The following is a 57671-nucleotide window of genomic DNA, read 5'->3' as shown; positions in this document are numbered from 1 at the left end:
GCCGAGATAGATGTTCTCGTAGATGCTCATGTGGCCGAAGAAGCCGGAGGCCTTGCGGTCCTCGGTGACGTAGACCACCCCGGCGCGACGGGCCTGCCGGGGCGTGCGGAACCGCACCTCCCTGCCGTTCAGCCGGATCTTGCCGCCGCGCAGGCGGCGGCGCTTCGTGACGCCGCCGATGATCTGCGCCACCTCGCTGCGGCCCGCGCCCACGAGCCCGTAGATGCCGACGATCTGGCCCGCGTATGCCGAGAACGACATGTTGCGCACGATCGGCATGAGCGTGACGTCGTCGACCTCGAGCGTGGGGGTGGCGTCGGGGTCGCGTCCCGGGGGGACGCGGCTGTACTCGACGTTGCGCCCGACCATCATCGAGACCACGCGGTCGCGGGAGAACTCGCCCGCGGTCTTCTCCAGTGTGCCCTGGTACTCGCCGTCGCGGAGCACCGTGATGCGGTCGGCCTCGTCGAGCGCCTCGTCGACCATGTGCGTGATGAAGATGAGGCCGACGCCCTGGTCGCGGAGCGAGCGCATCGTCATGAACAGCTGCAGCCGTTCCTCCGGGGTCACCGACGCGGTCGGCTCGTCGAGGATGATCACCTTCGCCTTGAAGTGCGTGGCGCGCGCGATCTCGACCATCTGCTTCTGGGCGATGCCGAGCGAGCCCACCGCCGCCTCCGGCGCGACGTGGAAGTTGTGCGACACCAGGATGTGCCGGGCCTCGATGTTGAGCGCCGAGAGGTTGTTGAACGCCTTCTCGTTGCCGAGGAAGAGGTTCTGCGCCACGCTCATCGTCTCGACGAGCGAGCCCTCCTGGTACACCATGGCGATGCCGGCGTCGCTCGAGTCCTTCGGCGACTCGTAGCGCTGCGGCGTCCCCTCGAGCTCGATGTGCCCCTCGTCGGGCTGGATCGCGCCGGAGATGACCTTCATCAGGGTGGACTTGCCCGCGCCGTTCTCGCCGAGCAGCGCGTGCACCTCTCCGGGCCGCACGTCGAACGACACGTTCTTCAGTGCGTAGGTCGAGCCGTAGCGCTTGCTGATCCCCCGCAGCGCGATCACCGGCGCGACGGCGGTCGTCGTGTCACTCATCCCTGCGCTCCTTCCATCGTCACCGCGAGGAGGTCGCGGTATCCCTGGGCGGCGGCCACCACGGTGTCGCCGGACACGGCGATGCCCGTGATGCCGTGCCGGTCTCCGTCGGCGCGCGAGTGCGCGCTGCGGCTCACCCTGCCGAACCGGTCGATCTCGAAGAAGAGACCGTACGAGCGGGGCGGGGCCCACGGCTTGATGACGCCGTGCACGCGCACGGCGCCGTACTGGGCGACGCTCGTGAAGTGGTTGTCGTTGCGCAGGCGCGGCACGAACCACTGGTCGGGATCGATCGTCGCGACCATCTCCTCGAGGAACTCCGGCTCGTCCAGCAGCAGCTCGGTCATGCGGTTGCGCGCGAAGGGCGCGGCGACCCACCAGTGGCCGCCGGCGCTCGTGATCCGGCCCGGGTAGACGGGAAGGTTCCCGACGACGCCCGATCCGGCCGCGCCGAGCACCTCGAGGGGCCGTCGTTCGATGCGGTGCGCGAAGCTGAGCGACAGGAGCACCTCTGAGCCGGCGACGGCGATGCCCGAGGGCCAGGGCAGCCCGCTCGCCTCGACGCTCGTCCGGTCGCCGCTCACACGCACGATCCGGCCCGTCGCCTCCTTCCTGGCGAGGGCGAGCGACCACGGGCTGTCCGCGCTCGATCCGATCGTGACCAGGATGTCGCCGTCGGGCAGCAGGGCGAGGTCGGTCACGCCGCGCTGCACGAGGGGATCGTCGTTGACGGTGCGCACCGTGCCGTCGAGCCTGACGCCGACGATTCCGAGGCCTTCGACGGCGGTGACGGCCTCGCCGAAGATCACCTCGATCGCGCCCGTCCTGCCGTCGAAGCCCGCCAGCGTCCTCACGTCCCCGCCGCTCACCGTGAAGAGCGACGTCCCGCTCGAGAACACGAGGGTGCCGTCTTCGAAGAACGCCACGTCGTCGGGCTCGTGCCCCGCGTCGTTCCCGAGGATCGGCCGCCCCTCGTCGAGCAGCGCATTGGGGCGCAGCCCGGCCTCGAACGGCGAGATCGACGGGTACGAGACCGAATCGGGATTGATGAACTCCTTGATCGTGCGGAGCACGCTCATCTCACCGCTCCTTCCAGGGCGAGCTTGGACCCCGGCATCCCGGGGATCTTGCGCGGATCGATGTCTCCGATCTGCAGGGGATCGAGCTTCATCTTGCCGACGCGGTTGTTGTGCACGCCGCCCAGGTAGAGGAAGCCGTTGTGCTCCTTGGCCGACGTGATCATCGGGTAGTTCTCGAGCGTGCCGTCCCAGATGACGTCGAGGATCTCGCCCTGCTCGTTGAACTTGAACACGCACGACACGTTGAGCTGCGGCACGGCCCAGCTGTCGGTCGGCAGCTCGCGCGTCATCCGGCGGCGCACCTTCGGGTACTTGACCAGCAGGTCGCTCATCGGCGAGCGCATCGCCACGAAGGTGGCCCAGTAGTTGCCGTCGGAGGCGCGGTTGATGTTGTCGGGGTAGCCCGGCAGGTCGGTCGCGACCGGTTCCAGCTGGCCCTGCTTCGGTCCGCTGATCCAGAGCCGGTCGATGCGGAACATCGCCGTGCTCGCGATGAGGATCGAGTCCCCCGCGTGCGAGGTGGCGATGCCGTTGGGGAACAGGTAGTTGCTCACCACGACGTCCGTCGAGCCGTCCTTGTCGATGCGCACGATGCGTCCGTTGGGCCGGAACTCGACCAGCTCGAGGATGTACTCGGTCGTGCCGACGCGGGTGGAGAAGTCCGACGTGTAGATGGCGCCGTCGGGGGCGACGTCGAGGTCGTCGGCGAACTTGAGCGCCGAGTCGTCGAACAGCTGGCCGCGCGTGCGCTTGACCTTGTTGGCGGCCAGGTGCGGCGTGCCCTCCTTGTCGATGCGGTACACGCCCATGCCGCCGACGGCGACCGTGAGGTTCTCCTCCTGGTCCCACACCATGCCGATGGGCATGCCGCCCGTGCGCGCCCAGACCTCGCCCTTGACGTTCTCGGGGTCGGGACCCTGGAACTTCCAGATCCAGCCGCGGCGGTCGGGGCAGTACACGCTGCCCTCGTCGTCGATGACCATGTCCTCGGGACCGTCCACGCGTCCGAGACCGATCGGCGCGGCGTCCGTCGCGCGGTAGTTGACCGCCCACTTCGAGGACGGGTCCATGATGTTCTCCAGCGGCCCGATCTTGAACACGCCGGGATCGATCTTGAGCTTCTCCGCGGTCTTGGCGCGGTACTTGCCCCACTTGAGGTCGAGGATCGCGAAGCCCAGCAGCGCGAGGGCGAGGATCGCCGTGTTGGCCGATCCCGGCAGGCCCATCACGATGGTCGCCTGCAGGATGACCTGCACGACGAACACGCCGACGGCTGCGCGGAGCACCGAGCCGCGACCGCCGCTGAGGCTCACGCCGCCGAGCACGACCGCGGTGAGGGCGACGAGCTCCCAGCCCTGTCCGACCTGGGGGTCGGAGCGTCCGAGCCGCGCCGTCGTGAGCACGCCCGCCAGACCCGCGAGCAGGCCCGAGAGCAGGTAGGTCGAGAACGAGATCCAGTCGATCGGGATGCCGTTGCGGCGAGCGGAGCGGCGGTCGGAGCCGACCGCGGTGACCCACCAGCCCCACTTCGACCGCGTGATGACGACGTGCGCCACGACCAGCAGCACGAAGAAGATGATCCACGGGATCGGGATGCCCGCGAGCGCGCCCTTGCCGAGCAGCTTCCACGCGAAGTCGTTCGCGGGAGAGACGATCTGGCGCGAGAAGGCCGACTGCAGCGCCGCGGCGACGCCGCCGAAGGCGATGAGGGTGACGAGCGTCGTGATGAACGGGCGCATCTTGAGCTTCGCGATGAAGAAGCCGTTGACCGCGCCGAGCAGGCCGCCGACGAGCACGGCGGCGATCATCGCGGCCCACACCGGCAGCCCCCACGCCTTGGAGGCCACCAGCGAGAACATCGCCGTGACGCCGACGATCGACCCGATCGACAGATCGATGCCGCCGCCGATGAGGACGATCGTCAGCGCGATGGCGAGCAGACCGCGCTCCGCGACGTCGTTGAGGATGAGGGGGGCGTCCCCGGGTCCGACAGGGGTGAAGACGAAGACCAGCACGCTCAGGATGATCGCGAGGGTCAGCGGGACCGCGCCCTCCATCCAGCGCTTCTTCAGAAGGTCGGACAGCGTACGGGCCGGTGTGAGCCGCTCACTCCACCGTGTGCCGGTGAGGTCGTACGCGTCTGCCTTCCATATCGCAGACTTCTTGGCCATGACAGATACCTCTCTGTACCTCTGTGGTGGACTCCGGGGACGCCCCTCATGCGGGGCGGGCGAGCGGACTAGTCGAGAACGCCCGGAGCCAGGCCCTGGTAGCAGGCGAACGAGACCTGGTCGACGTTCGTGGCATCCACGATCGTGTGGGGGACCCAGGCCACGGTGGGCGTGGAGCCGGCGGGCTCGCCGCGCTGCACGAGCGCCTGCGCCATCGCGGCCGCCGCGGTGCCCAGGCCGTCGACGCTGTAGGCGGCGGTCGCGGTCACCTTGCCCGCACGGAGCGAGTCGCACCACAGGGCGTCGCCGCCGAAGGTGTACACGCCGACCTCGCCGGGTGCCAGGTCGCCCCGGGCGACGGCCGCGGCGACCTCGTCGCCGACGGGGATCGAGTTGAGGTCGAACGCCGGCATGATCGCGCACAGCTCGCCCTTGTACTGCTGGATCGCGTTGGACGCGGCCTCCTGCGCCTCCGACTGCTGCCAGGCGGTGCTCGTCGTGCGGACGGTGAAGCCGGCGGGCTCGACGACCTCGCGGATCGCGTTCTCCCACTGCATCGACACGGCGTCGTTGCCGGGGCCGTAGATGAGCTGGATCGCCTTGCCGCCGCCCGCGGCCTCGCAGTCGGCGATCACGCGCTCGGCGATGTCCTTGCCCGCCTGGAACTGGTTGGCCGCGATGAGCGCGTCGCCCATCGTGTTGGAGGCCATGTTCATCAGGATCGTGTAGATGCCCGCGTCGGCCGCCGCCTGGATCTGGTTCTGCAGCACGCCGACGTCGGGGTTCTGCACGATCAGGATGTCGGCGCTCTTCTTCGCGATGACGTCGTCGACGGCCTTCACGAGGGCGTCGGTGTCGAAGTTGGGATCGATGACCGACACCTCCGCGCCCTGGGCGGTGAGGGTGAGGTAGATCGACTGGTACCAGTTCTCGATGAGCGTGTAGCCGGCGAAGAGGATCGGCACGAACACGACCCGCTTGCCCTCCATCGAGGCGTCGACCTTGTCGATCATCTCGAAGAGCTCGATCTGCTGGCTCGGGCCGAAGACCGCGTTGCTCGACGACTCGCCGCCGCCGGCGCCCTGGTCGCCGCCGGTGGTGCCGGTGTCGCCGACGGTGCAGCCGGCCATCACGAAGGCTGCGCTCGCCATGAGGCCGAGCGTGGCCAGGACCTTCTTCTTCATCTTCATTGAGAGAACTCCTTCGTTCTGTGTCTCTTGGTGGTGGGGATGGGTGAGGGGATGACTAGAGCTCGCCGCTCTTGGCGGTCTCCTCGTCGCGCGGGTGCAGCCACGAGTCGATCCAGATCGCCGCGAGCAGCACGGCGCCCCGGATCATGTCCTGCAGCGGGGCCGACAGGCTCTGCAGGATGAGCAGGTTGTTGAGCGCGGCGACGAACAGCGTTCCCGCGAAGATGCCGAAGACCGTGCCGCGGCCGCCCGAGAGCGACACGCCGCCGATGACGGTCACCGTGAGGGCCGTGAACAGCAGGGGGTGGAACGACGACAGCACCGTCTGCGCGCTGCCGCTGCCCGAGACGAGCACGAAGCCGGCGAGCATGGCGAGCAGCGACGAGATGACGTACGAGAGCATCTGCAGCTGGCGCACGGGCGCGCCGGTCGACCGGGCCGTCTGGGGGTTGTCGCCCATCGCGCGGATGAGCTTGCCGGAGGCGGTGAACTTGATGAACATCCAGGCGAGCACGAAGACGACGGCCGCGATCAGGATCGCCTTGGGCACGCCGAAGAACGATCCGAACGCGAAGGCGCGCAGCGCCGTGTCGTCGCCGAGCTGATAGAAGTTCTGCGAGACGAGGAAGATGTTCACGAACGCGATCGTGAGCAGCCCGGTCGCGAGGGTCGCGAACAGGGCGGGGACCTCCACGTACGCGACGAGCCACCCGTTGATCACGCCCACGACCGCCGCGAGCACGATGGCCAGGATGATGGCCTGCGCCTCGGGCATGCCCTGCGCCAGGAACGCGAGCGTCGCCTGTGAGAACCCGAGCGCGACGGCGGCGCTGGACAGGTCGATGCCCTTCCCCATGACGACGATCGCCTGCCCGAGCGCGAGGATCGCGAAGGGTGCCGCGAGCCTCAGGAAGTTCAGGAAGTTCGAGGCCGTGAGGAACCTGTCGTTCAGCAGGGCGCCGAGCACGACGAGCAGCACGAACAGGACCAGCACCAGCCACGCCTGATCGATCCGAGCGAGCCGGCCGCGCAACGGGAGCGCGGGCTTTGTCTCTGGCTTTGACGTCACCGTTGACGATGTCATAGCAATCCGTTCCCAGTCGTAGGTGTTCGGAGACTCTCCGTACCTGGTCGAACCTGCGGCAGCACTGCCGCGGGATAGAGAATATATCAAATACTTGGATGGCCGACGGAAGCGGATTGCAAGAGTTGTTTTCAATTCGTTATCAAAACATACTGTAATATATTAGAATATTTGCTTTAATCCGCCCTCTCGGGCCCGTCTCCGCGGCATCGCATCGGCATCTTGTTCACGAGCGCGATACTCACAACAATGGAGACCAGGTCGACGACGATCCTCGGGGCGCACCCCGGCGCCTCACCACGTGGCATCCGCACGCGCACCGTGTTCGACCGGAACCTGACGGCGGCGCGCGCCGCGTCGGAGAGGAGACATGATGACCGCAGTCAGCCGCACCGTGCGCGTCGGCTCGTCGCACGGCCTGCACGCCCGGCCCGCGAAGCTCTTCGCCCAGGCGGCGAAGGACGCCGGCATCCCGGTCACGGTCGCCAAGGGCGCCGGCGAGCCGGCCAACGCCGCCAGCATCCTGGGCGTCATCGCCCTCGGCGCCGAGAAGGGCGACTACCTCACCCTCACGGCCGACGGCGACGGCGCCGAAGAGGTGCTCGACGCGCTCGTCGAGCTGCTCACCACCGATCACGACGAGTAAGACGAAAGAGGAGTCTGGAATGAGCGAACTGCGCGGAGTCGGAATCGGTCTGGGTGTGGCGCAGGGCCCCGTGGCCCGGATGGCCGAGCCCCTGCCGGCCCCCGAGGACGTCGCGAGCACCCGCACCGCGGAGGAGGAGCTCGCGCGCGTGCGCGAGGCCGTCGCCGCGGTCGCCCGAGAGCTCGAGGCGCGCGGCGCCCAGGCGGGCGGCGCGGCCCGCGACGTGCTGGAGGCCCAGGCGATGATCGCCGAGGACCCGACCCTCGACGGAGAGGTCGCGCAGCGCGTGAACGCGGGCAAGACCGGGGAGTTCGCCGTCTTCGACGCGTTCGCGAGCTTCCGCGACACCCTCGCCGCGATGGGCGGCTACCTCGGCGAGCGCGCCGCCGACCTCGACGACGTCGCGCAGCGCGTCATCGCGCGCCTGCGCGGGCTGCCGGCCCCCGGCGTGCCCGACCCGGGCCACCCGTTCGTGCTCGTCGCGAAGGACCTCGCCCCCGCCGACACGGCGCTGCTCGACCTCGACAAGGTGCTCGCGCTCATCACGAGCGACGGCGGCCCCACCTCGCACACCGCGATCCTCGCGCGCGAGAAGTCGATCGTCGCGATCGTCGGCGTCGTCGGGGCCGCCGACCTGGCCGACGGCGAGACCGTCATCGTCGACGCCGCGAAGGGCGTCGTGACGACCGAGCCGACCGCCGACGAGCTGGAGCAGGCGCAGCACCGCGCCGACGCGCGCAAGGCCGCGGCATCCGCCCCCCTGACGCCGGGCGCCCTCAAGGACGGCAGCCCCGTGCCCCTGCTCGCGAACCTCGGCAAGCCCGGCGGCGCGAAGGAGGCCGTCGAGCTGGGCGCCGAGGGCGTGGGCCTGTTCCGCACCGAGTTCCTCTTCCTCAGCTCGACGCAGGCCCCGACGATCGATGAGCAGCAGGCCGCGTACACCGAGCTGCTGCGGGCGTTCCCCGGCAAGAAGGTCGTCGTGCGCGCCCTCGACGCCGGTGCCGACAAGCCGCTCGCCTTCCTCAACGACGCGCACGAGGAGAACCCCGCGCTGGGCCTGCGCGGCCTGCGCGCGCTCCGCGCGAGCGAGGACATCCTGCGCGAGCAGCTGACCGCCCTCGCGCAGGCGGATGCCGAGACCGAGGCCGACCTGTGGGTCATGGCGCCGATGGTCTCCACCGTCGAGGAGACCGACTACTTCGTCGCGCTCGCCCGGGAGTACGGCATCAAGACCGCCGGCGTCATGATCGAGGTGCCGTCGTCGGCGCTGCTCGCCGACCAGGTGCTCGCGATCGCCGACTTCGCCTCGATCGGCACGAACGACCTCACGCAGTACACCCTCGCCGCCGACCGGCTGCTGGGCTCGGTCGCCTCGTTCCAGGACCCGTGGCATCCGGCCGTGCTCAAGCTCGTCCAGGCGACGGCCGACGGCGGCCGCGCGAACGGCAAGCCCGTCGGCATCTGCGGCGAGGCCGCCGCCGACCCGCTGCTCGCGGTCGTGCTCGTGGGCCTCGGCGCGACGACGCTGTCGATGGCGCCCACCGCGCTCGCCGACGTGCGCGCGTCGCTGCTGCAGCACACGCGCGAGGACGCCGAGCGCATCGCGGCCGCCGCCCTGGCGGGCGCGGACGCCGCGTCGGCCCGCGCGGCGGCGCAGGACGCGGCCGCCGAGATCGGCGGCTGACACCGCGTGTCACGAGGAGTGCTGTCACTCGGCCAGGTGCGCATCCGCACCGGGCCGGTGACGAAAGAAGACGCGCTGCACGAGGCGGCCGACATCCTGGAGTCGGCCGGCGCGGTGACGAGCGGCTATCTCGACGCGATGTACCAGCGCGAGCAGGCCGTGTCGACGTACATGGGCGGCGAGCTCGCGATCCCGCACGGCACCAGCGAGACGGCGCACCTGATCCTGGAGTCGGCGCTCTCGTTCGTGCGCTACGACGACGGCATCGACTGGGACGGCGACCTCGTCACCTTCGTCGTCGGCATCGCGGGCAAGGGCGACGAGCACCTGCAGATGCTCTCGCGCATCGCCCTGCTGTTCGCCGACCCCGTCGAGATCGCGCGCCTGAAGAGCGCCGCCACCCCCGAGGAGCTCTACGACATGGTCGTGGAGGACGCCGGCCCGTAGGCCTTCCCGCGAGGGTGCCAGCTCTTCCCGCGAGGGTGCCAGTTATCTCACCGAGGGTGCTTTCGCCGCGAGCGCGAAAGCACCCTCGCGAGAACAAGTGGCACCCTCGCGAGGGAGGGACGGGTCAGCCGTCGATGACGGCGACGAGCACGTCGAGGAACGAGGCGAAGTCGGTGCCGGCGCGCACGATGCGCTGCACGCTCTCGTGCTCGCTGAACACCTCGATGAGCTGCTCGAACACGGTCTGGAACGCCGCGCGGTCCCCCTCGCTGAAGGCGACCATCGCGACGACCTGCACCCGGCCGTCGCCCCACGCGATCGGCGGGTCGGCGATGCCGACCGCGATCGCCGTGCGGGCGGCGGTCATCGCGAGCGCGTGCGGCACGGCGAGCGCGTCGGTGAACGCCGTCGACGAGAGCTGCTCGCGCTCGATCGTGCGCTGCACGTAGTCGTCGTCGATGGCCCCGGACCGCACCAGCAGGCCGCCGAGGCGCTCGATGACCGCCTCCTCTCCCCCGGCGCCGTCGATGCCGTGCACGAAGGCGTCGGCCGAGAAGTAGCGCTCCAGCTCGGCGCGCAGGCGGGCGAGACGGCGCGAGCGCCGCAGCCGTCCCGCGGCGGCCTGCACGCGCTCGACGTCGGCATCCGTGAGGAACGGCTGCACCATGACGATGCGGTCGCTCGCCTTCGTCAGCTCGGGCGGCGGCGTCGTGGTGAGGATGAGGTCGCTGTCGATCTCGGCCCACACGGGATCGGCGCGCGTCTCGACGCCCACGATGTCGATCGACTGGCCGAGCGAGGCGGCGATGCTCGAGCGCAGCAGCTCGTGCAGCTCGTAATAGCCGGGGCACACGACCGTCGCGGTCAGCCGGGCCGCCGCGCGCCGCACGCGCTCCAGCCGGCCGCCGACGTGCATCGCGATGTAGGCGATCTCGTCCTCGAGCAGGCCCAGGCCGACGAGGTCCTGCAGCCCGTCGGCGATGTAGACCGCGACCTCGAAGATGAGCGGATGCGTCGCCTTGAGCGATCGCGTGAGCGGATTGCGCGACCACGCCTGCTCGCGGGCGCGCTCGCGCAGGTGCTGCACGTGCAGGGCGAGGCGCAGCACGAAGTCGTCGTGGTCGATGTCGAGCAGGAACTCCGCGGCGGCCCGCTCCGTCACGGCGCGCACGGCCCGCTCGACGTCGGGGTCGAGGCGGGAGCGGATCGCGGCGACCGACTCGTCGACGCCCGGGACGACCACGCGACTCAGCACGATCGCCGAGAGCTGCCGGCGGTCGCCGTCGCCGAGCGTGACCCCCAGGTGCGTCTGCACGAGCCGGTCGAGCAGCGCGCCGATCTGCTCCTGCTCCCCCGACACGGTCGAGCCGTGGTCGTCGAGCGCGCGGCCCGCGGCGATGCGGTCGGCGGCGATCGCGATGTGCATCACGACGTCGCCGATGCCGAACTCGTTGACGAAGTAGCCGAGCGCGCCCAGCTCGGCGACCAGCTCGGCCTTGAAGGCGCCGAAGGCCCGGGCGCCCACGGAGCCGTCGCCGAGCGCGCGGCGCAGGGCGTCGAGGTCGAAGCCGCCGTCGTCGGTCTCGTCGTGCACGAGCCGCGACAGCAGCCGGCGCTTGCCGCGCTCGCTGCCCGCGATGCGGGCCGTCGACGCCGTGCGCTCCAGCACGAGGTCGAGGCCCGAGAGCATCGAGCGCACGCGCCCGAGGTCGGCCTCGATCGTCGCCGAGCTGACGAAGAACGCGTCGGCGGTCTCGTACACGTCGACGCCGTCGGCGGCGGCCAGCAGCTCGCGCACCAGCCGGTGCTGCCGTCCGCGCGGCGTGTCGTCGTGGTCGGCGCCGCGCTGCGCCGCGAGCGCCGCGGGCCCCGCCCGGTAGCCCTGCGGGCCCGACTCGACGGCGATCTCGCCCGTCGCGCGGGCGTTGAGGGTCGCGACATAGCTGCGGATGCTGCGGGGCGTCACGCCGAGCGTGTCGGCCAGCTCCGAGGCGGTGATCCAGGTGCCCCGGCGAACGAGCAGCGACAGCATACGGTCGGGCCTCGTACGGGTCATTCGTTCAGTCAATCATGCGGCGAACTCTCAGCGAAGCTTCCGCGGGGGCGGAAAGAGCCTTGGTTGTCGCGCGCCCCACGCCCGCGTCACCATGAACATGAGGAGGCGGATCGATGAAGATTCTCGTCGTGTGCGGTGCCGGTGCGTCCAGCACGTTCGTCGCCCAGCGCGTGCGCCGGGCCGCCGAGGCCCGCGGCCGCGACTGGCACGTCGCGCCCACGACGGTGATCACCCTCGACGCCGACCTCGCGGATGCCGATGTGCTGCTCGTGGGACCGCACCTGCACGAGCGGCTCGCGGACATCGCGCACGCGGCATCCCTCACGAACACGACCGTCGTGCCGCTGCCCGACGACGCGTTCCGCGACCACGACGGCGAGCGCACCCTCGCCCTGATCGACGCGGCGACCGCCGCGTCGCCCGTCACCCCCGGCCGGCCGGCCGGCTCACCCGAAAGAAGGCGACCATGACAACGGCGTCACCTCCCGCCACGGGAGCGAACAAGGCACGCGTCGGCGTGCAGCGCTTCGGCGCATTCCTCGCGGGCATGATCATGCCCAACATCGCAGCGTTCATCGCGTGGGGTCTCATCACGGCGATGTTCATCCCCGACGGATGGCTCGGCGAGCGCAGCCCCGTCGAGGCATGGCAGTGGTCGGGCAGCGCCGACCTGGCCCAGCTGGTCGGCCCCATGATCACCTATCTGCTGCCCCTGCTGATCGCCAACACGGCCGGTCGCATGGTCTACGACGTGCGCGGCGGCGTCGTGGCGACGATCGCGACGATGGGCGTCATCGTGGGCACCGAGATCCCGATGTTCATGGGCGCCATGATCATGGGACCGCTCGCGGCCTGGATCACGAAGCAGATGGACAGGCTCTGGGAGGGCAAGATCAAGCCCGGCTTCGAGATGCTGGTGAACAACTTCTCCGCCGGCATCCTGGGCATGATCCTCGCGATCATCGGCTACTACGTGTTCGGCCCGCTGGTCACCGCGATCAGCAACGCGCTCGGCGCCGTCGTCGACTGGCTCGTGGAGTACGGCCTGCTGCCGCTGCTGAGCATCATCGTCGAGCCCGCGAAGGTGCTGTTCCTGAACAACGCCATCAACCACGGCGTGTTCACGCCCATCGGCACGCAGCAGGCGACCGAGACCGGCAAGTCGATCCTGTTCCTCGTCGAGGCCAACCCCGGACCCGGCCTCGGCATCCTGCTCGCCTTCACGCTGTTCGGCGTCGGCGCGGCCCGCGCGAGCGCGCCCGGCGCGATCGTCATCCAGTTCCTCGGCGGCATCCACGAGATCTACTTCCCGTACGTGCTGATGAAGCCCGCGCTCATCCTCGCCGCGATCGGCGGCGGCATGACCGGCGTCGCGACCAACGCGATCTTCCAGTCGGGCCTGCGCGCACCGGCCGCGCCGGGCAGCATCTTCGCCGTGCTCATCCAGACCCCCGCGGGCTCGTACGTGGGCGTCATCCTCTCGGTGGTCTTCGCCGCGGCCGTCTCGTTCCTCATCGCCGCCGTGATCCTGCGCGCCTCGCGCAAGAAGGACCTCGCGGCCGAGGCCGCGGGCGGCGGCTCGTTCGAGTCGGCGATCGCGCAGACCGAGGCGAACAAGGGCAAGAGCTCGGACGCGCTCTCGGGCCTGCGCGGCACCGGTGCCGCGGCAGCCGCCGCGGGCGCCGCCGCTGCCGCCGCGCCGACCGCGACGCGCGAGATCAAGAGCATCGTGTTCGCGTGCGACGCCGGCATGGGCTCGTCGGCGATGGGCGCGAGCGTGCTGCGCAACAAGATCAAGAAGGCGGGCGTCGAGGGCGTCACGGTCACCAACAAGGCGGTCGCGAACCTCGACGGCACGGAGGACCTGATCGTCACGCAGCAGCAGCTGACGGATCGCGCGAAGGGCCGCAACCCCGACGCGATCCACGTCTCGGTGGACAACTTCATGGGCGCCCCCGAGTACGACGAGGTCGTCGCCATGGTGACGGGCCAGCAGGGCTCGTAGCCTGAGACCATCGCCGCGGAGGCGGGCGCGTCGCCGTTCCCGCCTCCGCGGCATCCCATCCCTCCACGAACGGAGCAATGACATGGCAGAGAACGTCCTGACCCCCGGCCAGGTGCGCATCCACCCCGGGTCGGTCTCGAAGCTCGAGGCGATGCGCGAGGCGGCCGACATCCTCGAGGCGGCGGGGGCCGTCACGAGCGAGTACTTCGCCGCGATGCAGGAGCGCGAGCAGACGGTGTCGACGTACATGGGCAACGAGCTGGCGATCCCGCACGGCACGAACGAGATGAAGGCCGCGATCCTCGACTCCGCGCTGTCGTTCGTGCGCTACGACGGCGGCGTCGACTGGGACGGCCAGCCCGTGACGTTCGTCGTGGGCATCGCGGGCAAGGGCGACGAGCACCTCGAGATCCTGTCGCAGATCGCGATCCTCTTCTCCGACGAGGACGAGGTCGCCGCGCTCAAGCAGGCGACGACCGTCGAGGAGCTGTTCGCGAAGCTCGCGGCAGTCAACGAGCGATGAAGGCCGTCCACTTCGGGGCAGGCAACATCGGGCGCGGCTTCGTCGGGCTGCTGCTGCACGAGGGCGGATACGAGCTCGTGTTCTCCGACGTCGCGGCGCCGCTCGTCGACGCGATCAACGCGGCGTCGTCGTACACCGTGCACGAGGTCGGCGAGGGCGGCACCGACAAGACCGTCACGGGATTCCGGGCGATCAACAGCGCGACCGACACGCAGGCGCTCATCGACGAGATCGCCACGGCCGACGTGGTCACGACCGCGGTCGGCCCCACCGTGCTGCGCTTCGTCGCCCCGCACATCCTCGCGGGGCTCGCGCTGCGCGACCCGCGCCGCGCGCCGCTGCAGGTCATGGCGTGCGAGAACGCGATCGGCGCGACCGACCAGCTGCGCGAGGAGATCGTGACGCTGGCCGGCGCCGCGTGGGACGCGCTCTCGGCGCACGTCGTGTTCGCGAACACCGCCGTCGACCGCATCGTGCCCGCGCAGCCCGCGGGCGCGGGCGTCGACGTGACGGTCGAGCCGTTCTACGAGTGGGCGATCGAGCGGCGGCCGTTCGGCGACGCCCCGCCGCACATCCCGGGCGCGCACTTCGTCGACGACCTCGCTCCGTACATCGAGCGCAAGCTGTTCACGGTCAACACGGGGCACGCGGCGACGGCGTACTTCGGGGCGCAGGAGGGCGCCGAGAAGATCTCCGACGCCCTCGCCGACGCCGGCGTGGCGGCCCGCGTCGCGCGGGCGCTGGAGGAGACGTCGGCGCTGCTCGTCGCCAAGCACGGGCTCGACCCCGCGGAGCTCGCCGACTACCGCGCCACGATCCTGCGGCGCTTCGCGAACCCGGAGCTGCCCGACACGGTCGGTCGGGTCGGGCGGCAGCCGCTGCGCAAGCTCTCGCGGCACGAGCGGTTCGTCGGTCCCGCCGCGGAGGCCGCCGAGCGGGGCCTCGCCGTCGACGGCCTGCTCGCCGCGATCGCCGCCGCGCTGCGCTTCGACGACCCGTCCGACGAGCAGTCGGCCGAGCTGCAGCGCCGCCTGCGCGACGAGGACGCCGAGTCGCTCACCGCCTCGGTGACCGGCCTGGAGCCCGGGCATCCCCTCTTCGCCGCCGTCGCCGCCGCCGTCGCGGCCCGCCGGTCGGAGCTCACCGCCTGAGCCGCCCGTACCGAACTCCTCCGATCCGCGCCCGATCGCGCGGATCGGAGGGGTGTTTCCGGGTATCGCACGCGGATCGGAGGAGTTCGGGCGCCTGAGTTCTCCACAGATCGCGGAATCGGCCTCCACCGCGGCCCCGCGCAGGCGAGAGTGGCGGGATGACGCCGCTGCTCCTTGCCGAACAAGCCGGACGCATCCTGACGGCCGCGTATCTCACCCCCGCCGACCTCGTGGGCCAGGGGATCACACGATCCGAGCGGCGACGACTCGTGCAGGCCGAGCGACTCGTGCGGGTGCGTCAAGGCCGCTATGTCACGGCTGACCTCCCGAGCAAGCTGCTCCAGGCGGCCCGTCTGGGCGCCCGCCTCGATTGCCTCTCGCTCCTGCACGCCCTCGGCGTCTTCGTCCTCGACGCGCCCGCGCTGCACGTGCAGGTGGAGAGAGGCGCGAGCCGGCTGCCTCCGCGCACCGCCGACGTCATCGCGCACTGGCGGGAGTCGTCGTGTCCGCGGGCGGCGCTCACCGCGGACCTCGTCGAGGCGCTGGCCCAGTCGGTGCGATGCCAGGGCATCCGGGATGCCCTGGCGACGATCGACAGCGCCTGGCACCTGGGACTCGTCGACGAGGAGTCGGTGGCGGCCGTGTTCGCACGGCTGCCGCGGCGCTACGCGTCGCTCCGGCGGCTGCTCGACCGGCGAGCGGAGTCGGGATCGGAGACGATCATGCGGCTCATCCTGCGGAGCCTCGGATGCCACGTCGATCTTCAGGTGGTGATTCCGGCGGTGGGTCGCGTCGATCTCGTCGTCGACGGATGGCTCATCGTGGAGTGCGACAGCAGAGCGCACCACGAGGGCTGGGAGCAGCAGAAGAAGGATCGGCAGCGGGACATCGCGGCGGCCCGGGCGGGCTACACGACGGTACGGCCGATCGCCGAGGACATCCTGCACCACCGTGAGGAGACCCTCGCGGCGATGAAGGAGGTCGTGGCGCAGGGGCCGCGACCGGCCGCGCGCCCGAACTCCTCCGATTCGACGCGGCGGCGCACCAGATCCGGCCGGAACCGGCGTGTGTGACGCGAAACGGAGGAGTGCGGGCACGCGCCCGACGGCGGCTAGGAGCTGAAGCCGTCGGCGACGATCTCGATGAGCTCCTCGCGCTCCTCGACGGAGAGGAACGCCGCCGCGGCGGCGTTGAGCTGGAAGGCCTCCAGGTCGTCGAGCGTGTACTCGAACGCGTCGACCAGCAGCGCGAGCTCGCGCGTGAGCGACGTGCGGCTCTGCAGCCGGTTGTCGACGTTGACCGTGACGGCGAAGCCCAGCTGGTACAGCAGGTCGAACGGGTGGTCGACGAGCTTCGTGCCCCACGCGGCGATCGCGCCGGTCTGCAGGTTCGACGACGGCGACAGCTCCAGCGGGATCTCGCGGTCGCGCACCCAGCGCGACAGGTCGCCGAGCTGCACGCGCACCTCGTCGAACTCCTCGTCGACGACCGTGAGGTCCTCCGCGATGCGCACGCCGTGACCGAGCCGCAGAGCACGTCCGTCGAGCAGCGCCGAGCGGATCGAGTCGAGCCCCGCGGCCTCCCCCGCGTGCACCGTGACGGGGAAGAACTCGGATGCCAGGTAGTCGAACGCGGCGCGGTGCCTCGACGCCGGGAAGCCGTCCTCGGCGCCCGCGATGTCGAAGCCGACGGCCCCGCGGCCGCGGAACGCCACGGCGAGCTTCGCGATCTCCAGGGAGCGGTCGGCGTGACGCATCGCCGTGATGAGCTGGCCGACGCGGATGTCGCGGTCGCCGCCGGCCACGGCGTCCTCGCCCTCCTCGATGCCCTCCTGCACGGCCTCGACGGCCTGCTCCAGGGTGAGCCCGTCGCGCAGGTGCTGCTCGGGCGCCCAGCGCACCTCGCCGTAGACGACGCCGTCGGCGGCGAGGTCCTCGACGAACTCCCGGGCCACGCGGCGCAGCCCGTCGGCGGTCTGCATCACGGCCGTGGTGAGGTCGAACGTCTTCAGGTACTCCACGAGCGAGCCCGAGTCGCTGCGCTCCTCGAACCAGTCGGCCAGCTCGCCCGCGTCGTCGGAGGGAACCTCGACGCCCGCCTCGTCGGCCAGCTCGATGATCGTCTGGGGGCGCAGGCCGCCGTCGAGGTGATCGTGCAGCGACACCTTCGGCAGCGAGCGGATCGACACGCCCTGCAACGTCGGATCGGTGGTCATGGGGGTTCTCCTCGTCGTCAGGGTCAGGCGGTGATGCGTTCGAGCACGAGCGGCGCGGATGCCGCGCCGAGATCCGCTCCGATATCGTAGGCCCCCCGCACGGCGTCGAGCGCCCGCGGGAACCGGCTCTCATCATCCGCCACGAGGGTGAACAGCGGCTGACCGGCCGTCACCGTCTGACCCGGCTTGACGTGCAGGTCGATGCCCGCCGCGTGCACCACCGGGTCCTGCGCCCGGGCGCGCCCCGCGCCGAGCCGCCACGCCGCGATGCCGAACGGCAGCGCCTCCATGCGCCGCACGGTGCCGGAGTCCTCGGCCACCACCGTGTGCGTCTCGCGCGGCGTGGGCAGCGGGGCGTCGGGATCGCCGTCCTGCGCCCGGATCATCGCCCGCCATGCGTCCATCGCCCGGCCGTTCCGCAGCGCGCCCTCGACGTCGGCCTCGGGGCGGCCCGCGAGGGCGAGCATCTCGCGCGCGAGCGCGACCGTGAGCTCGACGACGTCGGCGGGCCCGCCGCCCGCGAGCACCTCGACCGACTCGCGCACCTCGTTGGCGTTGCCGATCGCGAGGCCGAGCGGCGTGCTCATGTCGGTGAGCAGCGCCGTCGTCGCCACGCCCGAGTCGGTGCCCAGCGCGACCATCGTGCGCGCGAGCTCGCGCGCCTTCTCCACGTCCTGCATGAACGCGCCCGACCCGAACTTCACGTCGAGCACGAGGGCGTCGGTGCCCTCGGCGATCTTCTTCGACATGATGCTCGACGCGATCAGCGGGATCGCCTCGACCGTGCCCGTGACGTCGCGCAGCGCGTAGAGCCGCTTGTCGGCCGGGGCGAGACCCGAGCCGGCGGCGCAGACGACCGCGCCGACGTCCTGCAGCTGCGCGAACATCTCGTCGTTCGACAGCGCCGCGCGCCAGCCCGGGATCGACTCCAGCTTGTCGAGCGTGCCGCCGGTGTGGCCGAGCCCGCGGCCGGACAGCTGCGGCACCGCGACGCCGAACGACGCGACGAGCGGGGCGAGCGGCAGCGTGATCTTGTCGCCGACGCCGCCCGTGGAGTGCTTGTCGACGGTCGGCTTGCCGAGGCCCGAGAAATCCATCCGCTCGCCCGACGCGATCATGGCATCCGTCATCACCCTGATCTCGTCGCGCGTCATCCCGTTGAGCAGCACCGCCATCGCGAACGACGCCATCTGCGCGTCGGCGACGTACTCGCGCGTGTAGGCGTCGATCATCCAGCGCAGCGCGGGCTCGGGCACCGCGCCGCCGTCGCGCTTGGTGCGGATGACGTCGACGGCGTCGAAGGGCTCGCTCATCGTTCTCCCTGCGTGGTCGGACCGGCCTGCGCGGCCTCGAGGTCGCGGGGGCCGAAGGCGTCCGGCAGCACCTCGTCGATCGTGCGGATGCCGGAGACCGTCTGCAGCAGCATGCCGGGCTGCGCGAACTCGTACAGCAGCTGCCGGCAGCGTCCGCACGGCATGATCGTCTCGCCCTCGCCGTTGACGCACACGAACGCCGCCAGGCGCCCGCCGCCCGACATGTGCAGGTCGCCCACGAGCGCGCACTCGGCGCACAGACCGACGCCGTACGACGCGTTCTCGACGTTGCAGCCCGCGACGACGCGGCCGTCGTCGACGAGCGCGGCCGCGCCCACGCGATAGCGCGAGTACGGTGCGTAGGCGCGCTGCATCGCCGCGACCGCGGTGCGGCGCAGCTCGTCCCAGTCGATGTCGGTCACGGCGCTCATCCCTTGATGTACGGCTTGCCGACGGCGGCCGGCCCGCGGATCTGCCCCGCGAACCCGGCGACCGCAATGAGCGTCACGACGTAGGGCAGCATGAGCATGAACTCGCCCGGGATCGGCGTCTTGAGGATCGTCAGCAGGTTCTGCAGGTTGGTCGCGAAGCCGAACAGCAGCGCCGCGAGCGCGGCGCGGAGCGGGTCCCAGCGGCCGAAGATCACGGCGGCCAGCGCGATGAAGCCGAGGCCGGCCGTCATGTCCTTGCCGAACTGCGGCACCGACACGAGCGTGAAGTACGCGCCGCCCGTGCCCGCGATCGCGCCCGCGAGCAGCACGTTCCAGAACCGGGTCGGGTTGACCTTGATGCCGACCGTGTCGGCGGCCTGCGGGTGCTCGCCGACGGCGCGCAGGCGCAGGCCCCACTTCGAGCGGTACAGGCCCCAGGCGACGGCCGCGACCGTGAGGAACATGAGGTAGACGATGAACGTCTGGTTGAACAGCACGGGCCCGATGATCGGGATGTCGCTGAGCAGCGGGATCTCGATGCGCGTGAAGCGCACGGGGCGGTTCAGCTCCTGCTCGTTCGGCACGAGCAGCGCCCCGTAGAGGAAGCCGGTGAGGCCCGCGACGAGCACGTTCAGCACGACGCCGACGATCACCTGCTCGACGAGGTACTTGATCGCGAAGGCGGCGAGCACGCTCGCGACGAGCACACCGCCGAGCATCGCGCCGAGCAGGCCGACGAACGGGTTCTTGGTGATGCTCGACAGCAGCGCGGCGGTGAAGGCGCCCAGCAGCAGCTGCGCCTCGATCGCCACGTTGACGACGCCCGCGCGCTCGCCGATGACGCCGCCCATCGCGCCGAACACGAGCGGCACCGAGAGCGACACGGCGCCGAAGAGCAGGCTGGTCACGGGCACCAGGCCGCCCGCCGCGGCCCAGACCAGGAAGGCGAAGACGCCGATGACGCCGAACACGACGACGAGCCATGTCCGGGGGCGGCGATACGCCCACGCGTCGACGAACGCCCACGCCGACAGCGCGACGAGCACGACGAGCAGTCCCCAGCTCGTGGGCCCCGTCGGCAGCGCGACGTCGCCGAGCGCGAGCGCCGACGACGCGTCGCTCAGCCGGAAGGTGCTGGTCCCGCCGCGCGGCACGGCGACGAAGAGCACCGCGAGCAGCACGGTGACCACGGCGAACGAGACGGGCACCTTGAGGCGCCGCTGCCGCACGGTCGCGAGCTGCACCGTGCCGTCGGCCGCCTCGGTGGGGGCGAGCGACGTGCCCGCGGGCCCGGCGCCTCCGGACGACGCGCCGGCGGCGCCGGGAGCGGACGTGGGGGTCATGCGGCCACCGCCTTGTCGTCTGCGGGCTCGGGCCGTCGCCGGGCCGCCTTGGCGCGGGCCCGGGCGGCCTTCTCGAGATCGGTGCGGGGCAGGAAGAACACGGCGCGCAGCAGTGGCGGCGCCGCGATGAACAGCACGACGAGCGACTGCACGACGAGCACGATGTCGACGGGGATCCCCTGGGCCTGCATCGAGAACGAGCCCGCCTTGAGCGCCCCGAACAGGATGCCCGCCGCGAACGTGCCCCACGCGCGGCTGCGGCCGAGCAGGGCGACGGTGATCGCGTCGAACCCGATCCCGGCGTCGATGCTCTCGGTGATGCCCGAGTTCACCGCCCCCTGGATCTGGTTCATCCCGGCGAGGCCCGCGAGCCCGCCGGCGAACAGCATCGCGTAGATGTAGACGCGCTGCACGCTGATGCCGGCCGCGCGCGCCGCGTGCGGGTTCTCGCCCACGGCCCGCATGCGCAGGCCGAGCGACGAGTGCTCCACGAGCCACCACACGAACACGGTCGCGGCGATGACGACGATGAAGCCCCAGTCGAGCAGCGGGAAGCGCTCGCCGAACAGCTCCGGGAACTGCGCGCTCGCCGGGGTCGGCGCGGAGATCGGCTGGTTGGAGCCGGGCTTCTGCAGCAGCGAGGGCGTGCGGATCATCCACAGCAGCAGGTAGAACGCGACGTAGTTGAGCATGATCGTGAGGATCACCTCGTGCGCGCCCGTGCGGGCCTTGATGATGCCCACGATGCCGCCCCAGATCGCGCCGCCCGCGATGCCCGCGACGAGCGTCACGGGGATGTGCAGCCACATCGGCAGGTCGAGCGAGAAGGTGAGCAGGCCCGCGACCGCGACGCCGATGAGCATCTGGCCGCGCGCGCCGATGTTGAACAGGCCCACGCGGAAGGCGAGCGCGACGCCGAGGCCGGCGGCGATGAGCGGCGCGGCGAAGCCGAGCGAGTTCGTGAGGGGCCGGATCTGGGTCGCGAAGTCCTTGCCGCGGGGGTTGAACACGGCGCCGCGGAAGAGCGCCTCGTAGCCGTTGTAGACGGCGTGCCAGATCGCCGCGATCGTGTCGCCGGGGCGGGCGAAGAAGTAGCCCGCCGTGCGCTGCACCTCGTCGTTGGTCACGGCGATGAGCACGCCGCCGACGAGCATGGCCAGCACGAACGCGAGGATCGTGGTCACGGCGCTGCCGCGCAGCATCTCCTTGAGGATGACGTTGCCGCGCGGGGGCGGCGGGGTCTCGGTCGTCGTGTCGGTCACGCGGCCACCTCCGGTTCGGCCGCACCGGCCATCATGAGTCCGAGCCTCTCGCGGGGCGTGTCCCCCGGGACGATGCCGACGATGCGCCCGCGGTACATGACCGCGATGCGGTCGGCGAGGGCGGCCACCTCGTCGAGCTCCGTGGAGACGACCACGACAGGGATGCCGGCATCCCTCGTCTCGACGATCCTCTTGTGGATGAACTCGATCGAGCCGACGTCGACGCCGCGCGTCGGCTGGGCCGCGACGAGCAGCCGCAGCTCCCGGCTCATCTCGCGGGCGATGACGACCTTCTGCTGGTTGCCGCCGGAGAGCGTGCCGGCCGGGGTGTCCGGTCCCTGGGTACGGATGTCGTACTCGGCGATGCGCTCGCGGGCGAACGCGTCGAGCACGGCGCGCCGGATCGTGCCGGCGCCCGAGAACGCCGGGTCGCTCGAACGGTCGAGGATGAGGTTCTCGGCGACCGAGAAGCCCGCGACGAGGCCGTCCTCCTTGCGGTCCTCGGGCACGAACCCGACGCCGGCGTCGAGGATCGCCCGCACGCTCCTGCCGACCAGCTCGGCGCCGTCGAGCCGGATCGAGCCCTCGACCCGCGGGGCGAGGCCGACGATCGCCTCGACCAGCTCGGTCTGCCCGTTGCCCTGCACGCCGGCGACCGCGAGCACCTCGCCGGGCCGCACCGCGAGGCTCACGCCGTCGACGACGACGGCTCCGCCGGCGGTGACGACGCGCAGGTCGCTGATCTCCAGGCCTCCCTCGCCGATGCGCGGCGGGTCCTTGTGCACGGTCAGCTCGACGGCGCGGCCGACCATGAGCGACGCGAGCTCGGCGTTCGTCGCGGTGGGCGACGCCTCGCCGACGACCTTGCCGAGCCGGATGACGGTGATGCGGTCGGCCACCTCGCGCACCTCGCGCAGCTTGTGCGTGATGAAGACGATCGCGGTGCCCTCGTCGCGCAGCTGCCGCATGATGCCCATGAGCTCGTCGGTCTCCTGCGGCGTGAGCACGGCGGTCGGCTCGTCGAAGACCAGCACCCGCGCGTCGCGCGAGAGCGCCTTGATGATCTCGACGCGCTGCTGCACGCCGACCGGCAGGTCGCCGACGATCGCATCGGGGTCGATGTCGAACCCGAATCGCGCCGCGACGGTGCGAACATGCTCGCGCGCCTTCTGGATGTCGAGGGCGCCGAGCGCCCGGGTCTGCTCGTGGCCGAGCATGACGTTCTCGGCGACCGTGAAGACGGGCACGAGCATGAAGTGCTGATGCACCATGCCGATGCCGGCATCCATCGCGTCGCCGGGTCCGCGGAAGTGCTGCACGACGTCGTCGAGCAAGATGTCGCCCTCGTCCGCCTGGTAGAGGCCGTAGAGCACGTTCATGAGCGTCGACTTGCCCGCGCCGTTCTCGCCCAGGAGCGCGTGGATCTCGCCGGGCTCGACGATCAGATCGATGTGGTCGTTGGCGACGAGACTGCCGAATCTCTTGGTGATTCCGCGGAGCTCCAGCTTCATATGTGCACCCTACCCAGTAGCCCTCGATCGCGGGAGGGCGATGCCGTTGCCGTGGAACGCTCGGGGCGAGCAGCTGTCTGGCTGCTCGCCCCGAGCGGTGGATCTCAGACGATCACGGGGAGTTCGGGGACTCCACCGTGATGGTGCCCGCGATGATCTGCTCCTCGAGCGCGGCCAGCTCGTCGAGCAGGCCGGCCGGCAGCTGCGACTCGAAGTCGTGGAAGCTCGACAGCTTCACGCCCTCGTTCTCGAGCGTGCCGACATACGGCGCCGGGTCGAACTCGCCGCCCGCCGCGCTGATGGTCGCGTCGTAGACCGCCTGGTCGATCGCCTTCATGATCGACACGAGCGTGATGTCGGCGACGCTCGTGTCGGCGACGGCGAGGTCGCTGTCGACGCCGAGCATGAGCGTCGACAGGCCGCCGTCGGCGATGGCCGCCGCGGCGCTCTGGTAGATGGGACCGCCGACGGGGAGGATGACGTCGACGCCCTGGTCGAGCACGGTCTGCGCCGTCTGCTTCGCCGTGTCGTTGGCGTCGAAGCCTCCCGTGAACGCGCCCTCCTGGCCGGCCATGTCCCAGCCGAAGAGCTGCACGCTCGCGCCCTTCTCCTCGTTGTACTTCTCGACGCCGAGCTGGAAGCCGTCCATGAACACGGCGACCGAGGGGATCTGCATGCCGCCGAAGGTGCCGACCTTGCTGACCTCCGACTGCGCCGACCACGCGGCCGCGGCGTAGCCGCCGAGGTAGGCGGCCTGGGCGGTGTCGAAGACGAGGGGCTTGATGTTGGGCGCGTCGACCGTGCCGTCGAAGTCGCCGTCGGCCCAGTCGTCGATGATCGCGTAGTTCAGCTCGGGGTTGGCGAGCGCCGATTCGATCGTCGCGGCCGAGAGCTTGAAGCCGACCGAGACGATGAGGGAGCAGCCCTCCGAGACGGCCGTCTCGAGGTTGGGCGCGTAGTCGTTGTCGGTCGTCGACTCGAACTCGAGCGGCGTGATGCCGAGCTCGGCGGCCGCGCGGTCCATGCCCTCCTTCGCCGACTGGTTGAACGACTTGTCGTTCCAGCCGCCCGCGTCGGAGATGAGGCAGGGCAGGAAATCGTCGGCGGCGGCGGGGGCCGACGACTCGGCGGGGCTCGTGCCCGCGGGCGTGTCCTCGGGCGCGGCGCCGCAGCCGGCGAGCGCTGCGACGAGCACCGCGGCACCGCCGATGCCGAGGAGCTTCTTGGTGGTCGAGATGGTCAAAACTGCCTCCACAACGCGTCGCCCCGCGCACATCGCGGGGATCAGCAGAAACGTTACCGATTGTGACGCTGGATGGGCACCCTGCCCAAACAGTTCGCGAGCAATGGTTACAAACCCGCAATAGACGCGACGTCCGCTGGCCAGATCTCCCCTTCTCCCTCCCGCCCCGCTGATCGAGTGCCCGCGCGCAGCGCGGGCGTATCGAGATCCATCCCGCGGACCGTTACACGGGTTTCGATACGCCGCCTGCGGCGGCTACTCAACCAGCGGGGCGAGGAGAGAAGAAGCACCACCCTCAACCAGCAGAACCAGCAGGAGGGAGAGCAGGAGGGATGAGGGACCGTCCCCCCACCCCGCTGATCGAGTGCCCGCGCGAAGCGCGGGCGTATCGAGATCCATCCCGCGGCCCGTTGCACGGGTTTCGATACGCCGCCTGCGGCGGCTACTCAACCAGCGGGGTGGAGCGAGGTGAGGAGAGGCGCCGTCCCCAACCAGCGGAAGGGAGAGCGGGAGGGATGAGGGGGCATTCCACCCCGCTGATCGAGTGCCCGCGCGCAGCGCGGGCGTATCGAGATCCATGCCACGGACCGTTACACGGGTTTCGATACGCCGCCTTCGGCGGCTACTCAACCAGCGGGTGGCGGGGTCACAGGACCTCGCCGCGCCCGCTGAGCTTGAGGGCGTCGACGACGTGCTTCACGCGCTGGGCGTGCTCGCTCGTCGTGACGAGCAGCGCGTCGGGGGTGTCGACCACGACGATGTCCTTGACGCCGATGAGGCTGATGATGCGCTGCGTGTGGCTCACGACGATGCCGCTGGAGGCGTCGGCGAGGATGCGCGCGTTCTCCCCCAGGATCGCGAGGTTGTCCTTGCGCCCGCCGGAGTTGAGCTTGGCGAGGCTCGCGAAGTCGCCCACGTCGTCCCAGTCGAAGTGCCCGGGCACGACGGCGAGGCGCCCCTTGTCGGCGGCCGGCTCGGCGACGACGTAGTCGATCGCGATCTTCGGCAGCCGCGGCCACACGCGGTCGACGACGGGTCCGCGCCGGTCGCGGTCGTCCCACGCCTCGGCGAGCTCGAGCAGGCCCGCGTGCAGCTCGGCGTCGTTCGCCTCGATCTCGGCGAGCAGCACGTCGGCGCGCGAGATGAACATGCCCGCGTTCCACAGGTACGACCGCTCGGCGAGATACTGCTTGGCCGTGTCGAGGTCGGGCTTCTCCACGAAGCGCTCCACGAGCGCGGCCTCCCGCGCTCCGTCGACGATCAGCTCGCCGCCGCGCTTGATGTAGCCGAACCCGACGGCCGGCTCGCTCGGCGTGATGCCGACGGTGCAGATGTACCCCTCGCGCGCCACCTCGACGGCGTCGCGCACCGCGAACTCGAACACGCGCGTGCCCCGGATGACGTGGTCGGCGGCGAACGAGCCGATGATGACGTCGGGCTCGCGGCGGTGCAGGATCGCGGCCGCCAGGCCGATCGCGGCGGCCGAGTCGCGCGGCTCCGACTCGAGGAAGACGTTCTTGTCGGGGATGCCGGGCAGCTGCGCCTCCACGGCGGCGCGGTGCGCGCGCCCCGTGACGACCGAGATCCGGTCGGCCCCCGTGAGCGGCTCGAGGCGGTCCCACGTGTCGCGCAGGAGCGACGACCCCGACCCGGTGAGGTCGTGCAGGAACTTCGGCGCGTCGGCCCGCGACAGCGGCCAGAGCCGGCTCCCCACCCCTCCGGCGGGGATCACGGCATAGAAATCGTCGATCGGTCGCATCACAGTCCCCCAGGCTACAGGCGGATCCCGGCGCGATTTCTCTCGATATCGAGAGAAGTTAGGGTGCCCTTCCTCGCCTCCGCCCGAAACCGAGAATAAGATGTGAATGCGCCCGTGCGCGACGGTGGAGTCATCGCTATGACCAAAGCAGGTCGACCGCCGTGACGGGGTGTCCGTTCACACCAAGGAGGACGACCGTGTCTGCACCAACACGCGTCACACCGTCGGTAGCAGAAACCACATCCCGTGCCCCGCGCGGAACCCTGTACCGGGGCAACGAGGGCATGTGGTCGTGGGTGCTGCATCGCATCACCGGCATCGCCATCTTCTTCTTCCTGCTCGTGCACGTGCTCGACACGGCACTGATCCGGGTCACTCCCGAGGCCTACAACGCCGTCATGAGCACGTACAAGAACCCGATCATGGGCCTGGGTGAGACGGTGCTCGTCGCCGCGATCGTCTACCACGCCTTCAACGGACTGCGCATCATCGCCGTCGACATCTGGCCGTGGGCCACGCGCCACCAGCGTCAGCTGTGGTGGGGCGTGCTGGCGGTCTGGGCCGTCACGGTGGGCGGGTTCGCCGTGCGCCACCTCTCGATCGTCTTCGCCGCCGGATGGGGAGGCCACTGATGACCGCACTGAACTCTCAGCAAGGGGAGTCCCTCGCCGCCCCGCGCTCCGCAGAGGTGCGCAAGAAGGGCTCCAACCTCGAGAAGTGGGGCTGGATCTACATGCGCGTCTCGGGCGTGCTGCTGGTGGTGCTCATCTTCGGCCACCTCTTCGTGAACCTCATGGTGGGCGACGGCATCCACGCCATCGACTGGGGCTTCGTGGCCGGCAAGCTCGCGAACCCGTTCTGGCAGTGGTGGGACATCCTCATGCTCTGGCTCGCCCTCATCCACGGCGCCAACGGCATGCGCACCATCATCAACGACTACGTGACCGGCGCCAAGGTGCGCGCGACCCTCGTGTGGGCGCTCTGGATCGTCGCGGGTCTTCTCATCCTGCTCGGCACGCTCGTCGTGTTCGCCTTCGACCCCTGCAACGGCGTCACGAGCGACAGCGCCTTCTGGCAGCAGTGCCAGGCGCTGGACATCCACTAATCGAGTCGACCACGACGTAAGGCGTTTTGTTCACGTGAGCACCCAGACCAGCGAATCCGTCGTCAAGAACGGCGTGCACTACCACCAGTTCGACATCGTCATCGTCGGCGCCGGCGGCGCCGGCATGCGCGCGGCGATCGAGGCCGGGCCCGGCGCGAAGACCGCCGTGATCACCAAGCTCTACCCGACGCGCTCGCACACCGGTGCGGCGCAGGGCGGCATGGCGGCGGCCCTGGCGAACGTCGAAGAGGACTCGTGGGAGTGGCACACCTTCGACACCGTGAAGGGCGGCGACTACCTCGTCGATCAGGATGCCGCGGAGATCCTCGCGAAGGAGGCGATCGACGCCGTCATCGACCTCGAGAACATGGGCCTGCCGTTCAACCGCACGCCCGAGGGCAAGATCGACCAGCGCCGCTTCGGCGGCCACACGGCCGACCACGGCAAGACCCCCGTGCGCCGCGCGTGCTACGCGGCCGACCGCACGGGCCACATGATCCTGCAGACGCTGTTCCAGAACTGCGTCAAGCTCGGCATCAACTTCTTCAACGAGTTCTACGCGCTCGACCTCATCACGGTGAAGGACGACGACGGCAAGACCGGGATCGCGGGCGTCGTCGCCTACGAGCTCGCGACGGGCGACCTGCACGTCTTCCACTCCAAGGCCGTGATCTTCGCGACCGGCGGCTTCGGCAAGATCTACAAGACGACGTCCAACGCGCACACCCTCACGGGCGACGGCGTCGGCATCATCTGGCGCAAGGGCCTGCCGCTGGAGGACATCGAGTTCTTCCAGTTCCACCCGACCGGCCTCGCCGGCCTCGGCATCCTGCTCACGGAGGGCGCCCGCGGCGAGGGCGCGATCCTCCGCAACGCCTCCGGCGAGCGGTTCATGGAGCGCTACGCGCCCACCATCAAGGACCTCGCGCCGCGCGACATCGTCGCGCGCTGCATGGTCAAGGAGGTGCTGGAGGGCCGCGGCGCCGGCCCCCACAAGGACTACGTCTACCTCGACTGCACCCACCTGGGCGCCGAGGTGCTGGAGACCAAGCTCCCCGACATCACCGAGTTCGCGCGCACCTATCTGGGCGTCGACCCGGTCGTCGAGCCGGTGCCGGTGATGCCCACCGCGCACTACGCGATGGGCGGCATCCCCACCAACAACAGCGGCGAGGTGCTCGCCGACAACGAGACCGTCGTCCCGGGCCTGTACGCCGCGGGCGAGTGCGCCTGCGTCTCGGTGCACGGCGCCAACCGCCTCGGCACCAACTCGCTGCTCGACATCAACGTGTTCGGCAAGCGCAGCGGCCGCAACGCCGTCGAGTACGTCCAGACCGCCGAGTTCGTGCCGCTGCCGGAGGACCCGGCCAAGGAAGTGCGCGACATGCTCGAGGGCCTGCGCAACAACGCCGGCGGCGAGCGCGTCGCCGTGCTGCGCAAGAAGCTGCAGGACGAGATGGACGCCAACGCGCAGGTGTTCCGCACCGAGGAGACCCTGACCAACGTCCTGGGCACGATCCACGACCTGCGCGAGCGCTACAAGAACATCCACGTCGACGACAAGGGCAAGCGGTTCAACACCGACCTGCTCGAGGCCGTCGAGCTGGGCTTCCTGCTCGACCTCGCCGAGATCGTCGCCTACGCGGCCCGCAACCGCCGCGAGAGCCGCGGCGGTCACATGCGCGAGGACTACCCCGACCGCGACGACGAGAAGTACATGCAGCACACGATGGCCTACCTCACGGGCGACCCGCACTCGCCGGTGCCCGAGGACCACATCAAGCTCGACTGGAAGCCCGTCGTGTTCACGAAGAACGAGCAGGGTGAGTTGAACTACCCGCCGATGGAGAGGAAGTACTGATGTCGACCGCCATCGTCGAAGAGACCGTCGAGCAGGATGCCGCCGCGCAGAGCGGCGGTGAGTCCGCCGTCCAGTCGTTCCTGGTCACCTTCATCATCCGCCGCTTCGATCCGGAGGTCGACGCCGAGCCCCGCTGGGTCGACTACGACGTCGAGCTGTACTCCACCGACCGCGTGCTCGACGCGCTGCACAAGATCAAGTGGGAGGTCGACGGCTCGCTGACCTTCCGCCGCTCGTGCGCGCACGGCATCTGCGGCTCCGACGCGATGCGCATCAACGGCCGCAACCGCCTGGCCTGCAAGACGCTCATCAAGGACCTCGACATCTCCAAGCCGATCTACGTCGAGGCGATCAAGGGTCTGCCGCTGGAGAAGGACCTCATCGTCGACATGGAGCCGTTCTTCGCGGCCTACCGCGAGGTCAAGCCCTTCCTCATCTCGAGCTCGAAGCCCGAGCCCGGCAAGGAGCGCTTCCAGTCGATCGCCGACCGCGAGATCTTCGACGACACCACCAAGTGCATCCTGTGCGCCGCGTGCACGTCGTCGTGCCCCGTGTTCTGGACCGACGGCCAGTACTTCGGCCCGGCCGCGATCGTCAACGCGCACCGCTTCATCTTCGACTCGCGCGACGACGCGGGCGACGTGCGCCTCGACATCCTCAACGACAAGGAGGGCGTGTGGCGCTGCCGCACGACCTTCAACTGCACCGAGGCGTGCCCGCGCGGCATCGAGATCACGAAGGCCATCGCCGAGGTCAAGCAGGCCGTCCTGAAGAGCTGAGACGCGGCACGGTCCCCCGCGTCGCTAGTCTGTGAGCGTGTCCCGCCGGCCCCGTGAGCGCCGCGGCCAGTCCGCCGCGTTGCGCGAGAGGCTCGAGCCGCCGCTGGAGCGCGCCGTCGCGATCACCCAGGCCACCCTCGCGTGGTTCCCCGTGCGCGTGTGGCGCCACTTCCTGCAGCACAACGGCTTCCTGCTCGCCGCCGGCGTCAGCTATCAGGGGCTGTTCGCCGTGTTCGCGGCGATCTACGTGGCCTTCGCCGTCGTCGGCCTGTGGCTCGGCGGCAGCCCCGACGCCGTGCGCGGCCTCGCGGGCATCATCAACGACTACATCCCCTACCTGATCGAGATGGACGGCGAGCCCGGCCTCATCGATCTCATCGACCTGCAGAAGATCGCGACCGACAGCACGAGCGTGCTGGCCGTGACCGGTGTCGTCGCCCTCGGGGCCGCGCTGTGGACCGCGATCGGCTTCGTGACCTTCGCACGGCGCGCCGTGCGCGACATCTTCGCCCTCCCCTTCGACGACCGCTCGTACGTGCTGCTGAAGGCCCGCGACCTCCTGGCCGCCCTCGTGTTCGGGCTCGCGCTGATCGTCGGCTCGGCGCTCATCACGCTCGGCACGTACTCGCTCACGGCCGTGTTCACGATGCTCGACTGGAACACGAACTCGTCGCTGTTCAACGGCAGCGTGCGCGTGGCATCCGTCGTCGTGTCGTTCGCGATCAACGCCTCGTCGCTCGGGGCGCTGTTCTGGTTCCTCACGGGGACGTCGCCGCCCTGGCGCATCATCTGGCCCGGCGCGCTCATCGGCGGCGCCGGCGTGACCGTGCTGCAGCTGGCCACCGGCCTGCTGCTGTCGTACACGCCGGCGAACCCCCTGCTCGCCACCTTCACCGTCTTCGTCGGCCTCATGCTCTGGTTCCGGGTCATCGGCGTGGTCATGCTCATGTCCGCCTCGTGGATCGCCGTGACCGCGAACGACGCGCGCATCCCGCTGCAGGAGAAGAGCCCCGAGGAGGAGCTCTACGAGCGCCACCAGGCGCTGCTGCTCGCCGCGCAGGTGCGCGTGCAGGAGGCGCAGGACGCGCACGCGGCATCCGGCTGGCCCCGCCGCTGGCGCACCCGCCGCGCGCTGCACCGCGCGCAGGCCGACCTCGCGGAGCTCGAGGCCTCCGCTCCCCCGGCGCCCGTGCGACGCGGGCTGCTGTTCGAGTAGGACATCTTCTAGGCTGGTGCGGTGACCCGAACGCTGCGCATCGCCTCCGTCAACGTCAACGGCATCCGTGCCGCCGTGCGAAAGGGCATGCTCGCGTGGCTCGACGACGCCGGCGTCGACGTGCTGACGCTGCAGGAGGTGCGCGGCGAGGACGTGCACCTCGAGCAGGCGCTGCCCGACTGGCACTTCGTGCACGACCGCGCGCTCGCCAAGGGCCGCGCGGGCGTCGCGGTCGCGGCCCGCGAGCCGCTCGAGATCTGGCGCACCGAGCTGGGCGACGACGCCCTCGACTCGGCCGGGCGCTGGCTCGAGGTCGACATCGCCGCGGGCGACACGGTGCTGACGGTCGTGAGCGCGTACGTCCACACGGGCGAGGCCGACACGCCCAAGCAGGAGGCGAAGTACGCGTTCCTCGACGCGATGGAGGCCCGGCTCCCCCGGCTCGGCCCGCTCGCCCTCATCACGGGGGACCTCAACGTGGGGCATCGCGAGCTCGACATCCGCAACTGGCGCGGCAACCGCAAGAACGCGGGCTTCCTGCCGCGCGAGCGCGCCTACTTCGACCGCTTCACGGCGCCCGCGGGCGAGACCGTGACGTGCGTCGACGAGACCACGGGCACGGGCCTGGGCTGGGTCGACGTGGGCCGCCGCTGGGCCGGCGAGGTCGACGGGCCCTACACGTGGTGGTCGAACCGCGGCCAGGCCTTCGACAACGACACGGGCTGGCGCATCGACTACCACCTCGCGACGCCCGCCCTGGCCGCCACGGTCACCGACTACCGCGTCGTGCGCGCGCCGTCGTGGGACACGCGCTGGAGCGACCACGCGCCGGTCATCGCCGACTACGCGATCGGCTGAGACGCGAACCGCCCGCCTCCTTCCCGCGACGTGCGCGGAGGAGGCGGGCGGATGCCGGCGGTGCGGCGTCAGGCGGAGGGCTGCGTCTCGCGGGCGATGCGCATCCAGGTCTCCACGACCGTGTCGGGGTTGAGCGACATCGACTCGATGCCCTGGTCGACGAGCCACTGCGCGAGGTCGGGGTGGTCCGACGGGCCCTGGCCGCAGATGCCGACGTACTTGCCGCGACGGCGGCACGCCTCGATCGCCATCGCGAGCATCTTGCGCACGGCGGGGTCGCGCTCGTCGAAGACGCTCGCGACGAGCGCCGAGTCGCGGTCGAGGCCGAGGGTCAGCTGCGTCATGTCGTTGGAGCCGATCGAGAAGCCGTCGAAGACGTCGAGGAACTCGTCGGCCAGCAGCGCGTTCGACGGCACCTCGCACATCATGACGACCTCGAGGCCGTTGTCGCCCTGGCGCAGGCCGTAGCGCTGCAGCAGGTCGATGACGGCGCGGCCCTCGTCGAGGGTGCGCACGAACGGGATCATGATCTTGACGTTCGTGAGGCCCATCTGGTCGCGCACGAACTTCAGCGCCTCGCACTCCATCGCGAAGCACTCGCGGAAGTCGGCCGAGATGTAGCGCGACGCACCGCGGTACCCGATCATCGGGTTCTCCTCGTGCGGCTCGTACTGGTCGCCGCCGATGAGGTTGGCGTACTCGTTCGACTTGAAGTCGCTCATGCGCACGATGACCGGCTCGGGGGCGAACGCGGCCGCGATCATCGAGATGCCCTCCGCGACGCGCTTGACGAAGTAGTCGCGCGGGCTGTCGTAGGCGGCCGTGAGCGTGTCGACCTGGCGCTGCAGCTCGGGCGACACCGTGTCGCGCTCGAGCAGGGCGCGCGGGTGGATGCCGACCTGGCGGTTGATGACGAACTCCAGGCGGGCGAGGCCGACGCCGCGGTTGGGCAGCTTCGCGAAGCTGAACGCCTGGTCGGGCGTGCCGACGTTCATCATGATCTTGACGGGCACGTCGGGCATCGCGTCGAGGCGCGTCTCCTCCTCGGCGAAGTCGAGGATGCCGTCGTACACGTTGCCGTCGTCGCCCTCGGCGCACGAGACCGTGACGGGCGTGCCGTCCTTGAGCACCTTCGTGCCGTGCCCTGTGCCGACGACGGCGGGGATGCCCAGCTCGCGGGCGATGATCGCCGCGTGGCACGTGCGGCCGCCGCGGTTGGTGACGATCGCCGACGCGCGCATCATGATCGGCTCCCAGTCGGGGTCGGTCATGTCGGCCACGAGCACGTCGCCGGGCCGGAAGTCGTTCATCTGGTCGATGCTCGTGAGCACGCGCACGGGGCCCGCGCCGATGCGCTGGCCGATCGCGCGGCCCACGACGAGCGCCTCGCTGCGCTCGCGCAGCACGAAGCGGCTGAGCACGGCGCCGTCGGCGCGCGAGACGACGGTCTCGGGGCGCGCCTGCAGGATGTAGAGCCTGCCGTCGCCGCCGTCGCGGCCCCACTCGATGTCCATGGGGCGGCCGTAGTGCTTCTCGATGACGACGGCGTGGCGGGCGAGCTCCTCCACCTCGGCGTCCGTGATCGAGAAGCGGCGGCGGTCCTCCTCGGGCACGTCGAAGAACTCGATCGTGCGGCCCACCTCGGTCGACCCGGTGTAGCGCATCGCGACGGCCTTCTCGCCGACCTGGCGCTTGAGGATCGCGGGGCGGCCCTCGGCGAGCGCGGGCTTGTACACGTAGAACTCGTCGGGGTTGACGGCGCCCTGCACGACGGCCTCGCCGAGACCGTAGGAGCTCGTGATGAAGACGGCGCGGTCGAAGCCCGACTCGGTGTCGACGGTGAACATGACGCCCGAGGCGCCGATGTCGGAGCGCACCATGCGCTGCACGCCCGCCGAGAGCGCGACGTCGTAGTGGTCGAAGCCGTTGTGCACGCGGTAGGCGATGGCGCGGTCGTTGTAGAGCGACGCGAAGACGTGGTGGATCGCCTCGACGATGTTGTCGATGCCGCTGATGTTCAGGAACGTCTCCTGCTGGCCCGCGAACGAGGCGTCGGGCAGGTCCTCGGCGGTGGCGCTCGAGCGCACCGCCCACGAGACGTTCTCGGGGTCGGGGTCGTCGGCGACGGCGCGCGCGTACGCCTCGCGGATGTCGCCGTCGAGGTCGGCCGGGAACGGCTGCTCCAGGATCCACTGCCGCACCTGCGCACCGACCCGCGTGAGCTCCGCGACATCCTCGACGTCCAGGGCGCTCACGGCGTCATGGATGCGCTTCTCGAGGTCGTTCGCGGCCAGGAAGGTGCGGAACGCGTCCGCCGTCGTGGCGAAGCCGCCGGGCACCCGCACCCCCAGATGGGAGAGCTGGGAGACCATCTCGCCGAGCGATGCGTTCTTGCCGCCGACCTGCGGCAGGTCGCCCATGCCGAGATCCTGGAACCACAGGATGTTGCTCATATTCACGTCACCTCGAACTGTTCTTGGGTGTGGTCTGCGCGCGCGCCGCTCGCAGTCTCATGGATTGGATGATGACCGCCGACATCTCCTCGACGCTCTTGGCCGACGAGTTGAGGTAGGGGATGTTGTGGCGTCGGTAGAGGTCCTCGGCCCGGCGCAGCTCGAGCGTGCACTGCTCGAGGCTCGCGTAGTGCGACTGCGGGCGTCGCTCGCTGCGCACCTGGCTCAGGCGCTGCGCCGTCGTGATGAGGCCGAAGCAGCGCTCCGGATAGGGCGCGATCATCTTCGGCAGGCCGACGGTCGGGAAGTCGTCGTCGGTGAGCGGGTAGTTCGCGACGAGCAGTCCGTACTGCAGCGCGAGGTACATCGTCGTGGGCGTCTTGCCGCACCGGCTGGGGGCCACGATGATGACGTCCGCGAGATCGAGCGCCCGCCCGCTCTGGCCGTCGTCGTGCTCTATCGCGTACTCGACCGCGCGCATGCGGTCGTGGTACTTCTCCAGGTCGCCGAGCGCGTGGTACTGGCCCGGCCGCTCCGAGGCCTTCACGCCGAGCGCGCCCTCCAGCTCGACCAGGTGGCCGGCGAGCAGGTCGATCGTGACGCCGGGCGCCGCGTGCAGCAGCTTGCGCAGCTGGAACTGCTTGACCGTCGTGAAGACGACCGGCTCCTGTCCCTCGGCGTACGCGCGAGAGATCTCCTGCACGACTTCGGCCGCCTTCTCTGGCGTGTCGACGAACGGCATGGTGTGATGGTCGAACACGATCTCGGGGAAGTTCACGAGCAGCGCGGACCCCAGCGTCTCGGCGGTGATGCCGGTGCTGTCCGAGACGAAGAACGCGGCACGTCGCGCCTGCACGAGCGGAATCGCGTCAGAGGTGGGTGGCAGGACGAATTCGGACATCGCAGACTTCCCGTCTCGGGGCGGCGCGGATACCGCCACTGCTCACACGTTACCGTCACGTCGGGGGTCGTCATGACCACGCGAACCGTGAATATATTCTATGGGTAGCTGATCCAGGCCGCGGACGACGGCGCCGGTCGCGGCGTCCGTCGCCGTAGACTTGCCGGGTGAGCAAACCCCGTCTGTACTCCGGAATGCAGCCGTCCGCCGACTCTCTCCAGATCGGCAACTACATCGGGGCGCTCATGCAGTGGCGCGACCTGCAGGAGTCGTACGACGCCTTCTTCTCCGTCGTCGACCTGCACGCGCTCACCCAGCCGAACGACCCGGCCGAGCTGCGCGAGAAGACGCGGCGCACCGCGGCGCAGTACATCGCCGCGGGCATCGAGCCCTCGCGCTCGACCCTCTACGTGCAGTCGCACGTGCCGGCGCACGCCGAGCTCGCCTGGGTGCTGTCCACGATCACGGGCTACGGCGAGGCCGCCCGCATGACGCAGTTCAAGGACAAGTCGGCCCGCTACGGATCGGACGCCACGAACGTCGGCCTCTTCACGTACCCCGTGCTCATGGCCGCCGACATCCTGCTGTACCAGACCGACATCGTGCCGGTCGGCGACGACCAGAAGCAGCACGTCGAGCTGACGCGCGACCTCGCCGAGCGCTTCAACGCGCGTTTCGGCCCGGCCTTCCGCGTGCCCATGCCCGTGATCCAGCAGGACACCGCGCGCATCTACGACCTGCAGAGCCCCACGGCCAAGATGTCCAAGTCGGCCGAGTCCGACACGGGCGTGCTGTGGCTGCTCGACGACCCGTCGGTGTCGGCGAAGAAGATCATGCGCGCGGTGACCGACTCCGAGGGCTCGGTGCGCTATGACCGCGAGAACAAGCCGGGCGTCTCGAACCTGCTCGTGATCTATGCCGCCCTCACGGGCCGCCAGATCCCGGCGATCGAGGACGAGTACGCGGGCCGCGGCTACGGCGACTTCAAGAAGGGCCTCGCCGAGGTCGTGGTGGGCGAGTTCGGGCCCGTGCGCGAGCGTGCCCTCGAGCTGCTCGCCGACCCCGCCGAGCTCGACCGCGTGCTCGCCGCCAACGCGGCCCGTGCCGAGGAGGTCGCCAACGCGACCCTCGCCGACGTCTACGCGAAGATCGGCCTGCTCCGCCGCATGTGATCCGCGGCGGCGGCGCGGCGGCCTCTCCCCGCGGGACGGTCCGCAGACCCCGACCCGCCGGCCGGCCTCCGCTCCTCGACCCCGTTCACAATTCAGGAAGAACGGCCGCGAATGCGGCATCCGCCCCGCTGCGGGCCGGTTCTTCCTGAATCGTGAACGGTACGGGCGGGGGCGGCGCGCGGGCGTCACGCGCGCCGTGCGGCGCGGTGGGCGGCCACCAGGCCGCGCACGGCCGCGAGCACGATGTCGGGCCGGTGGAACAGGTCCTCCGCCAGCGGCCGGATGGTCGTGTACCCGAGGGCCGCGGCGGCGAGGTCGCGCCGCCGGTCCTCGCGCTGCCTGTCCCAGCCCTCGTGATGGGCCTTGCTGTCGCATTCGACGATCAGCCATCCGTCGACGACGAAGTCCACTGCCGCAGACCGAGCTGCCGCAGCAGCAGGCGCATGAACGTCTCGCTGCCCGACTCCGCCTTCCCGTCCGCGACGTCGAGGATGACCCGGTACCGACGCGGGAGCCCCGCGAACACCCTATGCACGTCGTGCCACGTCAGCAGCCCGAGGTGCAGCACGCTGTCGACGGCGGCCACCGCGCCCCGGACGCTCTGGCACCGGACGGCCTGCGCCAGCGCGTCGGCGACGCCCACGGTCCCGAGCGTCGTGCCGTCGTGCCGCAGCGGCGACCAGTGCAGCCGCAGGTCGTCCTTCGCCTTCCGGGTCAGCGCGCGATCGCTCCGGTCGGGCGTGCGCAGGCGTGACATCGACGCGTCGAGGTGCACGTGCAGGGCGCGCGAATCGAGCACGAACACCCCCAGCAGCGACAGCAGCGACACGCACGCCAGCCGCCCGCCGACGCGGACGGCGCGGTCGACGCCGTCTGCGGGCGCACGCATGTAGCGGTCGCGTCTGACGCGCAGCAGCCATCCGTCGCGCACCGCCCGGGTGATGTCGCGGCCGCGCATCCCGCGGACGCGCAGATCGGCGCGGGTGAGGACCTCCCGGGGTCCCAGGTTCAGATCGGTCATGCCCCCAGCGTCGGCGTCCTCGGACGGCCGCGGACGCCGCCGGCCCGGATCTGTGGACAGCTGTGCGAACACGGCGATTGTGGACGAGGACTCGCGGATGCCGGCGGAGCCCCGTGTTCGCAATCCTGTGTTCATGATTCAGGAAGACCGGGCCGAGACCGGCGCTTCGCGCCCCGGGCGGGCGGTTCTTCCTGAGTTGTGAACGGGTGGTGGGGTGAGATCGCCGCGCGGGATCGCCGGGGCGGGGCGGGGAACGGGCGGGATGACGACGGGCGGGCGGGGTAGGGTCGGGGGATGCAACCGGTGACGCTGCGCACGGCGCGGGTGGAACTGTCGGTTCCGACAGCGGCCGACGTCGACGCGATCACGGCCGCGTGCCAGGACCCGCTGATCCAGCGGTACACGACGGTGCCGTCGCCGTACGCGCGGTCGCACGCGGAGGACTTCGTGCGCAAGGCCACCGAGTGGTGGGATGCCGAGAAGGAGACGACCTGGGCGCTGCGGCATCCGCGGCAGGACGGCGAGCTGGCGGGCATGATCGGGCTGCACCGGCTGCGCGGTCGCGAGGCCGAGCTCGGCTACTGGACGGCGCCCGCCCAGCGGGGCCAGGGCCTCGTCGCGGAGGCGGCGCGGGCCGTACTCGACTGGGGCTTCTCGTCCGACGGCCTCGGGCTCGTGCGCATCGAGTGGCGCGCCGTGGCCGGCAACGTCGCGTCGGCGCGCACGGCGCGCACGCTGGGGTTCCGCTACGGCGGCACGCTGCGCGCCGCGCTCGTGAACGGCGCCGGCATCCGGCACGACGCGTGGATCGCCGACCTGCTCGTCACCGACGACCGCACGCCGCAGGCGTGGCCGGTGCTGGCGTGACCGCGGCCTGACGACGCGACCGGGGCCCGACCCGGCCACGCCGCCGCCCGAGACCGCGCCCGGTCCGAGCCGTCGCGCGAGCCGCGGGCCGTCCCGGGCCCGGCTCCTCACCCGGGCCGCGGGCCACACCGTGTCGGTGCTTCGTGACAGGATGGCGGCATGCCCGAGATGCCGGAGGTGCAGGGGCTCGTCGACTTCCTCGACGAGCGGCTGCGGGGCCGTGCGATCACGAAGACCACGGTCGCGGGCATCGCCGCGCTCAAGACCTACGATCCGCCCATCGACGCGCTGCGCGGCGCGACCGTGACCGCGGTGCGGCGCTACGGCAAGTTCGCGGGCCTCGCGACGGACGCCGACGTGCACCTGGTCTTCCACCTCGCCAAGGCGGGCTGGCTGCGCTGGTACGAGCAGCTGCCGCAGACGGTCATCCGGCCGGGCAAGAGCCCCATCGCGCTGCGCGTCGGCTTCGACGACGACGCGGGGCTCGACCTCACCGAGGCGGGCACGAAGAAGTCGCTCGCGGTCTACGTCGTGCGCTCCCCCACCGACGTGCCCGGCATCGCGCGCCTGGGGCCCGACCCGCTCGACGCGGACTTCACCCGCGAGACCCTCGCGGCGCTGCTGCACGGCCGCCGCACGCAGATCAAGGGCGTGCTGCGCGACCAGTCGATCGTGGCCGGCATCGGCAACGCCTACTCCGACGAGATCCTGCACGCGGCGCGCATGTCGCCGTACGCACTCGCCGCGAGCCTCGGCGACGACGAGGTCGACCGCCTCTACGCCGCCACCCGCGAGACGCTCGCCGAGGCGGTCGCCGCCGCGTCGGGCAAGCCGCCCGCCGACCTCAAGGACGCGAAGCGCCGCGGCATGGCCGTGCACGGCCGCCGCGGCCAGCCGTGCGCCGTCTGCGGCGACGAGGTGCGCAGCGTGTTCTTCGCCGACAACTCGCTCGAGTACTGCCCGACGTGCCAGACGGGCGGCAAGATCCTCGCCGACCGCCGGCTGTCGCGGCTGCTGAAGTGACAGGGCGTGAAGTGACGGCGCGCCGCAGCGGCTACTCGAGCGTCCCGGCGAGCGCCCGCGCGTCGTCGTCGACCCAGTCGATCGACTTCGAGACGGCCTTCTTCCACAGCCGGAACCGTCGCGCCCGCTCGTCGGCCGGCATCCGCGGCTCGAACCGGACGTCCTCCTGCCAGTGCGCGCGCAGCTCGTCGCGGCTGCCCCACACGCCCACCGCGAGGCCCGCGGCGTAGGCGGCGCCGAGCGCGGTCGTCTCGATGACCTTGGGACGCACGACGGGGATGCCGAGGATGTCGGCCTGGAACTGCATGAGCGCGTTGTTGCGCGTCATCCCGCCGTCGACGCGCAGCTCGGCGAGGTCGCGTCCCGCGTCGGAGACGACGGCCTCGATCACGTCGCGGGTCTGGAACGCCGTGGCCTCCAGCGCGGCGCGCGCGATGTGCGCCTTCGTGACGTAGCGGGTGAGCCCCACGAGGGTGCCGCGCGCGTCGGGCCGCCAGTAGGGCGCGAAGAGGCCCGAGAAGGCGGGCACGAAGTAGGCGCCGCCGTTGTCGTCGACGGTGTCGGCGAGGGTCTCGACGTCCTCGGAGCGCTCGATGATGCCGAGGTTGTCGCGCAGCCACTGCACGAGCGACCCCGTGACGGCGATCGAGCCCTCCAGCGCGTAGTGCGCCGGCTCGCCCGCGCACTGGTAGGCGACGGTCGTGATGAGCCCGGCCTTGGACTGCACGATGTCGGTGCCCGTGCCGACGAGCACGAAGTTGCCCGTGCCGTAGGTGTTCTTCGACTCCCCCGCGCCGAACGCGGCCTGCCCGAACGTCGCGGCCTGCTGATCGCCCAGGATGCCCGCGATGGGGACGCCGGAGAGCGCCCCCGGCAGCTGCACGTGGCCGTAGACCTCCGACGACGAGCGGATCTCGGGCAGCATGCGGCGCGGGATGCGCCACAGTTCGAGCAGCTCGTCCGACCAGTCGAGCGTGCGCAGGTCCATGAGCATGGTGCGGCTCGCGTTCGTGACGTCGGTCACGTGGATGCCGCCGTGCACGCCGCCCGTGAGGTTCCACACGAGCCACGTGTCGGGCGTGCCGAACAGCAGGTGCCCGCCCTCCGCGGCCTCGCGGGCGCCCTCGACGTTGTCGAGGATCCAGGCGACCTTCGACGCCGAGAAGTAGGTCGCGAGCGGCAGCCCCGTCGTCTCGGCGAAGCCGCGCACGCCATGCGCGGCGACGAGCCTGTCGATGCGCTGCTGCGTGCGCGTGTCCTGCCAGACGAGCGCGTTGTGCACGGGCAGCCCCGTGCGCCGGTCCCACACGATCGAGGTCTCGCGCTGGTTCGTGACGCCCACCGCCACGACCTTCGCCGTGCTCGCGCGGTCGACGACGCGGGAGAGCACCCACTCCGCGTTCGTCCAGATCTCGAGCGGATCGTGCTCGACGCGTCCGGCGCGCGGGAAGATCTGCGCGTGCTCGCGCTGGGCGGTCTCGATGATGCGACCGGCGTGGTCGAACACGATCGCGCGCGTGGATGTCGTGCCCTGGTCCAGGGCGATCACGTGACTCACCGGCACCTCATTCACTGGGTCGTCTCCTCGTCGCGGACCCGCCTTCGACGATAGCCGCTCGACGGCGCCGCCAGATACCCGGTGCCGCCGTCAGGCATGCGCGGTGTCAGGGGCCTCGGCGACGCCGGCGGCCCGCGCCGCCTCGGCGGCGCGCCGCTCCGCGTCCCACCCCAGCTCGTCCGCGACGACGTCGGCGACCTCGGCGAGCGCCTCGGGCGTCGCGTCGCCCGTGAAGGCGATGCTCGTGCGTCGGTGCACGAGGTCGTCGAGGTGCACGACGTGCTCGGTGCGGGCCAGGTGCCGCAGCTCTCCCGTGCTGTAGGCCGGGAGCGTGCGGAGCGGCCGGTCGTCGTCGCCGAGCGCGGCGATGACGTCGGCGGCGACCGTGCCGTAGCGGTCGAGCAGCCGCGCGGCGCGCGCGAAGCCGACCGTCCCGGCGTGCGCGCCGATCCACTGGTGCCGAGCCCGCTCGGTGGTCGGGTAGCCGGCTCCCCCGCCGATCGGCAGGCCGCGCGTCGAGCGCCGCCGCGGCTGCCCGAGCACGTCGAGCACGTGGTCGGCGAGGCGCTCGGCCGAGGCGCGGAACGTCGTCCACTTGCCGCCGACGAGGCTCAGCACGGTCGTGCGCGACGTGCCGAGCCGGCTCTCCTCGATGCGGTAGTCGCGCGAGACGAACCCGGGGGCGACGTCGCCGTGACCGGGCAGCGGGCGCACGCCCGCGAACCGGTGCACGATGTGCGACCGGTCGACCCGCACGCGCGGGAAGACGTGGCCGATCAGGTCGAAGAAGTAGTCGACCTCGGCATCCGTGCAGACGATCGGCGCGCTCATGTCGTGCTCGAGGTCGGTCGTGCCGACCAGCACGCGTCCCTTGAGCGGGTAGATGAGCACGATGCGTCCGTCGGCGTGCTCGAAGAAGATCTCGCGGCCGCCCGTCGCATCGAGCAGCTCGGGATGGTCGAGCACGATGTGCGAGCCCTTCGTGCCGCCCATGAAGCGGGTCGGCGCGCCCAGCGCGGCGTTGGTGCGGTCGACCCACGGGCCCGTCGCGTTGACGACGACGGGTGCGCGGAAGACGAACTCGCCGTCGTCGTCGGCGAGCACGACGCCGCCGTCGCTCTGACCGACCGCCGCCGTGTAGCTGGCGGCCCGGGCCCGTTCGCCGCCCGCCGCGAGGCCGTCGCGCAGCACGTCGATCGCGAGGCGTTCGGGGTCGTGCAGCGAGGCGTCCCAGTAGGTGGCGGTGTACTTCGCCCGCGGGGTCAGCTGCGGCAGCAGCCGGTGCGAGCGGCGGCGCCCCCGGAACGTGTGACGCGGCACGGAACCCTCGCCGAACAGACCGCCGCCGCGCGAGAACGAGTCGTAGATGACGAGGCCGATCTTGATGAGCACGGCGCCGCGCTCGACGTGCGTCCGGCCGCCGTGGCGCAGGAAGCGCAGCGGCGCCGACAGCAGTCCGGAGAAGGTGGACGAGACGGGGATCGTGGTCTGCAGCGGGCGCACGTAGTGCGGCGCGGTCCTCAGCAGCGCGTTGCGCTCGGTGACGGCCTCGTGCACGAGCCGGAACTCGCCGTTCTCCAGGTAGCGGATGCCGCCGTGGATCATGTGGCTGGATGCCGCGGAGGCGCCGCTCACGACGTCGTTCCGCTCGGCGAGCGCGACGTCGACGCCCTGCAGCGCCAGGTCGCGGAAGGTCGCGAGGCCGTTGATGCCGCCGCCGATGATGAGCACGTCGGCCCGCGGACGGTCACGCAACTGCGCCGAGCTCATGGCGGTCCCTTCGTGGCGGATGCCACCATCCTCGCACCGCGGGAGGGGCCGAGGGCGGCGGCTCCCCCGCGAGGGTGCCGATCGTCTCGCCGAGGGTGCCAATCGTCTCGCCGAGGGTGCCGATTGTCTCACCGAGGGTGCTTTCCCGGCGCGAGCGAGAGCACCCTCGCGAGAACACCCGGCACCCTCGCGGAAACACGTGGCACCCTCGCGAGGACGAGTGCCGCCCGCGCGGGCGGCGGCGGTGTCACGGGGCGTCACGAGAACAGGGAATGGACGCGACGGCGCGTGCGTTCGCTAGGATCGAGAGCAGCAACGTGCTCCGGGGTCGGTGAGAATCCGAACCGGCGGTGACAGTCCGCGAACCCGATGCCCAGCCCGCGAGGTCTGGGATATCGGGCCGATCCGGTGGAATTCCGGGACCGACGGTGATGCGGCAGTCCTCCTGCGGGAGGGCTGCGCGCTAGTCCGGATGAGAGGCAGCACGCCACCGCCACCGCGGTCGTCACCCGACGCCGCGAGGCGGCGCACGCGCACCCCCGGAGTCTGACAGAAGGACGACGGATGAGTGCGACCGACCGCGAGATCGCGGCGATGCGCCGCGCGCTCGCCCTGGCCGCGAACGGCCCGCGCGGCCTCAATCCGCAGGTCGGCGCCGTGCTGCTCGCGCCGGACGGCGAGATCGTCGCCGAGGGATGGCACCGCGGCGCGGGCACCGCGCACGCGGAGGTCGACGCGCTCTCGCACCTGCCGGCCGACGCCGCGCGCGGCACGACGGCCGTCGTCACGCTCGAGCCGTGCGACCACACGGGCCGCACCGGCCCCTGCAGCGAGGCGCTCATCGCGGCCGGCGTCTCGCGGGTCGTCTACGCCGTGGCCGATCCCGGCGACCTCTCGTCGGGCGGCGGGGCGCGACTGCGCGCGGCCGGCATCGACGTCGAGGCGGGCGTGCTCGAGGGCGAGGGCGCCGAGCTGCTCGACTCCTGGCTCACGGTGCAGCGCCTGGGCCGCCCGCACGTCACGGTCAAGTGGGCGCAGTCGCTCGACGGCCGCGCCGCCGCGGCCGACGGCACGAGCCAGTGGATCACGGGCCCCGCGGCCCGCGCCGACGTGCACCGGCGCCGCGGCGAGGCGGATGCCATCGTCGCCGGCATCGGCACCGTGCTGGCCGACGACCCCGCGCTCACGGCGCGCCGGCCCGACGGCGCCCTGCTCCCCGCGCAGCCGAGGCCCGTCGTGCTCGGGGCCCGCGCCATCCCTCCGCAGGCGCGGGTGCGACGGCATCCCCTCCCCCTCCTGCAGCACGACGGACGCGACCTCGCCGATCTGCTGGGCACGCTGCGCGAGGCGGGCGCGCACCGCGTGTTCGTCGAGGGCGGCCCCACTGTCGCGAGCGCGTTCGTGCGCGCGGGCCTCGTCGACGAGGTGCTCGCCTACGTCGCCCCGACCCTGCTCGGCGGCGACCGCCTCGCGCTCGGCGACGTCGGCGTCGCGACGATCGGCGAGCAGCGACGCCTCGCCGTCGAGGCCGTCGAACGGCTGGGCGACGACCTGCTGTTCCGGTCCCGACTCGCCGCGCCCGCGGCGCGGCATGCGACCAACGGGGTTCCCACCCCGACCACCGAGAAGGAGACGAGCTGATGTTCACCGGCATCGTGGAAGAGAAGGGCGAGATCGTCGCCGTCGTGCCGCACGGCGACGGCATCCGCCTGACCGTGCGCGCCCCGCTCGCCGTGAGCGACGCGTCGCACGGCGACTCCATCGCCATCAGCGGCACGTGCCTCACCGTGGCCGATCAGGACGACGACCGGTTCAGCGCCGACGTCATGCGCCAGACCCTCGACATGACGACGCTCGGCGGCTTCGCGCCGGGGACGGCCGTCAACGTCGAGCGGGCGATGGCGGCGCACGGGCGCCTGGGCGGGCACATCGTGCAGGGCCACGTCGACGGCACCGGAGAGCTGCTCGAGGTGCGTCCGGGCGCGCAGTGGCGCGTGCTGCGCATCGGACTGCCCGCGCACCTCGCCCCGCTCGTCGTCGACAAGGGCTCGATCACGGTCGACGGCGTGTCGCTCACGGTCTCGGCCACGAGCGGCGCCGGCGACGCCGAGCACTGGTTCGAGGTGTCGCTCATCCCCGAGACCCTGCAGGTCACGACGCTCGGCGACCGCGTCGCGGGCGACCGCGTCAACCTCGAGACCGACATCCTGGCGCGCCACGTGCAGCGCCTGCTGGCTTTCACCACCCGAGACGAAGGGGGCTCCCGATGAGCCTGTCCACCATCCCCGAGGCCCTCGACGCGCTGCGCGCGGGGCGTCCCGTCATCGTCGCCGACGACGAGAACCGCGAGAACGAGGGCGACGTCATCCTGTCGGCCGAGCTCGCGACCCCGGAGTGGCTCGCGTGGACGATCCGCTGGTCGAGCGGCTTCCTGTGCGCGCCGATGCCCGCCGACTGGGCCGACCGCCTCGACCTGCCGCCCATGGTGAGCGTCAACGAGGACAGCCGCGGCACCGCCTACACCGTGAGCGTGGATGCCGCCGACCGCGTCTCGACGGGCATCAGCGCCTCCGACCGTGCGCACACCTTCAACGTGCTCGCCGACCCCTCCTCCACGCCCTCCTCGCTCATCCGTCCCGGGCACGTGCTGCCGCTGCGCGCCGTCGACGGCGGCGTGCGCGAGCGCGCGGGGCACACCGAGGCCGCCGTCGAGCTCATGCGGCTCGCCGGCCTGCAGCCGGTCGGCGTGATCGGCGAGGTCGTCGCCGACGACGGCAGCATGATGCGCATGCCGGGCCTGCTGGAGATGGGCGCGCGAGAGAACATCCCCGTCATCACGATCGAGCAGCTCATCGCGCACCTCGACGGCACGAGCGCCGCCTCGTCCGATCACGCGCACCGCCGGCGCGTGAGCCTGCGCGCCGAGGCGAACGTGCCGACCTCGCACGGCTCGTTCCGCGTGCTCGCCTACAAGGACCGCGTGACCGGCACCGATCACCTCGCGATCGTGTCGGGCGAGATCACGGGCGGGCCGACGACCGTGCGGGTGCACTCGGAGTGCCTGACGGGCGAGGCGTTCGGGTCGCTCAAGTGCGAGTGCGGCCCGCAGCTGAACGCGGCGCTCGACGCGATCGCGGCATCGGGCGGCGTCGTCGTCTACATGCGCGGCCACGAGGGCCGCGGCATCGGGCTCATCAACAAGCTGCGCGCCTACAGCCTGCAGGAGCGGGGCCTCGACACCGTCGACGCGAACCTCGCGCTGGGCCTGCCCGCCGACGCCCGCGACTACGCCGCGGCGGCCGGCATCCTCACCGACCTCGAGATCGACCAGGTGCGCCTGCTCACCAACAACGCCGACAAGGTCGACCAGCTGCGCCGGTTCGGCATCGACGTCGTCGAGCAGGTGCCGCTGCTGGTCGGCGTGGGCCCCAACAACCACCAGTACCTCACGACGAAGCGCGACCGCATGGGGCACCTCATCGACGGCGCCGAGCTCGACGCCCGGCTGGCAGAAGGAGAGAAGCGATGAGCGGCCACGGAGCACCCGCCACCACCCCCGTCGACGCGGCCGGACTGGACGTCGTCGTCGTCGCGGGCCAGTGGCACGACGTCATCACCGACGGCCTCATCGCCGGCGCCGCCCGCGTGCTCGACGCGTCGGGGGCGCGGTGGCGGCTCGTGCGCGTGCCGGGCTCGTTCGAGCTGCCGGTCGCCTGCCAGGCGGCGCTGGATGCCGGGGCCGACGCCGCCGTGGCGCTCGGCGTCATCATCCGCGGCGGCACGCCGCACTTCGAGTTCGTCTCGTCGGCGGCCACCGACGGCCTCACGCGCGTCGCCCTCGACGCGGGCAAGCCCGTCGGCTTCGGCGTGCTGACCCTCGACGACGAGCAGCAGGGCATCGACCGGGCCGGTCTGCCGGGCTCGAAGGAGGACAAGGGCGCCGAGGCGGCCGACGCGGCGCTGCGCACGGCGCTGCTGCTGCGCGAGCTGCGCGCCGGCGTGGCGTCGGCGTAGCGCCGTCCCGGCATCCGCGAGGGTGCCGGTTGTCTCGCCGAGGGTGCTTTCCCCGCCGGGGTGGAGGCACCCTCGCGGACACAGATGGCACCCTCGCGGACACAGATGGCACCCTCGCGGGGTGGAGAGAGGTGGGGTCAGCGGGTGGTGCCCGAGGTGCGCGGGTCGCCCGCGTTCGCGCTCGTGATCGCGACGATCGACGTCGTGCCGAGCAGGCCGTCGCGGTCGAACACCGCGGCGACCCCCTGCGACACCCCGTCGCGGGCGTAGCGCAGCTCGGTCGACAGACCGCACTCCTGCCCGCTCGGCGTGCGCACGAGGTTCAGCGTCACGTCGGCGTTGATGTACTGCACCCCCGCGGCGCCCCAGTGCGCGATCATGTTCGTCACGTCGGCGACCGACGCCACGAACGCGAACGGGGAGATCGGCTCGCCGGCCACCGCCGGATTCGCCCGCACCCAGGCGCTCTTGCGCTCCGCCGACCGCTCGCACTCGGCCAGCGGCGTCCAGTCGCCGTCGCCGCGGAGCAGCAGCCGCGGGCTGTCGGGCCCGCCCCGCTCGAGCGGCGGGGGCTCGGGAAGCTCGGCCTCGACCGTCCAGAGGTCTCCGTCCGGCGCGTCGCCGGGCCGCACGAAGAGCGTCGTCGAGCGGGCGACCGGCCGGTCGCCCTGCGACATCGTGGCCTCGACGATCGCCAGGCGCCGGCTCCGGTGGACGACCCGGCCCGTGACGGTCGACGACACCATGAGCGCGGGACGGAACAGGTCGGCCGAGAAGCGGGCCGGCACGAGACCGTCGCCGCCGGCGTCGTGCAGCACCCGCTCGGTCTCCCGCGCGAGCGCCGTGCACGTCGCGGGTCCGCGCATGATCGTCTCGCCCCAGCCGGAGCGGCAGAGCGGGGTCGGATGCAGCACCTCGCCCTCGTCGGTGTGCTCCACGATGAAGAAGGGGGTGCGGCTGCCGTCCTCGGGGGTCATGAGTCCTCACTTTATCCAGCGATGCGCCGGGCGGCGCGTCATCGGCCGCCGCCCGACGGTCGCCACCTTCAGGTGAGCATAAGGTACGCTGTGGGGCATGGAGATCCTGCGTCACGCCGTCGTCCTCGTCCACATCGTGGGCTTCGCCGTCCTCTTCGGCTCGTGGGTCGTCGCGGCCGTGGGCGATCGCAAGATCACGCGCGTCATGACCTGGGGCATGGTCATCGCCGCGGTCTCCGGTCTCGCGCTGGCCGCCCCGTGGGGCATCGACGGCTCCCTCAACTACACGAAGATCACCGTCAAGCTGATCGTGCTCCTCGCGATCGGCGCGCTGCTCGGCATCGGCTCCGCCCGCCAGCGCAAGAACGGCTCGGTCGCCCCCGCGCTGTTCTGGCTCGTCGGCATCCTGTCGCTGCTGAACGCGGCGCTCGCCGTGCTCTGGCGCTGACGTCCCGGTCGTCCCGTCGCGCTGTGGGCGGCCGCCGACGGGTCGCCGTGGCTCGTCGGGGTCTATCTCACGGGGTCCGCCGTGCTCACCTTCGTCGCGCTCGCGCTGTCGAAGGAGACGAAGGATGCCGACTACGAGGCCAACATCGGGCTCGGGGAGACCGCTTCACCGTTGGCAAAGAACCCCGCCGCGCGTTCGTAGGAAAGACCTACGATGGAGGGATGAGCCCCGCCGCCGTCCGTCGTCCCCCGCAGCTGCGCGAACTGGGAGAGTTCTTCCGCACCCGCCGGAACGCCCTCGACCCGGCCGACCTCGGCATCGCCGCCGACACGACGCGCCGCCGCGTGAGCGGCCTGCGCCGCGAGGAGGTCGCGCAGCTGGCGAGCATCAGCAGCGACTACTACACGCGCATCGAGCAGGGACGCCTGACCCCGTCGCCGCCCGTGCTCGCGGCGCTCGTCCGCGTGCTGCGGCTCGACGACGACCAGACCGACTACGCCATGAGCCTGCTCGACCATGCGGCGCACGTCGCCGCCGGGTCGACGTCCGCACCGGTGCGCGCCCGCGCCGAGCGTCCGGCGGTGCGCCCGCAGCTCCAGCGCCTGCTCGGGCAGCTCACCGAGACGCCCGCGCTGGTGCTGGGCCCGCGCACCGACATCCTCGCCTGGAACCGCCTCGCCGAGCGGATGTACGTCACACGGTTCGGCGAGCTGCCGAAGAGGGAGCTCAACTACGTGCGCCTCATGTTCACGGCGCCGCACCTGCGCGAGCTGTTCGCCGACTGGCCGTCGGTCGCGCGCTCGTGCGTCGCGATCCTGCGTCGCGAGGCCGTCACGAGCCCCGACGACCCGGCGCTGTCGAGTCTCGTCGGCGAGCTCACCATCGCCGACCGCGACTTCGGGCGGTGGTGGGCGGCGAGGGGCGTCGCACGCCAGGACTTCGGCACGAAAGTGCTGAACCATCCGGAGGTGGGCGAGCTCACGGTCGACTGGGACATGTTCCGCTACGACTCGGCCCCCGAGCAGCAGCTCGTGCTGAACACCGCGCACGCCGGCACGCCGACGGAGGAGCGTCTTCGACTGCTGATGATCGAAGACTAGGAACGGTCATTCCTAGGATCGATCTCTGCCTGGTGCGCGGTCTTCGCACGGACGACCATGGATTCAGGTCCCGAGACCTCGGGACCTGAAGAAGCCTCGTTCTCAGGAGGAACCCCATGGCTGTTTCCACCATCGATGTCACGACGGTCGCACTCCCCGGCCTGGCGTGGGACATCGCCGCCGACATCTACTTCCCGGCCGACTTCGACGCCAGCAAGACCTACCCCGTGATCGTCTCCGCCCACCCCACGGGCAGCTGCCGCGCGCAGACGTCGGGCAACGTCTACGGCAAGGCGCTCGCCGAGGCCGGCTTCGTCGCGGTCGCGTTCGACGCGAGCTTCCAGGGCGACAGCGGCGGCGAGCCCCGCTTCACCGAGGACCCGGGCTTCCGTGTCAGCGACTTCAGCTACGTCATCGACTACCTCGTGACCCAGCCCTACGTGGACGCCGACCGCATCGGCGTGCTCGCCATCTGCGGCGGGGCGGGATACGCCGTCGCCGCGACCATGATCGACCGCCGCATCAAGGCGCTCACCACCGTCGCGGGCTCGAACGTGGGCCGTCTCATGCGCGAGGGCTTCTCGAACTACGACCCGATGGCGATGCTCGAGGCCGTCGCCGCGCAGCGCACCGCCGAGGCGCGCGGCGCCGCGGGCATGGTCAACGACCTGCTGCCGCCGTCGGTGGAGTTCGCGAAGGAGAACGGTCTCACCGACATCGACGTGCTCGAGGCGACCGAGTACTACAAGACCGAGCGCGGTGCGGCCCAGAACGGACGCACGAGCTTCTTCTTCACGCGCCAGGCGCCGCTGGCCCTCTGGGACGCCTACGACCGCGTCGAGACGTTCCTCACGCAGCCGCTGCTCGTCGTGATCGGCGACAAGCCCGGCGCGTTCGCGTCGAACCGCCTCGGCATGGAGCTCTACGGCCGCGCCGCGTCGAAGGACAAGCAGCTCGTCGTGGTCGAGGGCGCCTCGCACTACGACCTGTACGACCAGTCGGAGCCGACCGCCAAGGCCCTCGAGGCCGCCGTGCCGTTCTTCCGCACGCACCTCGCCGCCTGACACCGCACGTGCCCGGGCTCGGAGCGTCCGATGACGCTCCGAGCCCGGGCACAGCCGTCGGATCCCGGCGTCCGCGGCGGGTGGCAGCCCGACCGCGCCCCGCGCTGACACAGGAGAAATCGCCGGTGCAGGACGATTCCGCCGGGATTCTCCTGCACCGGTGATTTCTCCTGTGTTCGTGAGGTGGATGCCGGGACAAGACCTCGTCCCCAGGCGGCCCGTGCGCGTGTCTGTCCACGGATCCGCGCCGCAGGCCGTCGGGCGGCGGCCGCATGCGTCACGATCTGGGCATGCGACCGCTCGAGGAACTCATCGCCTGGCTCGGCGCCGAGGGCGGCGTCGCGCATTCCCGCGCGGCGAAGGCGGCGGGGTTCACGACGCACGGCATCCGCATGGCGCTCGCGGCAGGGTCCGTGGACCGCGTGCGCCGCTCGTGGCTGGCGCTGCCGCACGCCGATGCCGAGCTCCGGCACGCCGCCCGGATCGGCGGGCGGCTCACCTGCCTCACGCGGGCCCGACGGATGGGGCTGTGGACGCCGGACCACGACGGCATGCACGTCGCCGTCGCACCCACCGCGTCGCGACTGGATGCCGGCGGCGTGCGCGTGCACTGGTCGTACGGCCCCGCGGCGGTCGTGTCCACAGCGCTGGAGGATCCGATCGTCAATGTGCTCTTCCACGTCGCCCGCTGCGTGCCGCCCGCCGACGCGCTGGCGGTGTGGGAGTCCGCCATCCGCAAGAAGCACGTCGCCCCCGACGTCCTGGAGCACGTCGTCTGGCGCAGCGAACGTGCCGCGGCGATCGCGGCCGTGGCATCCGAGCTCTCCGACTCGGGGATCGAGACGCGTCTCGCCGTCATCCTGCGCTCGATGGGCGTCGACTTCCGGCAGCAGGTGTGGACCGACGGGCATCCGCTCGACGCGTTGATCGGCGCACGCCTCGCGGTGCAGGTCGACGGCTTCGCCCACCATCAGGCCCAGGACCGGCGCCGCGACCTGCGCGCCGATGCGCGCCTGTCGCTGCGCGGGTACACCGTGCTGCGGTTCGACTACCACCAGGTGCTCTTCGACCCCTCCCACGTGATCGCGATCATCTCGGCCGCCATCGCCCAGGGCCGGCACCGGTGACGACCATCACCGACGCAGGAGAAATCACCGGTGCAGGACGATTCCGCCGGGATTCTCCTGCACCGGTGATTTCTCCTGTCTCCGTGACGCGGATGCCGGAGGCCGGAGACCGGAGACCGGATGCCGGAGGCATCAGACCTCGCCGGGGACGAGGCCGCGCAGGTAGTCGAGCGCGACGACCTGCTGCACGCGCCCCGCGTCGTCGAGCACGCGGCCGATGCGCTTGACCGCGCGCATCACGACGGTGCGGTCGAAGATCTGCGCCTCGGGACAGATCTCCGCGAGCCGCAGCTCGAACGGCTGCAGGTCCTGCGGCTTGCGCAGCAGCACGGTGCACATGAGGTTGTGCGGCCCCGCGAGCTGTCCCACGAGCCGCACCTCGGGCAGCGTGCCGAGCGCCGTCGCGCACGCCGGCAGCTGCGCGGGCGGCACGCGGAAGTACAGATAGACGACGAACTCGTGACCGGAGAGTCCCATGGACACGTCGCAGCGCATGCTCAGCCATCCGGAGTCCATGAGGCGGGCGAGCCGGCGGCGCACCTTGTTGATGCTCACCGAGAGCTCGCGCGCGAGGGTCGCCGCGGGGGTGCGCGCATCGAGCGAGAGCAGGTGGGCGAGCTCGCCGTCGAACGCGTCGATGCGCGACAGCGGCGCGTACGACGGCTGCGGTGCGAGCTCCGCCACGCGCGCGGCCTGCGCCGGGCTCAGCGCGTCGAGCCGCCACCGCACGGCGTGGTGCGTGAGCCCCGAGAAGACCACGACGTTGGAGTCGGTCACGCCGTCGAGCCCCCGGACGACCCGCACCGTCCGCGCCAGCCGCGACACGGAGGTCGCGGTCACGCTGACCAGCAGGTCCCAGCGTCCCGACACCTCCTCGATCGTTCCGACGGCGCCCACCCGGGACAGCTCGCCCACGACGTCGTCGAAGCGTGCCGGGAGGAGCGAGAGCATGACCATCGCCATGCGCGTGTGCGGCGCCGCGACATAGGCGCCGAGCCACGCGTCTCCCCGCTCGGTCATGTGCGCCCAGCGGCGGGCGACCGTGCTCTCGGAGAGCCCGAGCGCGTCGCCGAGATCGGACCACGACGCCCGCGGCGCGATCTGCAGCGCGTGCGCGATCTGCAGATCGACCTCTTCGCCGCTCCGTCTGCCCATCCGCGCCTCCACCGGGGTCCGCTCGTCGTCATTTCCCCGCGATCGCGGAGCGCGTGATGCGAGAAAAAGGAACTTTCCGGCATCTCAGCACGAAGAACGATACATTCCCTCACTATTTCACACCAAGCACTCTCGATGTCCCGACAGCAAGGAAGCACGGCAATGACTCGACGACACGGCGGACGACTTCGCTGGACGCTCACGGCCGCGGTGGCCGCGGCCCTTCTCCTCACCGGATGCGGCAGCGGCGGCGCCGCCGAGACGCCCGACGGCACCGGACCGGGCGCAGCGGCGGAGGGCGGCGTGCTGCGCATCGGCACGACGACCGACGTCGCGAACTGGGCGCCGCTGAACACCACGAGCATCACCGACATGTGGGTGCTCAACCAGCTGTTCCCCTCGCTCGTCACGGTGGGCCCCGACGGCGAGCTGATCCCGCACCTCGCCTCGTCGTACGAGGTCAACGAGGCCGGCGACGCCGTGACGATCGCACTCGATCCCGACTTCGCGTGGAGCGACGGCGAGCCGATCACGGCCGACGACGTCGTCTACACCCTCGACCAGATGCGCGAGCACACCCTCATCGAGGGCTTCAGCTTCATCGGCAGCTACGCCGAGACGGTCGTGAACGGACCGCACGACATCGTCGTGAAGCTCTCGTCGCCCTCGGTCGGCATGGTGGACAACTTCCTCTTCAACATGCGCGTCATGCCGGCGCACGTCTACGAGGACGTGCCCGACATCACGAAGCTGAACATCTCCACCGACGAGAGGTACTGGGTCAGCGGCGGCTCGTTCACGCTCAGCAAGGTGACGCCGGGTCAGCGCTACGAGTTCGTGCGCAACGAGCACTACCCGCTCTCGGCCGAGGGCAACGAGGCCGTCACGGGCGTGGAGTTCGACGTCTACCGCGACATGAACACGATGCAGCTCGCCCTGCAGAACGGCGATCTCGACCTCGCCGCCCCGGGCGTGCCGCCGACGGCGGTCGCGCCGCTCTCGCAGCAGCCCGACGTCGAGATCATCAGCACCGAGAACGCCGGGAACTTCACGCGCCTGATGTTCAACACGCACAACCCCGCGCTGGGCGACGTCGCGGTGCGGAACGCGATCGCGGGCCTCATCGACAACCAGCAGCTCGTCGACAACGTGCTGCTGGGGCAGGGCTCGGTCGTCACGGGTCCGCTCCCCGCGCTGCAGAGCACGGGCCTGCCCGACTTCCCCGGTCACACCGTGACGCCGGAAGAGGCCGAGAAGACGCTCGCCGACGCCGGCTACGCCGGCCTCTCGCTCGACCTGGTCTGCGACCAGGGCAACGCGAACCATCTGAAGACCGCGCAGCTCGTGCGCGACGACCTCGCCGAGGCCGGCATCACCGTCAACCTCAAGTGCGCCGAACGCGCGACGGCCCGTGCCACCGCCGCCGAGGGCAAGTTCGACCTGTACGTCATCAAGGCGTCGTCGCCGTACTCGGCGGCGACCGTGATGTCGGTCTACAACCACACGACGAACTGGCTGGGCGTCAACTGGGGCGCCGCGGGCGACGCCGAGACCGACGCGCTCATGGATGCCGCACTGGCCGCCACCGATCCCGATGCGTACACCGCGGCGGTCGCCGCCGCCGCGACGCGTCTCGACGAGCAGCAGTACATGGTGTCGCTGTTCACCGAGTCGCTCAACGTCGCCTACAACTCCCGCCGTTTCACGGGCTACCTCGCGTCGCCCTTCGAGCAGTGGAGCCTCGTGAACGCGTACTCGCTGTCGCAGGTCGTCCCCACCGGAAAGGAAGGCTGAACGCCATGACCCTGCTCGACGAGGCGCAGCGCCTCGCCCCCGCCCTCACCGACCTCCGTGCGCGCCTGCACGCGACGCCCGAGGTGGGCCTGATCCTCCCCGAGACGCAGCGCATCGTGCTCGGCGAGCTCGAGGGCCTCGGCTACGAGATCAGCACGGGCACCGAGACCACCTCCGTCATCGCCGTGCTCCGCGGCGGGCGCCGCGACGAGAGCAGGCCACGGTCCGTGCTGCTGCGCGGCGACATGGACGCCCTGCCCGTCACGGAGAAGACGGGCCTGGAGTTCGCCTCGACCAACGGTGCGATGCACGCGTGCGGCCACGACTTCCACGCGACGGCGCTCGTCGGCGCGGCGCGGCTGCTCGCGGCGCACCGCGACGAGATCGCGGGCGACGTGATCCTCATGTTCCAGCCCGGCGAGGAGGGCTTCGACGGCGCGGGCGTCATGATTCGCGAGGGCCTGCTCGACGTGCTCGGCCGGCGCCCGGATGCCGCGTTCGCGCTGCACGTGCTCTCGAACATGCTCCCGGCGGGCGTCTACGAGGCCCGCGCCGGTGCGATGCTGTCGGCCTCGTACCGGCTGATCGTCGAGGTGCGCGGCAAGGGCGGGCACGGCTCCATGCCCTACAGCGCGCGCGACCCGATCCAGGCCGGCGCGGAGATGATCACGACGCTGCAATCGATGCTCACCCGCACCGTCGACCCCTTCGACCCCGCGGTCCTCACGGTCGGACTGTTCCAGGGCGGCACGAAGGCGAACGTCATCGCCGACTCCGCACGCTTCGAGGCGACCGTGCGGATGTACAGCCGCGAGAACGAGCGACTGCTCGCGCAGCGCATCGGCGACACGCTCGAGGGCGTCGCCCGCGCGATGGGCGTCGAGGTCGCGTACGAGCTGCGCACGGAGTATCCGGTCACGCTCAACGACCCCGACGCGGTCGACTTCGCCGAGCGGGTCGTGACGGAGGTCGTGGGACCCGACCGGTTCCGGCGGCGCACGTTCCCGCTCACGGGCTCGGAGGACTTCTCCCGCGTGCTCGCCGAGGTGCCCGGCGCCTGGATCCTGGTGGGCGCCCACCTTCCCGGGCTCGACCCCGACTCGGCGTCGCCGGGGCACGCCCCCGACGCCGACTTCGATCCCGCGGTGCTGCCGCACATGAGCGCGGTCTACGCGGAGCTCGCGATGCGCAGGCTCGCCGAGCTCGCGACGTGACGTGCGCCGCCCGTCAGCGCTCGTCGGCGAGACCGCCGGGCATGTCGAGCCAGAAGTCCATCGGGACGAACGCGCGCACACGGCCGTCGGCGTCGAGCACGCGACCGATCCGCTTGTGGAAGCGCAGCAGCACGACGCGGTCGTACACGTCGGCGCGGGGACACAGCTCGGCGATGCGGGTCTCCAGCGGCGGCATGTCCTCGGGCTTGCGCAGCATGACCATCACGACGAGGTTGTACGGGCCCGCCATGTAGGTGACCAGGCGGATCTCGGGCAGCGCCGTGAGCATCCGCGCGTACTCCTGCAGCTGCGCGGGCGGGACGCGCAGCTGCAGGTACGCGACGAACTCGTGCCCCGACATGGCCAGCGACACGTCGCAGCGCAGCGACAGCCATCCCGAGTCGACGAGGCGCGCGAAGCGGCGCCGCACCTTGTTGATGCTCACGCCGAGCTTCTGCGCGAGGGCCGTCGCCGGCATGCGGGCGTCGTGTCCGAGGAGGAAGGCGAGGTCGCGGTCGAACGCGTCGATCTGGCCGAGCGGCTCGACGAGGCCGTGCACGCCGAGCGCGCTGACGCGGGCGACCTGCGCCGGGCTGAGCGCGTCGAGCCGCCACTTCGCGCCGTGCTGCACGATGCCCATCGACAGGGTGGTGTGCGAGGCGGTGACCCCGTCGGCGGCGCGCACGGCGTTGATCACCTCGCTCAGCCGGGCCACCGAGATCGCCGTGGCCGTGAGCACGACGTCCCACCGCCCGGAGATCTCCTCGATGCTGACGACCGATCCCATCCGCGCCAGACGGTCGAGCACCTCGCGGTGACGCGACCGGTCGACGGAGACCATGACGTGCGCCATCCGCGAGTAGGGGCCCGCGACGTACGCGCCGATCCAGGCGTCGCCGCGCTCGGACATCGCCTCCCAGCGCCGGGCGACGGTCGTCGCCGACAGGCCGAGCGCGTCGCCGATGTCACGCCACGACGCGCGCGGAGCGATCTGCAGCGCATGCGCGATCTGCAGATCGATCTCATCGGCGTCACGTAACCCCAATTTTTCTTCCTCTCCGTCAGAAAACTGCACCGAACGCCGCGACCTACCCGCAAGGACGGAATTTTCTCACACATTTTATGGGGCGCACGGGCCGCCACCTACGATCGCTGCAACCCCACCACCATGAAGGAGAACGCAATGAGGCAGAAGAGGAACTGGGCCCGCTGGGCCCTCGGAGGCGCACTCGCGGCGACCCTCGTGCTGTCGGGCTGCAGCGGCGGCAGCACCCCCGGACCGAGCGGCACCGGCGGCGACTCGGGAGCGTCGAGCGCGAGCGGCGTCCTGCACATCGGCACGACGACCGACGTCGCCAACTGGGTGCCGCTGCAGACCAACAGCATCTCCGACATGTGGGTGCTCAACCAGCTGTACCCGTCGATCGTGACGGTCGGCCCCGACGGCGAGTTCATCCCGCACGTGGCCGACGAGTGGACCGTGAACGACGCGGGCGATCAGCTCACCCTCACGCTCAACCCCGACTTCGGATGGAGCGACGGCGAGCCGATCACCGCCGACGACGTGATCTTCACGCTCGACCAGATGCGCGAGTACAAGCTCTCGACGGCGTTCAGCTTCATCGGCAACGTCGCGGGCGCGGTGGCCGACGACGCGAACACCGTCACCGTCACCCTGGCCGCCCCCTCGATCGGCGGCGTCGACAACTTCCTGCGCAACATGCGCCTGCTCCCCCAGCACGTCTACGAGGGCGAGGCCGACCTGCTCCAGGTCGACGTCTCCAGCGACGAGAAGTACTGGGTCAGCGGCGGCTCCTTCGCGCTCAGCAAGATCGCGCCGGGTCAGCGCTACGAGTTCGTGCGCAATGAGCACTACCCGCTCTCGGCCGAGGGCAACGAGGCCGTCACGGGCATCGAGTTCAACGTCTACCGCGACATGAACACGATGCAGCTCGCCCTGCAGAACGGCGACCTCGACCTCGCCGCACC

General features: G+C 71.0%; 51 protein-coding genes and 1 riboswitch (2 of these 52 only partly in view). Of the genes, 28 read left to right on the top strand and 23 right to left on the bottom strand.

Annotation, left to right across the window (positions count from 1 at the left end; genetic code table 11):
* The 5 genes from AOA12_RS05265 to AOA12_RS05245 all read right to left on the bottom strand — a co-directional run.
* A protein-coding gene (locus tag AOA12_RS05265; protein WP_054680969.1) for a sugar ABC transporter ATP-binding protein crosses the window boundary here: on the bottom strand, positions 1-1092 show its 5' portion. It extends 423 nt beyond the left edge of the window; the window shows 1092 of its 1515 coding nt (coding positions 1-1092); it begins with the start codon at positions 1090-1092; its stop codon lies beyond the left edge, outside the window.
* Entirely contained in the window at positions 1089-2171 is a 1083-nt protein-coding gene (locus AOA12_RS05260; protein ID WP_054680968.1) for a hypothetical protein, read from the bottom strand. Before AOA12_RS05260 ends, AOA12_RS05265 begins: the two co-directional genes overlap by 4 nt.
* Complete coding sequence (locus AOA12_RS05255) at positions 2168-4342, bottom strand: ABC transporter permease (protein ID WP_082405972.1); 2175 nt, start codon at positions 4340-4342, stop codon at positions 2168-2170. The genes AOA12_RS05260 and AOA12_RS05255 overlap by 4 nt, the downstream gene beginning before the upstream one ends.
* A 68-nt stretch (positions 4343-4410) precedes the next feature.
* The gene (locus AOA12_RS05250) at positions 4411-5532 is read right to left on the bottom strand and encodes a sugar ABC transporter substrate-binding protein (protein ID WP_054680966.1); all 1122 of its coding nucleotides are present in this window, start codon (positions 5530-5532) and stop codon (positions 4411-4413) included.
* Positions 5533-5587: 55 nt separating this feature from the next.
* A complete protein-coding gene (locus AOA12_RS05245; protein ID WP_197281057.1) occupies positions 5588-6601 on the bottom strand; it encodes an ABC transporter permease in 1014 nt (337 codons plus the stop codon).
* Positions 6602-6989: 388 nt separating this feature from the next.
* On the opposite strand from AOA12_RS05245, the gene AOA12_RS05240 reads away from it, so the two are divergent.
* From AOA12_RS05240 to AOA12_RS05230, 3 genes are read left to right on the top strand one after another with little or no spacing between them, the layout of a single operon-like run.
* Entirely contained in the window at positions 6990-7262 is a 273-nt protein-coding gene (locus AOA12_RS05240) for an HPr family phosphocarrier protein (RefSeq protein ID WP_156366643.1), read from the top strand.
* Positions 7263-7281: 19 nt separating this feature from the next.
* Positions 7282-8946: a phosphoenolpyruvate--protein phosphotransferase gene (ptsP, locus tag AOA12_RS05235; RefSeq protein ID WP_082405968.1), complete on the top strand. Its 1665-nt coding sequence runs from the start codon at positions 7282-7284 to the stop codon at positions 8944-8946.
* A gap of 6 nt (positions 8947-8952) precedes the next feature.
* Positions 8953-9393, top strand: coding sequence for a PTS sugar transporter subunit IIA (locus AOA12_RS05230; RefSeq protein WP_054680963.1), 441 nt, complete (start codon positions 8953-8955; stop codon positions 9391-9393).
* A 124-nt stretch (positions 9394-9517) separates the two neighbouring features.
* Here the strand turns inward: AOA12_RS05230 and AOA12_RS05225 are convergent, their stop codons facing one another.
* Entirely contained in the window at positions 9518-11449 is a 1932-nt protein-coding gene (locus tag AOA12_RS05225) for a BglG family transcription antiterminator (RefSeq protein ID WP_054680962.1), read from the bottom strand.
* 113 nt (positions 11450-11562) lie between these two features.
* Between AOA12_RS05225 and AOA12_RS05220 the strand changes: the two genes are divergently transcribed.
* From AOA12_RS05220 to AOA12_RS05200, 5 genes are all read left to right on the top strand, one after another.
* Positions 11563-11919, top strand: a complete 357-nt coding sequence (locus tag AOA12_RS05220) for a PTS sugar transporter subunit IIB (protein WP_054680961.1) — start codon at positions 11563-11565, stop codon at positions 11917-11919.
* The gene (locus AOA12_RS05215) at positions 11916-13454 is read left to right on the top strand and encodes a PTS mannitol transporter subunit IICB (RefSeq protein WP_054680960.1); all 1539 of its coding nucleotides are present in this window, start codon (positions 11916-11918) and stop codon (positions 13452-13454) included. The genes AOA12_RS05220 and AOA12_RS05215 overlap by 4 nt, the downstream gene beginning before the upstream one ends.
* A gap of 82 nt (positions 13455-13536) precedes the next feature.
* On the top strand, positions 13537-13977 hold the full coding sequence (locus AOA12_RS05210) for a PTS sugar transporter subunit IIA (RefSeq protein ID WP_054680959.1): 441 nt from the start codon (positions 13537-13539) through the stop codon (positions 13975-13977).
* Positions 13974-15128, top strand: coding sequence for a mannitol-1-phosphate 5-dehydrogenase (locus tag AOA12_RS05205; protein WP_054680958.1), 1155 nt, complete (start codon positions 13974-13976; stop codon positions 15126-15128). The genes AOA12_RS05210 and AOA12_RS05205 overlap by 4 nt, the downstream gene beginning before the upstream one ends.
* Before the next feature lie 158 nt (positions 15129-15286).
* Positions 15287-16201 (top strand): DUF559 domain-containing protein, encoded by a 915-nt coding sequence (locus AOA12_RS05200; RefSeq protein WP_054680957.1) that lies wholly within the window; start codon positions 15287-15289, stop codon positions 16199-16201.
* A gap of 38 nt (positions 16202-16239) precedes the next feature.
* Here AOA12_RS05200 and AOA12_RS05195 read toward each other — a convergent pair whose 3' ends face one another.
* From AOA12_RS05195 to AOA12_RS05160, 8 genes are all read right to left on the bottom strand, one after another.
* Complete coding sequence (locus tag AOA12_RS05195; protein WP_054680956.1) at positions 16240-17343, bottom strand: adenosine deaminase; 1104 nt, start codon at positions 17341-17343, stop codon at positions 16240-16242.
* Between the two features lie 23 nt (positions 17344-17366).
* Entirely contained in the window at positions 17367-18656 is a 1290-nt protein-coding gene (locus AOA12_RS05190; protein WP_054680955.1) for a thymidine phosphorylase, read from the bottom strand.
* Positions 18653-19078, bottom strand: coding sequence for a cytidine deaminase (locus tag AOA12_RS05185; RefSeq protein ID WP_054680954.1), 426 nt, complete (start codon positions 19076-19078; stop codon positions 18653-18655). The genes AOA12_RS05190 and AOA12_RS05185 overlap by 4 nt, the downstream gene beginning before the upstream one ends.
* 5 nt (positions 19079-19083) lie before the next feature.
* Complete coding sequence (locus AOA12_RS05180) at positions 19084-20430, bottom strand: ABC transporter permease (protein ID WP_082405966.1); 1347 nt, start codon at positions 20428-20430, stop codon at positions 19084-19086.
* Complete coding sequence (locus AOA12_RS05175; protein ID WP_054686794.1) at positions 20427-21632, bottom strand: ABC transporter permease; 1206 nt, start codon at positions 21630-21632, stop codon at positions 20427-20429. The genes AOA12_RS05180 and AOA12_RS05175 overlap by 4 nt, the downstream gene beginning before the upstream one ends.
* A 56-nt stretch (positions 21633-21688) precedes the next feature.
* Positions 21689-23203: an ABC transporter ATP-binding protein gene (locus tag AOA12_RS05170; RefSeq protein ID WP_054680953.1), complete on the bottom strand. Its 1515-nt coding sequence runs from the start codon at positions 23201-23203 to the stop codon at positions 21689-21691.
* A gap of 112 nt (positions 23204-23315) precedes the next feature.
* Positions 23316-24446 carry a BMP family lipoprotein gene (locus AOA12_RS05165; protein WP_054680952.1) on the bottom strand — a complete coding sequence of 377 codons (1131 nt, stop codon included), beginning with the start codon at positions 24444-24446 and terminating at the stop codon, positions 23316-23318.
* A gap of 646 nt (positions 24447-25092) precedes the next feature.
* Entirely contained in the window at positions 25093-26205 is a 1113-nt protein-coding gene (locus AOA12_RS05160) for a mannose-1-phosphate guanylyltransferase (protein ID WP_054680951.1), read from the bottom strand.
* A 197-nt stretch (positions 26206-26402) separates the two neighbouring features.
* Here AOA12_RS05160 and sdhC point away from each other — a divergent pair, with 197 nt between their 5' ends.
* The 6 genes from sdhC to AOA12_RS05130 are packed head-to-tail and all read left to right on the top strand — an operon-like array spanning position 26403 to position 32024.
* Positions 26403-26837, top strand: a complete 435-nt coding sequence (gene sdhC / locus AOA12_RS05155; RefSeq protein WP_082405961.1) for a succinate dehydrogenase, cytochrome b556 subunit — start codon at positions 26403-26405, stop codon at positions 26835-26837.
* Positions 26837-27310, top strand: coding sequence for a succinate dehydrogenase hydrophobic membrane anchor subunit (locus AOA12_RS05150; protein WP_054680949.1), 474 nt, complete (start codon positions 26837-26839; stop codon positions 27308-27310). The genes sdhC and AOA12_RS05150 overlap by 1 nt, the downstream gene beginning before the upstream one ends.
* Before the next feature lie 34 nt (positions 27311-27344).
* Positions 27345-29171: a succinate dehydrogenase flavoprotein subunit gene (sdhA, locus tag AOA12_RS05145; RefSeq protein ID WP_054680948.1), complete on the top strand. Its 1827-nt coding sequence runs from the start codon at positions 27345-27347 to the stop codon at positions 29169-29171.
* On the top strand, positions 29171-29950 hold the full coding sequence (locus AOA12_RS05140; RefSeq protein WP_054680947.1) for a succinate dehydrogenase iron-sulfur subunit: 780 nt from the start codon (positions 29171-29173) through the stop codon (positions 29948-29950). Before sdhA ends, AOA12_RS05140 begins: the two co-directional genes overlap by 1 nt.
* Positions 29951-29987: 37 nt before the next feature.
* Positions 29988-31166 carry a YihY/virulence factor BrkB family protein gene (locus tag AOA12_RS05135; protein ID WP_231637185.1) on the top strand — a complete coding sequence of 393 codons (1179 nt, stop codon included), beginning with the start codon at positions 29988-29990 and terminating at the stop codon, positions 31164-31166.
* A 21-nt stretch (positions 31167-31187) separates the two neighbouring features.
* Positions 31188-32024, top strand: coding sequence for an exodeoxyribonuclease III (locus AOA12_RS05130; protein WP_054680945.1), 837 nt, complete (start codon positions 31188-31190; stop codon positions 32022-32024).
* 68 nt (positions 32025-32092) lie between these two features.
* Here the strand turns inward: AOA12_RS05130 and ppsA are convergent, their stop codons facing one another.
* Positions 32093-34477, bottom strand: coding sequence for a phosphoenolpyruvate synthase (gene ppsA / locus AOA12_RS05125; RefSeq protein ID WP_054680944.1), 2385 nt, complete (start codon positions 34475-34477; stop codon positions 32093-32095).
* Positions 34478-34484: 7 nt separating this feature from the next.
* Positions 34485-35378, bottom strand: a complete 894-nt coding sequence (locus AOA12_RS05120; protein WP_082405958.1) for a pyruvate, water dikinase regulatory protein — start codon at positions 35376-35378, stop codon at positions 34485-34487.
* 167 nt (positions 35379-35545) lie between these two features.
* Between AOA12_RS05120 and trpS the strand changes: the two genes are divergently transcribed.
* On the top strand, positions 35546-36550 hold the full coding sequence (gene trpS / locus AOA12_RS05115; RefSeq protein ID WP_082405956.1) for a tryptophan--tRNA ligase: 1005 nt from the start codon (positions 35546-35548) through the stop codon (positions 36548-36550).
* 185 nt (positions 36551-36735) lie between these two features.
* On the opposite strand, the gene AOA12_RS05110 is transcribed toward trpS, so the two are convergent.
* Together AOA12_RS05110 and AOA12_RS05105 are read right to left on the bottom strand one after the other, a co-directional pair.
* On the bottom strand, positions 36736-36960 hold the full coding sequence (locus AOA12_RS05110; RefSeq protein WP_054680942.1) for a DUF559 domain-containing protein: 225 nt from the start codon (positions 36958-36960) through the stop codon (positions 36736-36738).
* Positions 36933-37571, bottom strand: a complete 639-nt coding sequence (locus tag AOA12_RS05105; protein ID WP_054680941.1) for a hypothetical protein — start codon at positions 37569-37571, stop codon at positions 36933-36935. Before AOA12_RS05105 ends, AOA12_RS05110 begins: the two co-directional genes overlap by 28 nt.
* Before the next feature lie 294 nt (positions 37572-37865).
* On the opposite strand from AOA12_RS05105, the gene AOA12_RS05100 reads away from it, so the two are divergent.
* Together AOA12_RS05100 and AOA12_RS05095 are read left to right on the top strand one after the other, a co-directional pair.
* Complete coding sequence (locus tag AOA12_RS05100; protein ID WP_054680940.1) at positions 37866-38438, top strand: GNAT family N-acetyltransferase; 573 nt, start codon at positions 37866-37868, stop codon at positions 38436-38438.
* A 159-nt stretch (positions 38439-38597) separates the two neighbouring features.
* Complete coding sequence (locus AOA12_RS05095) at positions 38598-39461, top strand: Fpg/Nei family DNA glycosylase (RefSeq protein WP_054680939.1); 864 nt, start codon at positions 38598-38600, stop codon at positions 39459-39461.
* A 31-nt stretch (positions 39462-39492) separates the two neighbouring features.
* Here AOA12_RS05095 and glpK read toward each other — a convergent pair whose 3' ends face one another.
* Positions 39493-41025: a glycerol kinase GlpK gene (gene glpK, locus AOA12_RS05090; protein WP_156366642.1), complete on the bottom strand. Its 1533-nt coding sequence runs from the start codon at positions 41023-41025 to the stop codon at positions 39493-39495.
* 84 nt (positions 41026-41109) lie between these two features.
* Positions 41110-42789 (bottom strand): glycerol-3-phosphate dehydrogenase/oxidase, encoded by a 1680-nt coding sequence (locus tag AOA12_RS05085; protein ID WP_054680938.1) that lies wholly within the window; start codon positions 42787-42789, stop codon positions 41110-41112.
* A 314-nt stretch (positions 42790-43103) separates the two neighbouring features.
* Positions 43104-43278, top strand: a riboswitch (FMN riboswitch).
* 75 nt (positions 43279-43353) lie between these two features.
* On the opposite strand from AOA12_RS05085, the gene ribD reads away from it, so the two are divergent.
* The 4 genes from ribD to ribH are packed head-to-tail and all read left to right on the top strand — an operon-like array spanning position 43354 to position 46803.
* Positions 43354-44430 (top strand): bifunctional diaminohydroxyphosphoribosylaminopyrimidine deaminase/5-amino-6-(5-phosphoribosylamino)uracil reductase RibD, encoded by a 1077-nt coding sequence (gene ribD / locus AOA12_RS05080; RefSeq protein WP_054680937.1) that lies wholly within the window; start codon positions 43354-43356, stop codon positions 44428-44430.
* Positions 44430-45059, top strand: a complete 630-nt coding sequence (locus AOA12_RS05075) for a riboflavin synthase (RefSeq protein WP_054680936.1) — start codon at positions 44430-44432, stop codon at positions 45057-45059. The genes ribD and AOA12_RS05075 overlap by 1 nt, the downstream gene beginning before the upstream one ends.
* Positions 45056-46318: a bifunctional 3,4-dihydroxy-2-butanone-4-phosphate synthase/GTP cyclohydrolase II gene (locus tag AOA12_RS05070; RefSeq protein WP_054680935.1), complete on the top strand. Its 1263-nt coding sequence runs from the start codon at positions 45056-45058 to the stop codon at positions 46316-46318. The genes AOA12_RS05075 and AOA12_RS05070 overlap by 4 nt, the downstream gene beginning before the upstream one ends.
* On the top strand, positions 46315-46803 hold the full coding sequence (ribH, locus tag AOA12_RS05065) for a 6,7-dimethyl-8-ribityllumazine synthase (RefSeq protein ID WP_054680934.1): 489 nt from the start codon (positions 46315-46317) through the stop codon (positions 46801-46803). Before AOA12_RS05070 ends, ribH begins: the two co-directional genes overlap by 4 nt.
* Positions 46804-46940: 137 nt before the next feature.
* Here the strand turns inward: ribH and AOA12_RS05060 are convergent, their stop codons facing one another.
* Complete coding sequence (locus tag AOA12_RS05060; protein ID WP_054680933.1) at positions 46941-47780, bottom strand: acyl-CoA thioesterase domain-containing protein; 840 nt, start codon at positions 47778-47780, stop codon at positions 46941-46943.
* Between the two features lie 97 nt (positions 47781-47877).
* Here AOA12_RS05060 and AOA12_RS05055 point away from each other — a divergent pair, with 97 nt between their 5' ends.
* From AOA12_RS05055 to AOA12_RS05040, 4 genes are all read left to right on the top strand, one after another.
* On the top strand, positions 47878-48228 hold the full coding sequence (locus tag AOA12_RS05055) for a hypothetical protein (RefSeq protein ID WP_054680932.1): 351 nt from the start codon (positions 47878-47880) through the stop codon (positions 48226-48228).
* 221 nt (positions 48229-48449) lie between these two features.
* On the top strand, positions 48450-49328 hold the full coding sequence (locus AOA12_RS05050; protein WP_054680931.1) for a helix-turn-helix domain-containing protein: 879 nt from the start codon (positions 48450-48452) through the stop codon (positions 49326-49328).
* Positions 49329-49444: 116 nt separating this feature from the next.
* Positions 49445-50392, top strand: a complete 948-nt coding sequence (locus AOA12_RS05045) for an alpha/beta hydrolase (RefSeq protein ID WP_054680930.1) — start codon at positions 49445-49447, stop codon at positions 50390-50392.
* 290 nt (positions 50393-50682) lie between these two features.
* Positions 50683-51519 (top strand): DUF559 domain-containing protein, encoded by an 837-nt coding sequence (locus AOA12_RS05040; protein ID WP_054686791.1) that lies wholly within the window; start codon positions 50683-50685, stop codon positions 51517-51519.
* A 132-nt stretch (positions 51520-51651) separates the two neighbouring features.
* On the opposite strand, the gene AOA12_RS05035 is transcribed toward AOA12_RS05040, so the two are convergent.
* Positions 51652-52674, bottom strand: a complete 1023-nt coding sequence (locus AOA12_RS05035; protein ID WP_054680929.1) for an Lrp/AsnC family transcriptional regulator — start codon at positions 52672-52674, stop codon at positions 51652-51654.
* Positions 52675-52836: 162 nt separating this feature from the next.
* Between AOA12_RS05035 and AOA12_RS05030 the strand changes: the two genes are divergently transcribed.
* Complete coding sequence (locus AOA12_RS05030; protein ID WP_054680928.1) at positions 52837-54468, top strand: ABC transporter substrate-binding protein; 1632 nt, start codon at positions 52837-52839, stop codon at positions 54466-54468.
* Positions 54469-54473: 5 nt separating this feature from the next.
* Positions 54474-55682 carry a M20 metallopeptidase family protein gene (locus AOA12_RS05025; protein WP_054680927.1) on the top strand — a complete coding sequence of 403 codons (1209 nt, stop codon included), beginning with the start codon at positions 54474-54476 and terminating at the stop codon, positions 55680-55682.
* 13 nt (positions 55683-55695) lie between these two features.
* Here AOA12_RS05025 and AOA12_RS05020 read toward each other — a convergent pair whose 3' ends face one another.
* The gene (locus AOA12_RS05020) at positions 55696-56727 is read right to left on the bottom strand and encodes an Lrp/AsnC family transcriptional regulator (RefSeq protein ID WP_054680926.1); all 1032 of its coding nucleotides are present in this window, start codon (positions 56725-56727) and stop codon (positions 55696-55698) included.
* Between the two features lie 138 nt (positions 56728-56865).
* Between AOA12_RS05020 and AOA12_RS05015 the strand changes: the two genes are divergently transcribed.
* Positions 56866-57671 carry the 5' end (the start) of an ABC transporter substrate-binding protein gene (locus AOA12_RS05015; protein ID WP_054680925.1) on the top strand. It continues 817 nt past the right edge of the window, so the window shows 806 of its 1623 coding nt (coding positions 1-806); its start codon is at positions 56866-56868; its stop codon lies beyond the right edge, outside the window.

The sequence above is a fragment of the Microbacterium sp. No. 7 genome (assembly GCF_001314225.1).
Lineage (GTDB): Bacteria > Actinomycetota > Actinomycetes > Actinomycetales > Microbacteriaceae > Microbacterium.
This window is presented reverse-complemented; position numbering and strand designations above follow the sequence as displayed.

Coding starts and splice junctions, on each gene's coding strand:
- AOA12_RS05160 (WP_054680951.1), bottom strand. CDS start 26,205: ATGCGACCGATCGACGATTTCTATGCCGTGATCCCCGCCGGAGGGGTG.
- AOA12_RS05025 (WP_054680927.1), top strand. CDS start 54,474: ATGACCCTGCTCGACGAGGCGCAGCGCCTCGCCCCCGCCCTCACCGAC.
- AOA12_RS05060 (WP_054680933.1), bottom strand. CDS start 47,780: ATGACCCCCGAGGACGGCAGCCGCACCCCCTTCTTCATCGTGGAGCAC.
- AOA12_RS05200 (WP_054680957.1), top strand. CDS start 15,287: ATGACGCCGCTGCTCCTTGCCGAACAAGCCGGACGCATCCTGACGGCC.
- AOA12_RS05075 (WP_054680936.1), top strand. CDS start 44,430: ATGTTCACCGGCATCGTGGAAGAGAAGGGCGAGATCGTCGCCGTCGTG.
- AOA12_RS05255 (WP_082405972.1), bottom strand. CDS start 4,342: ATGGCCAAGAAGTCTGCGATATGGAAGGCAGACGCGTACGACCTCACC.
- AOA12_RS05030 (WP_054680928.1), top strand. CDS start 52,837: ATGACTCGACGACACGGCGGACGACTTCGCTGGACGCTCACGGCCGCG.
- ppsA (WP_054680944.1), bottom strand. CDS start 34,477: ATGAGCAACATCCTGTGGTTCCAGGATCTCGGCATGGGCGACCTGCCG.
- AOA12_RS05195 (WP_054680956.1), bottom strand. CDS start 17,343: ATGACCACCGATCCGACGTTGCAGGGCGTGTCGATCCGCTCGCTGCCG.
- ptsP (WP_082405968.1), top strand. CDS start 7,282: ATGAGCGAACTGCGCGGAGTCGGAATCGGTCTGGGTGTGGCGCAGGGC.
- ribH (WP_054680934.1), top strand. CDS start 46,315: ATGAGCGGCCACGGAGCACCCGCCACCACCCCCGTCGACGCGGCCGGA.
- AOA12_RS05035 (WP_054680929.1), bottom strand. CDS start 52,674: ATGGGCAGACGGAGCGGCGAAGAGGTCGATCTGCAGATCGCGCACGCG.
- AOA12_RS05040 (WP_054686791.1), top strand. CDS start 50,683: ATGCGACCGCTCGAGGAACTCATCGCCTGGCTCGGCGCCGAGGGCGGC.
- AOA12_RS05045 (WP_054680930.1), top strand. CDS start 49,445: ATGGCTGTTTCCACCATCGATGTCACGACGGTCGCACTCCCCGGCCTG.
- AOA12_RS05175 (WP_054686794.1), bottom strand. CDS start 21,632: ATGCTGCGCGGCAGCGCCGTGACCACGATCCTCGCGTTCGTGCTGGCC.
- AOA12_RS05095 (WP_054680939.1), top strand. CDS start 38,598: ATGCCCGAGATGCCGGAGGTGCAGGGGCTCGTCGACTTCCTCGACGAG.
- ribD (WP_054680937.1), top strand. CDS start 43,354: ATGAGTGCGACCGACCGCGAGATCGCGGCGATGCGCCGCGCGCTCGCC.
- AOA12_RS05180 (WP_082405966.1), bottom strand. CDS start 20,430: ATGACCCCCACGTCCGCTCCCGGCGCCGCCGGCGCGTCGTCCGGAGGC.
- AOA12_RS05055 (WP_054680932.1), top strand. CDS start 47,878: ATGGAGATCCTGCGTCACGCCGTCGTCCTCGTCCACATCGTGGGCTTC.
- AOA12_RS05105 (WP_054680941.1), bottom strand. CDS start 37,571: ATGACCGATCTGAACCTGGGACCCCGGGAGGTCCTCACCCGCGCCGAT.
- AOA12_RS05190 (WP_054680955.1), bottom strand. CDS start 18,656: ATGAGCGAGCCCTTCGACGCCGTCGACGTCATCCGCACCAAGCGCGAC.
- AOA12_RS05240 (WP_156366643.1), top strand. CDS start 6,990: ATGACCGCAGTCAGCCGCACCGTGCGCGTCGGCTCGTCGCACGGCCTG.
- AOA12_RS05205 (WP_054680958.1), top strand. CDS start 13,974: ATGAAGGCCGTCCACTTCGGGGCAGGCAACATCGGGCGCGGCTTCGTC.
- AOA12_RS05120 (WP_082405958.1), bottom strand. CDS start 35,378: ATGTCCGAATTCGTCCTGCCACCCACCTCTGACGCGATTCCGCTCGTG.
- AOA12_RS05150 (WP_054680949.1), top strand. CDS start 26,837: ATGACCGCACTGAACTCTCAGCAAGGGGAGTCCCTCGCCGCCCCGCGC.
- AOA12_RS05085 (WP_054680938.1), bottom strand. CDS start 42,789: ATGAGCTCGGCGCAGTTGCGTGACCGTCCGCGGGCCGACGTGCTCATC.
- AOA12_RS05210 (WP_054680959.1), top strand. CDS start 13,537: ATGGCAGAGAACGTCCTGACCCCCGGCCAGGTGCGCATCCACCCCGGG.
- AOA12_RS05050 (WP_054680931.1), top strand. CDS start 48,450: ATGAGCCCCGCCGCCGTCCGTCGTCCCCCGCAGCTGCGCGAACTGGGA.
- AOA12_RS05225 (WP_054680962.1), bottom strand. CDS start 11,449: ATGACCCGTACGAGGCCCGACCGTATGCTGTCGCTGCTCGTTCGCCGG.
- AOA12_RS05220 (WP_054680961.1), top strand. CDS start 11,563: ATGAAGATTCTCGTCGTGTGCGGTGCCGGTGCGTCCAGCACGTTCGTC.
- AOA12_RS05250 (WP_054680966.1), bottom strand. CDS start 5,532: ATGAAGATGAAGAAGAAGGTCCTGGCCACGCTCGGCCTCATGGCGAGC.
- AOA12_RS05215 (WP_054680960.1), top strand. CDS start 11,916: ATGACAACGGCGTCACCTCCCGCCACGGGAGCGAACAAGGCACGCGTC.
- AOA12_RS05260 (WP_054680968.1), bottom strand. CDS start 2,171: ATGAGCGTGCTCCGCACGATCAAGGAGTTCATCAATCCCGATTCGGTC.
- AOA12_RS05070 (WP_054680935.1), top strand. CDS start 45,056: ATGAGCCTGTCCACCATCCCCGAGGCCCTCGACGCGCTGCGCGCGGGG.
- AOA12_RS05170 (WP_054680953.1), bottom strand. CDS start 23,203: ATGAAGCTGGAGCTCCGCGGAATCACCAAGAGATTCGGCAGTCTCGTC.
- AOA12_RS05100 (WP_054680940.1), top strand. CDS start 37,866: ATGCAACCGGTGACGCTGCGCACGGCGCGGGTGGAACTGTCGGTTCCG.
- AOA12_RS05140 (WP_054680947.1), top strand. CDS start 29,171: ATGTCGACCGCCATCGTCGAAGAGACCGTCGAGCAGGATGCCGCCGCG.